The organism is Bartonella sp. AU16XJBT, from assembly GCF_028618665.1.
Lineage (GTDB): Bacteria > Pseudomonadota > Alphaproteobacteria > Rhizobiales > Rhizobiaceae > Bartonella.
Window position 1 is genome coordinate 1 of the sequence record NZ_JAQITF010000013.1, and the last position, 45,457, is coordinate 45,457.

Sequence of the window (45,457 nt, forward strand, 5' to 3'; positions counted from 1 at the left end):
ACATCATTGGTTACTGAATGGCGTTTGATATGTGCAAAATAGATTAGTCTGTTTTATCAATAAAAACAGTACTTTAAGCCCTCTTGAAAGCTTAATATTTTATCAAATTTTAGGGGATATTTTTGAACTTTAGATACAATACGACTAGTGCCGTACTGCCACTAAATACGATTTTTCACGTATTGTCAATAGAAAAATCACGATATTATATATTTTTAATTTTTTTGATCAAAACTTAGTATTTTAAAAGCCAATCTTTAATTTTATACAAATAACAACATTTATGTTGCATTTAAACATTTTAGATGTTATATTATATTTATGAACAGTCAAGAATTAAAAAGATATCTTACGAAACATGGTTGCAGTTTTACCTCAGGGAAAGGTGGCCATTTGCTTGTAAAACGTGGTTCTAAAAAATCCGTTTTACCTATGCATGGTACGCGGAAAGAATTAGGAACGGGATTAGTTCAAAAGATTCTTAAAGATCTTGACCTAAGGTAAGTCTGAATATGGAGATGTAAATGAAATATGCACTTAAATTTATCAAAGATGACAATGATACTCTTCTTGTCGTTTCCAAAGACTTTCAAGAATTTATTACCTATGGTAACGACGAAAAAGAGGCTTTGGAACACGCTAAAAATGCCCTTTTAACAGTTATTATGGGGCGTTTCCAAGATCGAGAAGTTGTCCCTTTTGGAGCTCGTGATGCTGCCTATCCTTTTGTTGAAGTATCTTCATTAGTTATTTTAAAAATTGCAATACACAACGCTATGGTTGAAAAGAATTTACGCAAAGCTGATCTTACGCGTCTTTTAAAACTCAATCCAATACAAATTGACCGATTATTGGATTTAAACCACGCAACAAAATTAGATGCTTTAGAATCCACTCTTATTACTCTTGGCAAAGAAGTTACCATTAGTATCCAAGATGCCGCTTGAAACTTATTGGTTTTGCGTAAAATGTTTATGGAGCGCATTAAGAGCAACATACAGCGAACCTACAAGATGAGATAGTGATTGATCTTCACTAACAAGATATTGTAATGCGGCATGAAGATTATATTGATGGTAAAAACATTGTGCTTCTTTGATAACCTCTTTCATTTCTTCATAACAATGAGTTGCTCTTTCAATCCATCGTTGTTGTGCCTCTTCATTTGATGAAGGAGTAAAATCATCATAAATTGCATTTGGTAAGGCTTTTGCACAGAGGTAATTATTTCTCACTTCAATATATTTTTGTGCAACATCGTATTGATCTTGATTAATCACACCTTTCAGATAAAGCCGTCCGATATAAGTACCGGAAAGTGGATTTTTTGCTTCTTCTATGGTCAAGCCAAAGCGTTTGGCACGCATTTCTATTGCCAATTTATTTATGGGTTCATGTGGTGTTTTGACTCGTGAGATACGACCATTGGGTTCTCTGGTACATCCCTTAATCCGTGGACGTCCACGTTTTGCATGTTTTTTTCTTTTTGTCATATTTTTTCAATCAGAATGGCATACTGTCATTAAGAGATACGCTATAATCGGAGGCACCAGAGGCGATAGCATAATTTTGAGAAGTAATGGGTGAGGGGGTAGATTGCTCTTTTTTTGCATCAAGCAAATGCAATTCACCTTTATATTGTGACAAGACAATCTCTGTTGTGTAACGGTCATGACCGTTTTTATCTTGCCATTTACGGGTTTGTAATTTGCCTTCTATGTAAACCTTTGAACCTTTACTGAGATACTGAAGAGCTATTTTTGCCAAATGTGGATTAAAAACTACCACGGAATGCCATTCAGTTTTCTCTACTTTTTGGTGCGTGTTTTTATCCGTATAGCTTTCAGAAGTAGCCAACCTAAAATTGACTATTTCAGCTCCAGAAGTCATCGTTTTGCTTTCGGGATCTGCCCCTAAATAGCCAATTAAGATCACTTTATTCAACATGTTTTTTGTTACCTTAAGTTTGTGTTTAAATATGTAAAAAAACTAGCATAATTTTATTATTTTTTCAATTATTTCAAAAGGATATTATTAATTATTAACATATAACATTATGTTTTACGGCATACCTATACGATAAGGAGATCAAGGTAATTTATTTTGCTGTTTCTTTTCTATTTTCTTCATGAATTCCTTGAACTCTGTTAGATTTTTTTGTGAAAGGCACTTAAAATTTCTAACAAACGGGTTAGGCATTTCATGGTTAAGTGGATCAGAAGAGTTTATTGTAAAATTCTTGCGATAAATATCAGCTTCTTTTTTTAAGAGAGAAGCCATATCTTGATCTAAATCGTATAATTCTATGACCTTTTCTTCCATACCAACGGGCACAGATTTTTTGCCAATCTCGACAGAAGATAAAAACGCTACAGATATACCTAATTTCTCAGCCATATCTAATAGACGCTCTGCATGATCTATACGAATTTTACGTAAGGTTTTGCCAAATGGTGCAAGCATTTGATTAAAGCTCCTATTCACGCAATCAAGCTGCTTTGAGAAGTGATATTGTGTTCTTTTCTAAGAATTGAGGCATTTTGATTTTAGGCGAAAAAATCATCAGTTCAGTAGCTTGCCTTTTCTCCTGTAGAGAATACTGTATGTTGAATTCTACTAAGGGATATTTTCTGTACAAAGATTTAATTTCTTCTACATTATCATAGGTGATCAACCAGGGCGCATTCACATGTTGGGAAAGGGTATTTTCTAATACCTGATGATCGTTAGCTTGATAAAATGAAGCATATAATCCTCGTCCTTTTTTAAAATAAGGAGGGTCCATATAAAAGAAAATATTTTCATCTTTATCTGTCCCATAACGTAGCAAAAACTCTCGTGCATCTAACCGTGTTAAATGTATCCTATCTTTGTGCGTACTTATGCGAAGAATGCGTTCAATGATGTTTTTTTTGTTAAATCGGCAATTTATTTTATAATTGCCATTTTGTCCTTTGCCTCCAATTGGACCAGAATTTTTAATAATTCCAGATCGATTTGTACGATTTAAAAAGAGTGCAGCAAATCCTAGGCTAAGTACATCTGCTTGTTCAGAAGAAATTTCTTTTTGTTTATACCATTCTTCTAAGCTAACGGCCGTTGTGTTAATTTTTTCTATTAATTCTTCTGTTTTGTGTAAGACACAATGCCAAAAGCTCCAAATGAATGGATCAATATCGTTAATATGAATATCTTTAACGTCATTATTCAAAAGAAGCTTGAGCGCAAGCCCACATCCACCAGCAAAAGGTTCCCTATAGGAACATCCATTTAATCCATTTTTTTCAAAAATTTCTTTGATTTTTCCATAAAGTATGGCTTTACCGCCTGGATATCTCAATGGTGAGCAGATATGAGTCATTGCTACACCCCTTTCAATATGTTTGTGATTTCTTTAGTTGATTTCATTAATAGAGTGTTAAGAAGATACAGCACCGATTAACCTAAAAAGTCTTATAAATTGGAAATTTTGCTATGGCTTTTTAGTACAAGACTGTAGTATGTAGATGGATATATTTATTAAACTGCGTGTACGAAACATAAGAAACAATACACAGCATAAAAAGTAGTACCAAAGCACAATGTCTAAATACCCAAATACGGTATCCAATGAAAAAGAAAACTGGTGTTCCACGTGCTTAGAAGTGACAGGCAAAGAAACAGCCTCTCCATAACTATTTGGAAAAATTAAAACGACAAGCGCTAAAATTATTATCTTTAAGAGTTTGTGCATATATTGTTGTAAATCATGTGTTAGGATCACCCAACCCGTTGTATCATCATGTTTATATTTTGGATTATTTTGCAATTCAAAAGGAATATGAGAATTGCATAAAATTACAAAAATATTTGTTATTATTATCAAACCAAAAGAGGCAAATATCAAAATACTTTGAATAAAATAGGGATTTTTTTTGATATCTAAAAAGCATAAAAATATAAAAACTATAATGCCAAACAAGGCTCTTAGTTGCTTATCTGTAAACATTTTCATTTCCTGCGGTTTTCGATAGTTTTTTGATCTCTCTGTTAATCTCGTCTATAAGAGGCTCGTAATTGAGAACGCTTTTTGGCAAATTTCCTCCATAAACCCATGCTTTCACTTGCGCCTTGGTACTGAAATCCGCATTCTTTGGTATGGTGTAATATTGAGCACCATCAAACTTTTCATACTCCCTTGTGCCATCTTCATATTCGTAGAGATTATAAAAATACTCTGCTGCTCCATCTCCCCATGGAACATAACCAACAGCCGTTGCAATAAATTTTTTGTGCATTACTTGCATAGGCTGTTTACGTTTTTTAAAGAATCGTCGTTTTAATATTTCCATGTTTTAATTCCTATTTTTACCAATAGGTTAATTTACCTCAAATTTGACCGTACAGAGCGTTTTATATTACAGATGTTGTTTTCATCATAAAATCTTTAAATCGCTTTGTACGGTATCTTTTTATCGATTTAAACGCATATCTAATTACAAAACCATCAGCACTTTTCACTATTTTGCTGTTTTTAGGCTGCTTTGGAATTACCACTGTCATACTCTTCACTAGGCTTGCCTATTCTCGCGAATGAAATGCGCTTGCCTCCTAATGCTTTGTTACGCGTATTTTCAACAGCGATAAAAACTTTCTCAGCAGTGCCATAAAGCCCGCTTTCTAAATCACGACAATACTGCGCAAGATCAGCACAAGAGGGAACAAAGGTTGTTGACATGCCTTTGGCTTCTCCACGGATAAGATTTTTAACAGCTTGCAACAAAGACCAGAGTGAGATGCCGTTAAGAGCAGCGATATAAGCCTTTGCACGTGCTTGTGCATTGGAAACTTTTTGCATTGTCAAACCGCCTTCAAGCACATCAAGAGCCTCTGCAATATCTTCAACAGACGCTTTCAAGGAAAGTAAGTTTTGGACTGTCTGATAAGCTTCTAAAGCTTGTTTCTCTAGAGCTGGCGTCAATTTCATGCCACTGATCAAGGTCCAAGGACATTCCAGTGTTACATATTTTGCCATCTGTTGCATGGCGTTTTGTAGAGGCATCACTAAGCTGTCCTGTACCGATAAGGTTACGGATTGCCTCTCCGGTACCACCACAAGTTCTTTGATCTTTTGAAAAGTTTCCATAATTTCCACCATTGTTGTTCGTGTTTTTTGTTTTTTCTAAATCCTCGATAGCCTTGCGCACCCAGTTACGCCACGTTGCTTGCCAATCTCGCTTGCTAGCGTCCTTACCTGCCTTGGCATTCCAAAAATCTCTAAACTTTGCGATTTCGACTTTGACACGCTTTGGAGGCAAGCCCTCTGCAATGGCAAAATCGTAATCGGGTTCGAAATCCGCAGGCAATCGACAACCTCGATTAGCTTTTGACTGCTTGGCTTTTTTGAGAACGTTTTCTTGCTCGTGAATGGGAGATTGGTTTTCTACACCCGTTTCGATTTGCTCTGATTGGCTCTCAACAGCATCAACCTCGATTGGCTCGTGAACCAAATCGTTCGTTTCTAAATTTTCAGAACCAATTTCTTTTTTTGCTAATACGATAGTATTAGTTTTTTTATTATATATGTTATTGTTATTGTTAATGGCATCATTAAGCATTGCATTAGCATTGCTTGTAGTATGCTTAAGCATATCGTTAGCATCATGCTTAGCATCATTAAGCATTGCTTTAGCATCATGCTTAGCATTTTGATCATCGCTAATTGTTTTTTCTTTATGACGTTTTGCCCATTTTGCTTGCGCTGCCTTCTGTGCTCTCTCTGAAAATTTATTTATATTTTCATTTGAGTTATTGAGTTCTTCCTCAACATCTGAACTCCACAAACGACCATCTTCTAAAGAAATGATGTGCCCAGATCTAAATAAATAATCTAACGCCTTTTCAAATCTTTTTACTGTACAACAAGTAAAATGAGATAATACTCGTGAATCATTCAAAAGAGGTTCACGCGTGTGTAACATTCTTATTCGCAACTTCACATAAACATTGACTTCCATAGGTGGTAAATCAGAAAGTTTAAATAGCCACTGATCTGTATTAAGTCTCGTCCAAGCCAATTTAGTTGACATATTTTACCTCCTTTTCTTCATTATTATTAGAGGTAAAATTATCTAGCTCTTCACTGAAGTTATTAAGCTCTTCTTCAACACGCGTATTCCACAACCCGCCATCTATCTCAATAAGTTTATCATTTCTCATGAGATATTCGACAATAGCTGCAAATTTTTTCTGCGAACAATGACAAACGCGTGCAAGCGTTTGAAAATCTGTTTTAAGTGGTTCTTTTTTTTCATACATGCAAATGAGAAGCGTCATATAAGCCCCCCTTTGCTCCAATGTCATTCCATCTGTACCACTTATCCAGTCATACAAATGGAATCTTATCCATGGCATACCATTAGACATGCATACCCCCTTCTTTCTTTAAATATAAAATTGCTAAAGCATCTGCTTCATTATCATCTTCAGGCGCGTGCCCTTTTGCATACATCGCCTTAATCATTTCTACTTTTGAGGCGTTGCCTTTTCCTGTTGTTGCTTTCTTAATTGTGCCAACAGGAATGCCTTCATATGGTATCTGATGATGTTCACACCACGCTGTTAAGGTTGCTAGAAAGCCCCCATAAATATGAGAAGCGTCTGTACCCACATGCCGGCGCACCTCTTCAAAATACACCGCGTCAATTTCATCAACAGATCTCTTTAGTTCAGTAAGCCACTTCTTAAAGCGCAGATAACGCATACCACCGCCTTCAAAACGGCGTGATTGAAAATGCTCTGTATCGCTTGTTATGTGACCATCCGCACCACGTATCGCCCAGCCTGTCTTAGTCCCTAGATCAAGACATAAAATGGTTTGTGCGTTAGTGATCATTATCCCCCCTTAAGGTTGCTGTGTGTTTATGCGTGCGTTATGACAGAGCGCGTTGCGATTGCCTGTCTTGCAAAAATGTTTGTGAAAAAGTAACCTCCCAATGATTCTAAAAAAGTGGGGAGGGGAAAGATGCAAGAATGGATAAAGATATTTCTTACAGGTTTTGTGTCATTTGCTGTGTCGCTTTCAGTAGCGCTTATTTTAAGAAATAAAGACCGTAAAGAAGCAGCCAAAATCCGGAAAGATGATTTAGAAAAAGCTGCAAAAAAACGAGAAGAAGATAGAGAATGGGTAAGCAAGCAATTTGCAGAAAGCCAAGAACAGACGATAGCCCTTAAAGAGCAAGCGATATCGACAAAAGATATTGCCAAATGGTCAGAAGAACATATTAAATTTTTGTTAGATAACAAAAGAGTAGAGGATTTAGGAACGCCACCTTCCATATATACAACTGGCCCACATTTTCCAACAAAAGGCAAGTGGACGCTTCTTTGTTTAAAAATAAAAAACAATGCACAAACTGTCATCCACGTTTTAAATATAAAGCTAAAAGATGGTTCTCGCTTTATTCTTGGATATGGCATTAGATACAAACCAGAAACAAGATTGTGGCAAATGCAAGCACCATATGTTAATCCTGATGCCAGACCAACGTTACACACAATATCATCCGGATACTGTGAGAAAGCAAAGGATTTTCGAACGGGACAAGAAATTGATGTTAATATTTCTATAGCTCCCTTAGAAGATAAGTACACAGGAATCCTTATTTTTGTAGCAGCGCGTGAAGAAGATATAAAAGCCCAAGTTACTTTAATCATTACTCATACATCCCCATTGAAACCAGAAACAACAATGACTGTAACGACACAAACCGACCTCATAGACTTTAAAAAATTGGATTAATTTACTTAGGAAAACGTTTTTATGCTATGATTTATTAATTTGATTTCTTTTTTTGATAACTTCATCCCTTAAGAGATCAAGCCTTAAGAGATCAAGCTTATCTTTGACTAAGATCATAAACAAGATCAGCTCATTTAAGCGATAAAAAGATAACAACTCTTGAGAAAAATAATTATCAAACCAAGTTGTAAAAGCTTGCGTAAACGCAGATGAAAACCATTGATTAAAATCATCGTACGGCAATAATGGAAAATAATTTCTATCATCACGCGCAAAGATACTATATAGCATATAGACAAAATAACCTGTTGATGAGGGATCTATTCTTGTTTCAAAAGATGCATCTTGAGGCGAACGGACACCATAATATATGGTTGCCTCTCCAATATTATTAACAAGATCAATCAACTGGACTTTGCTTATGGAGATTTGTGGGACATCTATCATCTCTGATCTTTCTTCTTTAAGAGTGTGAATGCTGCTGTTGATGTTCGTTATTATCTGTAGGGGCAGCAATAAAAGTAGATTGTGAAGATAATTTAGAATCACATGATTGCGTCCTATAAAAAAACGAGAAAAAGTCTTCTGCCTTAATCGGTGCTCCAATTCTGTTGGCTTCATTCAAAAGAATTGGGATATGTTTTGTTGGAATTCTCCCACCAGTTCCACCTTTTGATACAGGACGGAGCCAGACGTACACGCGTGTTCTATGAACCCCAAGCAACTGAGATACCCTACGAACCCCACCTAACAGATTTATTATTTCCGAAAATTGTTTCATAAGTCATATTGTAGCTTATTTAGGTACAATATCAATAGAAAATGTAACGAAAATCATAAAAGATTTTTTTTCTAACAAAGATATAATGGAAACCATGAATAACATTATGAAAATTTGGCTAAGTGAAGCCTTACAAGAATCTGGATTATCTCAATCATCGCTTGCCAGACAACTAAGTGAGAAGGTGCATCGCCCTATCTACCGCTCTGCAGTTAATAAAATGCTGACAGGTGAACGAGGAATAAGTGCACAAGAAGGTATAGCAATTGAGGAAATCACAAAATACCCACTTCCACGAAAAAAAACTATACCCTTAATGGGTTATGTAGGAGCAGGTTCAGAAATTATCCCCTATGAAGACGGTTGGCTTGAAGAAGTGGAAATGCCCCCATATATTACAAAGGATACATACGCAGTAAAAGTTGAAGGCGACTCAATGGAACCTTTCATTGAGGATAAATCTATTTTATTTTATTCAGAAAACATTTCTCCAAGTTTACTTCTTAATAAAAAAGCAATTGTCTATACGCAAGATGGACGTTGTTTTGTCAAAATAATAAAGCAAGGTAGTAAGCCTGGTTTATTTAATTTAGAGAGTTTAAATAGGTTGTATCCAGAAATAAAAGATATTGCATTAATTTGGGCTGCGCCTATAGACTGGATAAAACCACCGAGATTTTAAAATAGTTAAATCATATGAGCATAATTTTCTTCTTATCGTATATTTCTGTTAAGGAGAGAATTATGCAAATATTTGCAAAATAATCGATTAGAATATTAAAATTCAATGTAATTAGTATTATTAAATCTCTAGCTATTCTAAACATATATCCCTTTTTCAGTAATTACAGTTTTAATTTTCTAAGTGACTTTTTATATTTATGTAAAAATTTTCTAAAATCGGTACATATGTATTGACATATGTTACTAAATACGCTACATTGGTATCCATAAACCACGCACAAACAATTGCCAAGAGGCGTTAGGGAGGAGCAATTATGGAAAATCCAATTCTTATAAATTCTGATGAAATTTTATTAGTTGTCTATAATGATGATGATCAAAACATTGGTCGGTCTGGACCACTTGATGAAAGCCAAGTTCTAAAAATTATTGACGAGGCAGATGATGCAATCCAAATTCTTCGCATCAATCCTTCTGAGAATAATTGTGAAGATATCTCTGAAGAAATTGCAGAAGCATATGTAAAAGAAAATATCGAACATCTCCATGAGGAGAGTAAAGTTCATGACTTTGTACGCGAGAGTGTTGCTTACCATGACCTTTTATCTGATTTAGCAGACGAAAAATATAATGATGAGATGTTTGGTACTTATGAACAACAACACCGTTTGCGTCCTTGTGATGTGCTTTAAAATTCTTAAGGGCGTTTGAAAAAGCGCCCCCTTTTTCCCATCAATCCCACCCAATATGAGGTCCGTAATGGAAAAGCTAATTGCTATCCAGCAAAATACAAACAAACATGAAACAATTCCAACCATGTCTAGCATTGAAATTGCAGAGTTATGCGGTAAAAGACATGCTCATGTAATGCGAGATATTCGTAAACTATTTAGCGAACTTAAAATCGACCTGAGTAATTTTGCTGGATTATACAAAGATTCAACAGGTCGTACTCTTCCTTGTTACCATCTTCCTAAACGTGAATCTCTTATTGTCATTTTAGGTTACAACACTGTGTTACGCGCAAAAATCATAGATTATTGGAAAAAATTAGAAGAGCAAGCAGCTAATCCCCAAATCGATTTTTCGAGCCCTGAAATACGAGCAGCTATCATGATGCATCTTAAAAATAAAATTAAACAGACTGCATAGGAGTTCATCATGAACACTCTCATAGAGATTAAAGAACAAATCATTGATCAGGAAATAGTTCAGACAGTAAATGCACGTGATCTGCATGCATTCTTAGAGGCAAAACGTGACTTTTCAAATTGGATTAAGGACCGTATTACCAGATACAATTTTATAGAAGGACAAGACTTTGTAAAAACACAAGATTTGCGGTCGCCAAATTTGGCGAGCGCAAAATCTAGGGCTGTTATCGCGATTAACTACTATCTCACACTCGATAGAGCCAAAGAACTTTCTATGCTTGAGAACAATCAGAAAGGGAGAGAAGCCCGTTTATACTTTATCGAATGTGAAAAGCGTGTAAAGCAAGTGGTAGCACCACAAATCGACTATTCAAGTCCAAAAGCTATGATTGGCTTTTTGAATTACCTACAAGGTCAAATAGATCAAAAAGACACCATCATTGAAGATTTAACACCAAAAGCCATGGCTCTTGAAAGCTTACAGCGCCATGATGGGCTCTTTGGTCTTACAGAAGCTGCTAAAATACTCGAGATGCAACCAAAACAATTCATTCAATTCTTACAGCAAAAAGGGTGGATTTACAGACGTGCAGCGGGTGGAAATTTGCTACCGTATCAAGACAAAATCCAAAAGCAACTTATGGATTGTCCAACCATCACGCTTCAAACTGCATGTGGAATAGAAAAAGTCATTCCTTGCGCAAAAATCACAGCAAAAGGCATTGGTGTGTTGTCTCAAGAACTTAAACGACAAAGCATGCATTAAGAGGAGGTTATTATGATAAAAAAGAAATACGAACTGACCGATGAAACCACCGATATTGTAAGTTGCCATACATTGTACCGCATTCGTGCTTTAAGAGATTTTGATGATGTTAAGGCTGGCGACCTTGGGGGCTTTATAGAAAATGAAAGCAATCTCTCTCATGATGGCAATTGCTGGGTCTATGATAATGCTTGTGTTACTTGGGGTTCAAAAATTTATGACAATGCAAAAATTTATAATAACGCCCGAGTGTATGGTGGTGGTCGCATTTTTGAAAACGCACAGATTTACGGAAATGCAATTGTTTATCCCAATGCAAGAGTTTATGGCGACGCAAAAATTTACGGAGATTCAGAGATCTGCGGAGAAAGTCGTATCACAACAAACGAAAAAAAATAAATCATGTATAAATATGAAATTAAACCTACCTTGTGTGTGCAGTTAGTTGTGAAAAAATACGCACAATCTAAGTGAACTTTGTATCACTATCTCTGGGTATAAAGACGAGCCTTATGTAGATACCATAATTTCTGAAGACATCATACAGCCTATAAAATCCAAACTCTAACAACCAAACCAACTTTTAACACATGCGTGATTCACGCCACGGGTGAGTTGCGTCTTCAATGGAGGAAAGCAAAATGAATGAACTAAACACGAACTTAACAGAAGTAAACAAAACAAACGATTGTGAAGTCAAATCTACAGCTATGGAGCTTATTTTAGAAAGAGCTTTAGAAAATGATGTTGATCTGGACCGTCTCAAGAGCCTTCTCGAATTACGAGAAAAGGAGATAGAACGACAAGAGCGCCAAAACTTTGTTCGTGATCTTTCCGCTATACAAATGGAATATAAAGATATCGAACAAAACGCCCTTAATACACATACTAAAAGCCTCTATACAACGCTTGATAAATATATTGATGCTATCAAAGAACCTCTTTCAAAATATCACTTTGCCTTGTTCTCTCGTATCAAAGAGCAGAGTTCAAATAGCATAACCGTAGAAATGACTTTAAAGCATATATCGGGCAATGAAATATCAACACAAGGAACATTTCCTTTTGACACTACTGGAAGTAAAAACAACGTACAAGCGGTTGGTTCTACTATAAGCTACGCACGTCGATATCTCTTAGGCATGCTTCTTAATGTTGCAAGAAAAGAAGACGATACAGATGGAATAACGCTTATAGCAGGTGTCACACCGGAACAGATGAATGAAATCAAAGAATTAATGGAACAGACACAAGCAAAGGAAAGCGATATTCTTTCTTTTATAGGCGTAAAAAATCTCACACAGATGTCTTATAAACAAGCCCAAACTGTTTTGTTTGCTTTGAAAAAAAAGCAACGCTCACAAATGAATAAAGCACAACAAGAGCAACAAAAGGCGGTGTGAAATGGAACAAAGAACAGCAGAATGGTTTCAAGCCCGTTTAGGCAAAGTTACCGCTTCAAACGTTTACAACATACTCAGTAAAACAGCAAAGGGAACCCCTACAAGCAAATATGAAGACTATAAAATTAAACTCATTACAGAGCGTTTAACAGAAGAAGTAAGCCAATTTTATACAACGCCTGCTATGCAATGGGGCATTGAACATGAAGAAGATGCCCTAAAAGAATATGCATTCATTTATGATACTGAAGTCTCTCAATGCGGTTTTATCCAGCACCCCACAATCCAAATGGCGGGGGCTAGTCCTGATGGGTTTGTTAGTGATGACGGTTTAGTTGAAGTCAAATGCCCACAATCCCCAAATCATCTACGTTTTTTTATAGATGACCATATAAAGCCTGAATATCGCGCGCAAATGCAATTCCAAATGGCTTGTACGGGACGAAAATGGTGTGATTTTATCAGTTATGACCCACGTTTTACGAGGCAATCAACATACCTGCGCATGAAAATCAAACGCATTCACCGTGATGAAGAACACATTGAACAGATTAATCAAGCGGTCGAAGTCTTTTTAGCAGAAATAGAACAAGAGATGCAAAAGATTTTGACAAAAGCCGCTTGACGTTATGGGGGTGCTCTCTCCTCCCAGCACCCCCACCCACTTAAGTAATAAGTAATATAAAAATAGAAAGGTAATGAGATGATATTTGATGATGGCGATAGATATGTAACAACCCGTGAATGTGCACAGCTTTTTAGTGTATCAACCACAACGATTCGCAATTGGGTGCTTCAAGGGGAGTTTCCGCAACCCTATAAGCTAGGAAGAGCCGTAAGATGGAGAAAAAAGGAGATCTTAGCCTTTACTCCAAAGAAAAATAGGGAACAAATAACAACAAATTAAGTAAAATTGTATAAACCACAAGAGGTGGTCTGAAAGGTGGTCTGAAAAACAGCGAATCAAATAAAAAATTATATATTTCAATATGTTAAGCACGAGAGAGTGGTGCCCAGACGCGGATTCGAACCACGGACACGCGGATTTTCAGTCCGCTGCTCTACCTACTGAGCTATCTGGGCATGCTTCATAAAAAACATAGAGCGTGTGCGGTTATAACATTAAAATTTTCTCTGTCCAGTCATCAAAAGAAAAATAATTGATTTTTTAATAAGTTTATCTCCCTATTCTAGAGAGTTATCAATGAATCCTTATCATAAAATAAACTTGATAGGTATGTTGTGATACGTTAGTGTATCGTTATCAGAATGCTATCTTATCGTGGTGATGATACGAAAAAAAATAAAAGAATCAATTGAGAGGCATGATTTAGAAAGATTTTTTTACAAAGTTTCCGTGATTTTTAAGCCTACGAAATAATAGAAAACATTTTTGACTTTTTTCTAAAAAGACTCTTGATTAGTCTTTATAACAATTTGTTTTTCTTTATAAAGGAAGCAAAACATCTAAAAGGGGAGAAATAATGATAATGTTACAAAAACCAAGCAGTCGTCCCAAGAATACTAATTTTTCTTCAGGTCCTTGTAGCAAACGGCCTGGTTGGACTTTTGATGTTCTTAAAAATGCATTAGTTGGGCGTTCGCATAGATCGAGAGAAGCAGAATTAAAACTTGCTGAAGTTGTTAATTTAACCCGTGAGATTCTTGAGGTTCCTTCTGATCATCGTATAGGAATTATGCCAGGTTCAGATACCGGTGCTGTTGAAGCTTCTCTATGGTCTTTATTAGGTGAGCGTGGCATTGATATGGCGGCCTGGGAAAGTTTTGGATTTGGGTGGAATAAAGATGTTGTTGAGCAATTAAAACTTTCTGATGTGCGCCGTTTTGAAGCCCCATATGGTGAAATACCAGATTTAACCCAACTTAATTTTGATCGTGATGTTGTTTTTACATGGAATGGGACAACTTCTGGTGTGCGTATTCCTAATGCGGATTTCATTCCGGATAAGCGGGCAGGATTGACCATTTGTGATGCAACGTCTGCAGCTTTTGCGCAATATCTTGATTTTTCAAAATTAGATGTCGTTACTTTTTCGTGGCAAAAAGTTTTGGGAGGTGAAGCAGCACATGGTATGGTGATTTTAAGTCCTCGTGCTGTTGAGAGGCTTGAGAATCATGTTCCAGCTTGGCCTATGCCTCAACTTTTCTGTATGACAAAAAATGGAAAATTGAACGAAGATATTTTTAAAGGAAAGATAATCAATACGCCTTCTATGCTTTGTGTTGAGGATTTTCTTGATGGGTTGAAGTGGGCAAAGTCTCTAGGAGGTGCAGCAGCACTAAGAGCACGGGTTGAGAAAAATTTTTCTGTATTTGATACTTTTGTTCGTAAAACACCATGGTTAGAATATTTGGCAAAAGATCCTCAAGTGCGTTCTAATACTTCTATTTGTTTAGATATTGTGGATCCAGTAATTACTGCTTTAGATACTGAAAAGCGAGTATCTTTTATAAAAGCCGTCGTGAATCGTCTTGATGAGGAAGGTGTTGCTTATGATATCGGTTCGTATCGCGATGCTCCTCCTGGGCTTCGAATTTGGGCGGGTATAACAATTGAGGCTTCCGATCTTGAAATTTTAACACAATGGCTTGAATGGGCGTTCCAAGTTGAAAAAGCACAGCTTTAAATAATGACCGGTGATTTTCACGATGCGTTTTTAAACAGAAAAAGGATACGAGAGATTATGATGATCTTTCGTATTCTTGTATCAGATAAACAACTTCTAAATAATTTACATGAACTGTAAAAGCTTAAGAGGGGAAATGAATGCTTTGTCATGGGTTGGCAAAACACAAATTGAAATCTCTAATTTTTTACTTTTTGTAGTAAAAATAAGAGATTTAGAATATTGGGGTATTTGCTTATCTTTATTATCATAAATTTGAAAATTTAATTACTTGAAGATTGAGAAAAATCTGAAATGAGGAGTCGCACTTGCTCTAAGGTTTCGTTATAAAGAAGTATTTGTTTTTGAATGCTGGTTTTTTTGACCAAACACGCGACGGAGAAAATTATGGCCAATGTAGTTGTTGTCGGTACACAATGGGGTGATGAAGGCAAAGGTAAAATTGTAGATTGGTTGTCTGAGCGAGCAGATATCGTGGTGAGATATCAGGGGGGGCATAATGCTGGCCACACATTGGTTATTGATGGAGTTAGTTATAAATTATCACTTTTACCATCTGGTTTAGTGCGTGGGAAGTTATCAATCATTGGTAACGGTGTCGTTGTTGATCCTCATCATTTTGTTGCAGAATTAAAAAAACTATGTGATCAGGGTATAAAAATTACACCAGAAATTTTACGGATTGCTGAAAATGCTCCCTTAATTCTTTCTTTGCATCGTGATCTTGATGCAATTCGAGAAAGCGGTTTATCAGGTTTAAAAATTGGGACAACAAAGCGTGGTATTGGGCCTGCTTATGAAGATAAGGTGGGACGTCGTGCGATCCGTGTGATGGATTTAGCAGAAAAAGATACACTTATGGCTAAGATTGAGCGGCTTTTGAGGCATCATAATGCTTTGCGCCGTGGGATGGGTGTTGCAGAGATTGATTCTCAAGCGCTTTATGATGAATTGATGCAAGTTGCAGATAAAATTCTGCCCTTTATGGATTGTACGTGGCGTCTTTTAGATGAAGGTTATCGGGAGGGAAAGCACATTCTTTTTGAAGGGGCGCAGGGTGCTTTACTCGATAATGATTTTGGAACTTATCCTTATGTAACATCATCGAATACAGTTGCTGGGCAGGCATGTACAGGATCTGGGATGGGGCCTGGAGTCATTCATTATGTTTTGGGTATTGCAAAAGCTTATACCACACGTGTTGGAGAAGGGCCATTTCCGACAGAGCAGATAAATGATATTGGTGAATTTCTTGGGACACGTGGGCATGAATTTGGTGTTGTAACGGGTCGAAAGCGTCGGTGTGGTTGGTTTGATGCAGTTTTAGTTCGTCAGATGGTAGCAATTTGTGGTGTTCAAGGTATAGCATTGACAAAACTTGATGTTCTGGATGGTTTGGATGAAATAAAAATTTGTATTGGTTATGAGCTTGATGGTAGAAAGATTGATTATTTACCTTCCTCCATGGGAGCTCAAGCCCGTGTAAAGCCTATTTATGAAACATTAGAGGGTTGGAAGGAAAAAACAGCTCATGCATTGAGGTGGGAAGATTTACCAGTGCAGGCTGTTAAATATATACGCTATATCGAAGAACTGATTAATACAAAAGTGGCTTTATTATCCACGAGTCCAGAACGTGAAGATACTATTCTTATTACAGATCCCTTTGGAAATTGATTATTGTTTTTAGGCTTCCATATAGATTCTTTGTCCATTTCTATATCTTTGAACAAAGAGCGTTTTTTAAGAGCGCGTGAGGGAAAGGTGTAAAATAACGTTGTTTATTTTTCATATTCATTTTACACTATTACGATAGTTGCACCAATATAAATGACAATTAATTTATGAGGCTAAAAGGTTTTTTGGCTTTAGGGCTGGGGTTTCTTTTCTCAGTTTAAGAGAGATTATAGAGGAAATGGTAGATTTCATTGGAATCTTAAAAAAGGCAATTAATGCGCAAAATAATGTTACACCACAAGTGCGTCAGCGGATTTATAAACGGGCTACCGAAACATTAGAACATCAATTTTTAACAGCGAAAATACCGCAAGCAATAGCAAATGAACAAAGAAAGATTCTTCAAGGTGCTATTACAACTGTTGAAGAAGAATATTTAGCCGTCGAAAAGAAGTTGCTCTCTTCAGTTATGGGGTGGAATCCCACAAATATAAATGAAGATAAAAAATATACAAAAGGAGCTATATTACCAAAGAATAATGAATTTTCAGTGGTAAACATAAACAGCAAGCAGAATCTTGTTAAAACCTTAAAGGATAATAAGGAACTTGATGGGCCTTGTGTATCAGATATGCCAGAGGCAGAGCCTGTTAATATGGAGGCTTATTTGCCTTCTGAGCATGTTAATCGCTGTGCGTTAAAGGTATCTCCTTCACAAGAAGATAATCCGCATATTGTTTCGCATATTTTTTCTCAAGCTTTACGTCGTGCTAATAAATCATTGGTGCAAAGGCGTATTGTGATAAGTGCTATTTCTGTTGTGAGTTTTGTTGTTTTAACTGTTGGTATTTTTTTTATTGGGGGGCGTGTATTTGTATCAAATGATCATCAGTTGTTAGGAGAAACTCTTCAAGCTTCTCAGGGGGTACCAAAGGTACTTTCGGTTAAGAGAAAGTTAACACAACGCTTATTAGAGGATGGGAGTGAAGTTGATGTTGGTTTAAAACAAGCAGCAGATTCTTCTGATGAAGAAGGAATCTCAAAAGTTGTTGCCAGCAATTTGCAATCGCTTGAAAAATCAGGCGAAGCTGTTTTTTATCAAGCACGTACAAATTATGATGCAGAAAAGGTAGCAACGGGAAGCGCACGCTGGACGCTTATAAGGGAATCTCATGTAAAGGGGGCTCCAGAAGAAATGGCTATACAAGGTGATATAACAATTCCCGATGAAGGGTTATCATTACGGTTAATTTTACGTCGTAATACCGATCGGTCATTTCCTGCTGCATATATTATGGACCTTATTTTTATTCTTTCTGATAAATTTTCAGGTAAAGCTATAAGCAATGTTCAAGCATTAACCTTTAAAGCAAGTGAACAATCCATCGGGCAGGCTTTAACAAGAACTATATCTGCAAAGATTAACGATGATTTTTTTCTTGTTGCATTGAGTGGTAATCATCCGTTTCTAGACCGAAATTTACAATTGATGCGAGAATTAAATTGGATGCGTTTGGTATTAACGGATAAAAACGGACGTATAAATGAATTAACCTTTGCAAAAGGACCAACAGGTGAGTCTATTTTTAATGAAGTTATTGGAAAATGGCTTGCACAACAAGATAAGTTAACAGTTCTTGGTCAAAAAAATAGAACATAGCTGCAAATAAGATAAAAGATTATTTCTCACCATCTGTATTTATCCGTTATAGCTAAACGTACTCAATAAAGCTCACACATCAATAACTCATTTGAGAGGTCCATTTACAAGTATAAAGCCAATTGATGCTTTTCTCATTTCCAATTTAAGAATGTGCAAGCAATTGGCTTTATACCTAATTCTAGAGTCTTATACTTGGCTTTGAGATAAAGCAGAATCTCTGATAGAATTCTGCACTTTTTCAAATGCACGCATTTCAATCTGTCTTACTCGTTCTCGACTAATGTTAAATTCACCAGAAAGCTCTTCTAGAGTTAATGGTACATCATTTAAACGACGTGCTTTGAATATACGCTTTTCGCGGTCATTGAGATTGTCCATAGCATTGACAAGCATGGAACGACGATTTTCCAATTCACTTTTTTCAATTAAAATTTGTTCTTGATTGTTAGATTCATCCACCAACCAATCTTGCAACTCGCTGTTTTCTCCTTCTTTTGTACGAAGGGGTGCGTTGAGTGAAGTATCACCACCAAGTCGACGATTCATCGATACAACTTCATCTTCTGTGACATTCAACTGGGTTGCAATTTCTTTTATTTGTTCTCCATTGAGATCGCCACTATCAAGTGCTTGAAGTTTATTTTTCAACTTACGAAGGTTGAAAAACAAGCGCTTTTGATTGGCTGTTGTCCCCATTTTCACCAAACTCCAAGACCGCAATACATATTCTTGGATTGATGCTTTAATCCACCATATTGCATAGGTCGCAAGACGAAAACCACGCTCTGGTTCAAAGCGCTTAACAGCTTGCATGAGTCCAATATTACCTTCTGAAATGACTTCCCCAATGGGGAGACCATAACCACGGTATCCCATCGCAATTTTAGCGACAAGACGCAAATGACTGGTGACCAGCCTATGTGCAGCTTTTAAATCATTATGCTCACGGTAACGCTGAGCGAGCATATACTCTTCTTTTGGCTCAAGCATTGGAAAACGACGCACTTCTTCCAAGTAACGATTTAATCCGCCATCACCTGTTATGACTGATAACAAATTCATATGGGCCATATAGCACCCTCCTTTTGTCTGAATTCCCTAAATAAGGCAAATTCTATGTTTAAGATAGCCAACTATCCTTGCAACTTCACTTTAGCATATTTTTCAATTTTGTTCAAAAAAAGATATTTTATTGTGAAATCTTGAGATGGAAAAAAGTTTCAATTCATTTTTTTAAAATGCTTAATAAGTTTAGCCATATCTTGAGGCAGCGGTGCGGAAAACGACATAATTTTACCGGAAGAAGGATGTTCAAAAGTAAGACTTGCGGCATGGAGTGCTTGTCGATTGAATTGATCGATTGCATTTTTAAGAGTGGGATTAAGGTTGTTTGATTTTGTTTTAAAAGCATTTCCATAAACCGTATCACCGATGAGTGGATGTCCGATATGCGCCATATGAACACGGATTTGATGGGTGCGTCCGGTTTCCAGACGACATTCCAAAAGGCTAGCAAAAGAGTTCGAGTCTGCATGAGTACCATATTTTTCAAGAAGAGAAAAATGTGTAACAGCATGACGCGCGTGAGGGTTTTGGTTCTGGACAACAGCTTGCTTTGTTCTGTTATGGGGCGAACGACCAAGTGATGCATCAATTGTCCAGACATTGCGGTGAGGTGTCCCCCAAATCAAGGCATGATAGCGTCGATCTAATGCGCAGGTCCGTCCATGATCAGAAAATTGAGCACTGAGACTTTTGTGAGCCAGATCATTTTTTGCAACAACCATAACACCGCTTGTATTTTTATCAAGACGATGGACAATGCCAGGGCGTTTAACACCACCTATACCGGATAAACTATTCCCACAGTGGTAAATAAGGGCATTAACCAACGTACCAGTCCAATTGCCATTGCCAGGATGAACAACAAGACCCGCTGGTTTGTTAATAACAATGAGATGATCATCTTCATACAGGATGTCCAATGCAATAGCTTCAGCGCTAGGTTCTGCATCACGAAGGTCAGGCATTGCCAATTCAATTATTTGATTAGGTTTTAATTTTGTTTTTGGTTCCTTGATGAATTGACCATCAATTTTAAGACAGCCTTCACGGATGAGGGTTTGCAAACGTGAACGTGAGAGCACATCATGATATTGTTTTGAGAGCCACTGATCAAGACGTTGTCCCAGAGCACCTTCATCCGTTATTTTCTGTATGACCATACGATTCCTATTAAGTTTTTAATAAGATTTTTTACCAGTATGAAATTGCTTTACTATCGAGAAATTCTTTAATTCCCCACTGTCCCCCTTCACGGGCGCGCCCAGAGAATTTTACACCTCCAAAGTAGCTTCCATCAGGTAATCCATGTCCGTTAACTTCCACCATACCGGATCGTACTTGTGCCGCAATACGACGACATTTGTTACGATCTTGCGATTGAATATAGTTTGTAAGACCATACTCAGTGTCATTTGCTAAAGCGATGGCTTCTTCTTCTGTACTAAAAGAAAGAATCGAGAGAACTGGACCAAAGATTTCTTCTTTGAAAATACGCATATGAGGTTTTACATCAGCAAAGACTGTTGGACGGACATAATAACCGCGTTCCATTCCTATAGGTAAACCAGTTCCGCCTGCAACAAGAGTTGCCCCTTCATCAATTCCCGATTGGATAAGATCTTGAATTTTATCATATTGTTGTTTTGAAACAACAGGCCCAATATGATTACCTTCTTGACAGTTTGGCCCTACTTTTGTCGTTTCTGCAATATCTTTGGCTATTTTTACGGCTTTGTCATAGATGTTCTCTTCCACAAGCATACGAGTCGGTGCATTACAACTTTGTCCACTATTATAAAAGCAATGTCGTACACCACGCTGAATAGCATCTGAGTCGGCATCAGCAAAGATAATATTTGCGCCTTTTCCTCCAAGTTCCAGACAGACTCTTTTTAAAGTAGCGCTGGCATTTTTAGAAATATCTTTTCCTGCTCTGGTTGAACCAGTAAAGCTGATCATTTCTAGATCAGGATGAGCTGAAAGGTAAGAGCCGACAGTTGCACCATCACCATTGATTAAATTAAAAACACCGGACGGAAGTGCTGCTTCATCTAAAAATTCAGCAAAAAGCATAGCAGAAAGAGGCGCAATTTCAGAGGGTTTTAGCACCATGGTACAGCCAGCCAAGAGAGCGGGGATAACTTTAAGAGTCACTTGATTCATGGGCCAATTCCATGGCGTAATTAATCCTACGACGCCGATAGGGTCGTAGTGAAGGATTGCTTGCTCATTTCCCTTTATTAAAGTTTTTTGGAATGAAAACTCTTTATAAGCTTCGATAAAATCGCGAATGTGAGAACTGCCGGTTGCGGTTTGCGCATTAAGCGCCATATCAATTGGTGCTCCCATTTCCATTGAAATAGTTTTCGCCATGTCTTTGGAACGTTTTTCATAGATTTCTAAAATTTTTTCAACAAATCCAAGACGTTCGTTTGGTGATGTTGTTTTCCATTTTTGAAACGCTTCTTTCGCAGCATTAATTGCTTTATCGGCATCTTTTGTACTTCCAAGGCTAATGATAGCACAAGCTTCTTCTGTTGATGGATTAATGACGTCAAAATCGTGAGGCGTACTTGGATCATCCCATTGACCATTGATATAAAATTTCCGTTTATTAAACATAATTCACTCCCTTTTTTCTCTTTATGTTTATGTAATTATGGTTGTCTTAGTCTAAGCCTTTTTAGACGAGGATAACAAGGATAATCTTATGAAAACGCGAGAAATTAGATTATGTTATGATCATCAAACAGGAAGATTTAAATAGAGAAATGCTTCTATAACTGTTTGTATTATTGGGACTAATCGTTTTTATAAAATGGGAGAGAAAGAGAGCTATAAACAATTTTCTTGACGCTTTGTATCATGAAGTTTTCTTCAAAACAAATGGAAGACGAGCGATAGGACACCATAAATTGGGCAATTTACTTCATAAACCTTAAACAAAGAATATTATGCATTCTGGCCTTATTTTTTTCATTAAAAAATAACCATCAGCAAAAGGTTATTAACCTTCATATGGTAGCCTCTATGAATTCTTTTTGAAAAGGTCATTTTTCTCATTGCTATAAATTTGTTGGGTGCCATGCATAATTCGAAAACAAAATCTATTTCTACGTCTTCTTTTTCTGATGATGGTACGGAAGGTGCATCAAGAGAAGATTTGTCTATTAAGATTACTGAGATATTTCCTTATCCGGAAGTGTGGAAAAAGGCATTTACCCTCGGAAAAAATGTCCGTTTTACGCGAACGCCAGAAGTTGAGATTCTACGTCGTCGTATAGAAACAGATCCAATTTTTGCAAAACAATTTAAGATTTTTACAAAACAAGATCGAAAAAAAATTACGGACATTGTACATTGTAATAAGAAAACAACAAACGTTCCATCGACAAAAAAAGTCATTAATCCTCAATCGATAGGGAATAAAACGTCAGTTTGTCATTCAACGGTTTTAAAGCAGTTGTCACAACAAGCTATTAGTCTACCATCAGCCCATATTTCCCTTGAGGAAGATCAACAAGAGCATGAGTTACAAGTGAAAAATGTGCTCCAAAAAATAAAGCCTGCTTTGCACCTTTCCGATAATGCATTTTTTGAGTGTGGATCTTTGATATTTGAACATATGGATACTCAAACTTCAAAAGAGGATAGTACACCGATTGATACGACAAATGAAATTACACTTGATGTCCCTTCTGCTTTTGATGAGTCAATAACGGCTCTTTACCGTGTTCTTGAATACCGCTTTCCGCAACTCTATGATTCAATGACATCAGAATCTCCAGAAGAAAGGATGAGAGGCGTTGAGCAAATTTCTGATTTAATGAATACGAATAATGATACTATGAAGGAGTCTCAAGAGGGCGATTCTAAGCTTTCTGTTGAAGATTCCGCTCATGTGTTAAATGACACTGAGGCGTTAAAGGGTACTGGGGATACTATAGAGACTGAAGAAACCAATAATACTGTCGCCCATAACACTGTCAATTGTATAACAAAGGATGTTACAAAGAATTCAAAAGAGCTGTCTGTGATGCAAGCAAATGCTACAACGAAAACATTGCAATCTCCCCGCGCACCATCAAGCAATTATAATTCTTCTTTTATGAAAAATATTCAATCTATTGACTGTGATGTTTATGAATTCCCTCCGATTAATTTATTACAGAAACCTGTTTTTCATGAAGGGACGATGATTCCTCAGGAAACATTAGAACGTGGTGCTGGACTTTTGGAAAGTGTTTTGGAAGATTTTGGCATTAAGGGTGAAGTTATTCATGTTCATCCGGGCCCAGTGGTAACAATGTATGAATTTGAGCCCGCTGCGGGTGTAAAGTCATCACGCGTTATTAATCTTTCTGATGATATTGCACGTTCTATGTCTGCTATTTCCACACGCGTTGCTGTCATTCCTGGACGGAATGTTATCGGGATTGAGTTGCCCAATGCGGTTCGTGAAACTGTTTATTTACGGGAATTAATCCAAACACGTTCTTTTCGTGAAAGTGAATTTAAACTTGCTCTTGCTTTGGGGAAAGGGATTAATGGTGAACCTGTTATTGCAGAATTAGCAAAAATGCCTCATTTATTGGTTGCAGGAACAACAGGGTCAGGAAAATCTGTTGCAATTAATACAATGATTTTGTCGATTCTTTATCGTATGACGCCTCAGCAGTGTCGTTTGATTATGGTTGATCCTAAAATGTTAGAGCTTTCTGTTTATGATGGCATTCCACATCTTTTAACACCGGTTGTAACAGATCCCAAAAAAGCGGTAACCGCCTTAAAATGGGCGGTTCGAGAAATGGAAGAGCGTTATCGCAAAATGGCTAAGTTAGGTGTGCGTAATATTGATGGTTTTAATGCACGCGTTGCACTTGCGGCTCAAAAAGGCGAAACGATCATGTGTACTGTACAGTCGGGTTTTGATAAAGAAACAGGGGAGATGCTTTATCATGAAGAAGCCATGGATCTCACGCAGCTTCCTTATATCGTCGTGATTGTTGATGAGATGGCTGATCTTATGATGGTGGCAGGAAAAGAAATTGAGAATGCCATTCAGCGCTTAGCGCAAATGGCGCGTGCGGCAGGTATTCATCTTATTATGGCAACGCAGCGTCCTTCTGTTGATGTTATCACGGGGACAATTAAAGCAAACTTTCCTACGCGCATTTCTTTTCAGGTCACATCAAAAATTGATAGTCGTACGATCTTAGGTGAACAAGGTGCTGAAACGCTTTTAGGTCAAGGAGATATGCTTCATATGGCAGGTGGAGGGCGTATTGTACGCGTTCATGGACCTTTTGTCTCTGATGAAGAAGTTGAAGCCGTTGTTGCACATCTTAAAATGCAGGGAAAACCCGATTATTTAGCAACGGTCACGGATAATGAAGACGAAAACAATGAGGATGTTTCTGCTGATTCAACGGCAGAAGTTTCTGAGGAAGAAAATTTTGATGAAGAGAGTGAGAGACTTTATAACCAAGCTGTAAAGATTGTTATGCGTGATAAAAAATGTTCAACATCTTATATACAGCGCCGACTTTCAATCGGCTATAATAAAGCAGCTTCTCTTGTTGAGCGCATGGAAGAAAAAGGCATTGTAGGAGCCGCTAATCATGTTGGAAAACGTGAAATTTTACTCAATGAAGGAAAATAAGCGAGCATATTTAAAAATATGTGATTTTTAAAATGTCTGACAGTCATTATTTAAAGAGCGAATATGTGTTTTATTTTTTTTGAGAGTAATATTAAAAAATTGAGGAGAGAGTAATAAAGAAATCTTTTGACGGTCCATGAGGAAAACAAGATGATACAAAAGGGCGGAGATGTTTTTAACATGTCTCGATAATTTGAGATGTAAAGAAATAAAATAGATCTTTATATGAAAACAGATGATTTTTGTTCTCTTTGTCTTATTGCAAAAAGATTCTTTGCTCAAATATTACAGTGGTATATTTTTTGTTTTTTCTTCTATAGCAGTTTTGATGAAAAAAAATAAATTAATGCAAAACCTGCTGTCAAATTATGCAAAACCCAATGACAAGCTACAGGGGCATTCTGAAAAGTATCATAAGGAGAGTATCCAAAGTTCTGGGGTGCTTTAAAGCGCTACGCTGAATATATTATCATTTGATATTCTCGGTGCAAGAAAGGTGTTTTTACGAGAATCTTTATTTGAAAAAGAAATTTTTAATTTCTAGTTTTTATAATACAATATATTGAATTGTAATGATAATTTATCGTTGTTCATATTGAATAAAAGTCTCAAGTATCGTAAGATTTTTTCATCTAAAATCTATTTATATTAAAACAATCAAAACAGTTTTTTTGTACATCATAAGGAGAAACGGTGGAGGATAAAAAAACATTGAAAAGGAATAAAAATGCCTCTTATGAACGTTTTCAAAAACCAGAACAACTGGCAACATTCGGAGCTGGACGAATATCATCATAGTGCGAGAGAGCTCTTTCAAAAGTATAAAAAGTAAAGTATCATGCCTTGATATCCTTTATGAGGATCTTTATATTACCACATTTACTGATATCGTCATAAAATAAGTTTGGAGACGTTGGGAGATATCTCTTAAAAATGAACATATGAATGCGCAAAAACATGAATATACAAAATAAGAGTGTTCTTTTCTTTTGGGTACTATTTTTGTGAGAGACGTCTTCCCATTAATGTAATAAATCTTTTTACATTAATAGGTGAATAAGCAACAATGTCGGAGAGTTCTTTTTACTCTTGCTTTGTTGGTGAAACAGTCAAAATTTTGCTATAGATAATTGATAATGAGATATCAAGTTATTTTAACGAGAGCAGCTATTTTAAAATAAATTAACATTATTCGTTTGAGAGTCAATGCAACACTTTTTTAGTTTTAGTTATGTCATTAAAAGCAGATGAGTTAAGTAACAATGAATTAAAATGTGAGAAAAAAGCTTTTTGTTTTATACCAGAGCTTTTGCCACGACCTTTTACGTGGGAAATCGATCACAATGGTTTATTTTGTGAAGTCTCAAAAGAGCTAGCTGAAGTTGTTGGACCTCTCTCTTCCTCTATTTTAGGATGTAGTTTTCATGAACTTGCTCATCAATTTAATGATGATCGATATCGGGTTCTCAGTCGTTTTATTGAAGCCGCCATGCCGTGGAGTAAAGAAATTGTTCAATGGCCAGTTGATGGTTGCTCACAATGGCTTGATGTTGAATTATCGGCTTTGCCAATTTTTGATGTTAAAAAGCAGCTTAAGGGGTTTCGTGGCTTTGGCGTTTTAAAAATACAAGAAAAAGTTCAAGAACAAAGAGATGAAAAGCTGGAGACGGAAATGCCGCATCTTACGGAGATAGAACGTTCAGCTTTTCGTGAGATTGCAGAGCAATTACGTGATGAATTGAATTCATCGGTAAAAGAAGAGAATTTTGTTGAAAAAACAGCTATTCAATTACCATATCCACAAACATTGCCGGTAAATGCTATAGAACAAGCTCTTATAAAGGAACCCGCTGTAGTTTTATCACTGTTGGAGACAGCAACAGATGGTGTTTTATGGTTAGATAAACAGGGCTTTATTCAATCGGCAAGTAAGGCAGCTTTAGCATTAATGGGTTATGAAATAAATGAACTACGAGGGCAGCCACTCTCTTCATTATTTACTTTGCAAAGCCGATTTTTGGTTGAAAAATATTTTAAATTAATCCGTATGAATGGGAAAAATCAGGCTTTAAATCGCAGCGAAACGGTTGATTTAATGACGAAAAGTCATAAAAATAGAACCATTCTTATTACGATTGTATTTTTGGCACAGCAAGGCAATTATGCTGTTATGTTGCGTGATAGGACAAAAAAAGTTTCATCAGAAGAAACAAAAGCAGAAGAAAATAAAATCGTTGGCGTTGTTCATGAAATACGAACACCTTTAAATGCTCTTATTGGCTTTGCGGAAATTATGAGTGAGGGCCGTTTTGGTTCGATAGAAAATGAGCGTTATCATGGATATTTACGCGATATTATCTCCTCTGGAAAACATATATTATCGCTGATTAATCAATTACTAGAATGTTCGAAGATAAATTATTCTGGTTCCAATAACCAGATTGATTCCTCCCTTATTTCTGAAAAATTTGATGTGATATCTTGTTTACGTGCGACGATAGCTTTTCTTGAAACTCAAGCCAATCATAACGGCATTATCATGCGCATTGTTGCTCCACCGCATGTTCCATTTATTCCTGTATCACAACAAATGTTTCGCCAAATTATATGGAATCTTCTTTCTAATGCTATTCGTTTTACACCTTTGGGTGGACAGATTATTGTTCATGTGTCTTATAGAAAAGAACGCGTAAAAATTTCAGTGAGTGATAATGGCGTAGGGATGAGCGAGGAAGAGATTGTACATGCCCTGCAACCTTATGGTCAAGTAGAGCGCAAAGATGGACGATCTGGTGACAGTGCTTTTATGGGAACAGGATTAGGGCTCCCAATGTGCAAGGCAATGGTGGAAGAAAGTGGGGGAGAATTTTTATTATTCTCAAAACCCAATCATGGAACAACTGTGGAAATGTTTTTTCCTCGTGTTCCATGATGTAAATCATGCATAAATTTATTTTTTCTTAGCCAAAAGATCTCTAATTTCTGTTAAAAGTTGTTCTTCTGAAGAAGTTTTTTGGGGGCTTTCTCCTTCTTTTCTACGCATTTTATTCATAGCTTTAACGAAGAAAAAAAGAACCCAAGCAATAATGAGAAAATTGATAAGTAAAGTGATAAAGTGCCCATAGCTAATGGTTGCTCCAGCTGCTTTGGCAGCACTCAATGTCGCTTGTTTTTCGCCAGCAAGTTGAATAAACATATTAGAAAAATCAATTCCACCTGTAATAAGTCCAATGATTGGCATAAAAATATCATTGACAATTGAGTTGACTAAGCCACCAAAAGCGCCTCCGATAATCACACCAATAGCAAGATCAATCATATTACCTTTTAGGGCAAATTCTTTGAATTCTTTAAGCATTGCGGTTTCCCCTTTATGTAAGCGATATACGGTAATTTACTTACCGCTTTTGATGAAAAAGGAAAGGGCAGATTTTATTTTTAGGATTATACTACAACATTAATATTATTTTCCAAGAATTTTATGAGGCTTAATAAAGAGCTCTATGGACTCTCTTTGAATGTATATATATTTTGTAGAGAAAAGCTTTTTTGATAAAAACTGTATCTGCTTTTTTCAACGAAAAGTCGGAAATTATTCTTAAGTTATAAATTGCCTTAACATTTTAAAAAGGGGGTTTTTACACAGTATCACAAAGTTAACAATGTTAATAAGAGCTTAGCTATCAAGAAACTTCGCGAATAAAGTATTATAGTATTATATATTGGCATAAAAAGAGAATTAAGAATAAAAAAATTATATTTCATTATTGATGGATTGATGGGAGAAATGGATAGATAAGGTAGGAGTAAAAATTTATAGTGCCAGATAGTTCCTCTTAATTCAACAAGCGATAGAGCCATTAAAGGTGAGAGCTTATTTAAAAGCTATTTGTACCGTGTTGCATAGGTTGAAAGTGGTCATTATTTTGATGAAAGCAACCGCATTTTCATCGGCTGGAAGATTGTATCAGTTTATAGATAGAAGAATTATAGAGTTTGCAAGAGCATGTTGGTTTAGAAGTTTCTGGTATGATAGGTTTATTCTATGATCAATTCTCATCACTAAACTGTATGTTAGATAGAACACCTATAGATGCAAAATTGTATTTGATGCATCTGCAACGGCAAAGGAAACAATAGCAATTTCATCAATACAGTATAAACCATGCTGCTAATTTAATGGTGTAGCAATGGCATGAATGTAGATGATTTTACGAACTGTGTATTCTATAAATTTATGAGGAAAACAGCTTTATAAAGAAAGCTTTGTTTTTGTTGGACACAACATTACACAAAGAAACTTTAATGACATAAAAGAACCTTGGGAATAGAGATAATTTTCTTGCCTTTTTAAAGACATTATGAACTTGCTTGCAAGAGATAAGATCATGTTTGGTGAAGAACCATTGATGCCTTAATTCATACGGGCATTTTATAAGATTTAGGATTTACAGACATATTTAGCTAACTGAACAAGTGTGAAAGAGAGAAATGTTTTTTCCAGAATAATTTTTTTTATTCAGGGTTCATAAATATCCACGCGAATGATGATGACGTGATGAACTATTCTTAATAGAAGGGGGATATTATTTGAATAATATACTCTTTTGGCGATCTTTTGTGTTAAAAGGTATATGTGAGGTGTGATGGATCATTTTTGTGTTGTGGAGAAGGATTGATGAGTTTTTTTCGTTGTATTGGCCGTTCTGCTTTATTTATGTTAGATCCAGAGCATGCGCACCGCTTAGCGATTGTTGGATTGAAAAGTGGATTAAGCGGTTGTCAAAAGATTGTTGATAAGCGATTGAGTGTAACTATTGCAGGGCTTGAGTTTCAAAATTTTATTGGTCTTGCAGCGGGGTTTGATAAAAATGCAGAGGTTGTTGATGAAATTTTTCGTTTAGGATTTGGTTTTACTGAAATTGGAACAGTGACACCAAAGCCTCAGATTGGAAATCCTAAACCACGGCTTTTTCGTTTAAAAGAAGATGAAGCGATTATTAATAGAATGGGTTTTAATAATGACGGGCATCAAGTTGTTTGCGACAGATTGCGCGCGTGTAAAAAAACGGGTGTTGTAGGGGTCAATATTGGAGCCAATAAGGATACGGTTAATAAGATTGACGATTATACTGTTGGCATTGCTCATTTTTATGATGTTGCTGATTATTTTACGGTTAATATTTCTTCTCCTAATACGCCAGGTTTGCGCGATTTACAGGCTCGTGATAGTTTGCATCTTTTGTTGAATGCCATCTCAAAAGCGCGAAAGGAGCAAGAGAAAAAACATGGATTTTCCATTCCCATTTTTTTAAAAATTGCTCCAGATTTATCAGAGAAAGAATTGGATGATATTGCAGAAGAAATAAAACTTTCTGATTTTGATGGACTGATTGTTTCCAATACGACTCTTTCACGTCAAGGTCTTAACAATAGTCATTTCAGCAATGAAGAGGGGGGGCTTTCTGGACGTCCACTTTTTGAGCGTTCTACGATTGTGCTTGCAAAAATGCGTCAAAAGTTAGGGAAGGAGATTGCAATTATTGGCGTTGGCGGTGTAAAGGATGCTGAGACCGCTTTGGAAAAAGTAAAAGCAGGTGCAGATTTAATTCAATTATATAGTGGGATGGTTTATGAAGGTCCAAATCTTGTCATAACTATTTTAAAAGAGATTTTGCAGATGATACAACAAGATGGTGTCGATAACATAAAAGACTATCGTGATCATAATCTTGAGCATTGGGCAAAATTTCCCTTGTAAAAATTTTCTTTGTAAAAAACATTTTTCTTCACAAAAAATTGCGAGATTTTTTTTAAGGGGCTTGCAAACTTTGTTGATCTTGCTTATGTCACATAAGCGAAGAATAAATGTTTACAAAATCGTGAACAGTTATGATACATTTACTTTTTATGCGGTTGTAGCTCAGTTGGTTAGAGCGCTGGTTTGTGGCACCAGAGGTCGTAGGTTCAAATCCCACCAACCGTACCATTTCTTCTTCCCTAACTTTTCTAATTCTTATGTTTGGCGTTTTGTGAGGCGGTTAAAAGCCACGCTTGGCGGTCTTTTTGCGTGTGAGCTGTCACAGAGCAGAGACCTTGCGCGGATGATTTTTCTCAAATTTTGCCAAAAACAGAATGATACGATCAATAATCGCTAAATATAAATGGGTTAATTAAATCTATGATTCTGATTGCAATTACAACAATAAATATCTCTATCAGTATATTTATATATTTTTAGTATATTTTGTAAACCAAGAGAATCTTATTTGCCTTTCATTATTATTGCTCATAATATAAATCATTAAGTTTAAATACATAAAATAAGTAAGCATAAATTTGCTAATATATGCCATATTTTTGACACAATTTCCTTGATTTTATCAACTATATATTATAAATATGAACTTGCATGAGAGTGCATTCATATCTCCAGGGGGTGTTTCGGTGGTTGATTATGGGTAAGCCATTCTGGCGCGGGGACATAAGTAACCTTGGGGGAATTTATTTATACACTAAATTGTAGAAAATAAATGAGATTTTCAAGTAGTTCGTACGATTATTGCAGTGCCGATAATTTTAGTAGCAAATATAACTCTGGTAGTGCGTTTGGTAGCAAGTATGGTAGTAAGGTTGGCCTTGGGGTTGGTGTTGGCGTAGGATGGCTAGCGGAGCGTAATCCTTATGCTGCAATGGCCACAGGAAGCTTTGGGCAAATTGTAGGCCATGAATTCGGAGACATCATAGGCGGTTATGGTGGTTATGGTGTGGCTGCTTTCCAGTGTGGCGCACAGGTGTTGGGTCAATCTATGGCTAATTCAGGTCGTGGGTTGATGCACTTTTATTGATGTAGTTCTTTGGGTTATCCTAAAGCCTAGAACGGTGGTACTGTAAAAGGTGCCACCTTTATATTTGGAATATTACACAGGAGGAGCTATGGGCGAGTTTAGTATAGTGCTCGTTTATTTTTGTCTGTGGTTTGGCATGTTGTATCTATTCTGCAAAAGTATTGCTATTAATGGAAAAAGCATGTTAGGCAGGGAGAACATGGTTGCATTCATAGTGGTGGCATTGGTTATCCTTCCCCTCATATATGCCTTTGAGTATATAGTCGGTGTGCCGATAACATCTCCTCCTGTTACTATAATTATGTTCTTTCTTTCCTTTTGCATTGAATTTATACCCAATATAGTAAACAACATAAAGTGCTTTAGTTCGGCCATTATCGCAAGTTGCCCCATTTTTTTCATCGCAGCTGGTTTTATTGTTATGAGTGATGACCTTCTGTTAGATTTTTTTGATTTGCAGCTTTCGAGCTATATTTATCTGCTTTTCATTATTCCGTTGATGATAGGGGGGGCTCGCTATGTCCTAATTGCTAAAGCTTTGAAGGAAAAATCTATATCAGTGCTAGATTTAAGCATTTGCATTGGCTGTGGGTTTGCCATAGGCGTCTTTTTTGTGTCATCACTGCTTTTATCAGACCTTCGAGAAATCTATCAACAGATAGGTTTTGCAAACAGGGAGACAGTGAAAAAAATGTTTGATTATGCGGCGCTTGGTTTTGCTATTCTAACGGGCCAAGTTTTTTTGACATTTTTGATGGTTCTCTTTGTTACTACAAAGAAATATTATTGGTTGGTCCTTGATGTTCTTGCAGAGCTGTTTTTTAGCCTCTTTGTTTCTTATTCTGTAGCGTTTGTTCATACAGATGATAAGTATAGAATGGTTATAAGGTGGATTTGTTTGATGTATGTTGTTTATGTGTACGCGCGTTACATTAAATCAAAGAATGTAAAGCTTAGCGTGATTAACCCGTTTAAAAAGAAAACTGAGTGAGAAGACAGGAGACTATAGTTCTTTGGGTTATCCTAAAGCCTAGAACGGTGGTACTGTAAAAGGTGCCACCTTTATGTTTGAAATATTGCACAGGAGGAGCTATGGGCGAGTTTGGTTTAGTGCTCGTTTGTTTTTATCTGTGGTTTGGCATGTTGTATCTATTCTGCAAAAGTATTGCTATTAATGGAAAAAGCATGTTAGGCAGGGAGAACACGGTTACATTCATAGTGGTGGCATTGGTTGCTCCTCTTCTCATTTATGCCTTTGAGTATTTTGAGTATATAGTCGGTGTGCCGATAACATCTCCTCCTGTTATTATGATTATGTTCTTTCTTTCTTTTTGCATTGAATTTATACCCAATATAGTAAACAATATAAAATGCTTTAGTTTGGCCATTATCGCAAGTTGCCCCATTTTTTTCATCGCAGCTGGTTTTATTGTTATGAGTGATGACCTTCTGTTAGATTTTTTTGATCTGCAGCTTTCGAGCTATATTTATCTGCTTTTCATTATTCCGTTGATGATAGCGGGGGCTCGCTATGTCCTAATTGCTAAAGCTTTGAAGGAAAAATCTATGTCAGTGCTAGATTTAAGCATTTGCATTGGCTGTGGGTTTGCCATAGGCGTCTTTTTTGTGTCATCACTGCTTTTATCAGACCTTCGAGAAATCTACCAACAGATAGGTTTTGCAAACAGGGAGGCAGTGAAAAAAATGTTTGATTATGCGGTGTTTGGTTTCGCTATTCTAACGGGCCAGGTTTTTTTGACATTTTTGATGGTTCTCTTTGTTACTACAAAGAAATATTATTGGTTGGTCCTTGATGTTCTTGCAGAGCTGTTTTTTAGCCTCTTTGTTTCTTATTATGTAGCGTTTGTTCATACAGATGATAGCTATGGAATGGTTAGAGATTGGATTTGTTTGCTGTATGTTGTTTATGTGTACGCGCGTTACATTAAATCAAAGAATGTGAAGCTTAGCGTGATTAACCCGTTTAAAAGGAAAACTGAGTGAGAAGACAGGAGGCTGTAGTTCTTTGGGTTACCCTAAAGCTTAGAGCAACCCTCCCAAGAGGGGCCGTTTCTGGAGCAATGGTAGGCGGGGTCCGTGGCGCAGCCGCGGGTATTGCTAAAGCTGGTTGGGATTGTTTTCGCTCTAAGTGGTAAAATTGTTGTTTGACCTAGCTTTGTTAACAAGGTAAAGGCCTTGCTAAGGGGTACGCTATCAGCCCCTTAGCAGGGAGTTTCTCTCCCGCAATAATATCTTGGTATACTTTGGAGGGCAAGGCGCCTTAGGGAAATTATATGTCTGACTTAATTTTTGGAATGCAGCGTGGTTTTGGGATAAGTTCCAGCCCTCGTGTCCTTAAAAACAATGGCTTGTTGGACGAGCGCGTCATTTTTGGGGGGCTAGCTGGCCTTTCCTGCGCTATCATCTTCGCTTATCCACATAGTGAAAGTGGGCTTCCAGACTTATCTTTGCTTTTAGTATGTTATCTTGGCATGCTTTTAATTCTGCACGAGCACTACTTATATAAATATTTAGTTCTTGGATTCTGTGGTGCAGTTGCTGCCTTGTGTATTGGGGCAGGTTTTGTATATTTGAGCTCTTTGTTGCCATTGCCTGCTTTGTCTGCTGCTCATAATAGCCAGCAGCAGTTGGTGCATTACATGAGTGGGGTTGCTGCAAACTATCTCTTTTTTATCCTTTTGATATCAGTTTTAACTGCGGAGCTTTTGCGTTTGTGGTTGCTTCGCGTATATAAGCCAGAATTAGCTGCGCGTGAGGTCCTTTATTTCGGGCTGGGCTGGGGTGTTCTAGACTTATGCTATAAGACCCTCCCAGCTCTTTTTCTTTACTTGAATTACCGTGTTGATAGGGAGCCACAAATGGCGGGCTATGTCGCATTTGAATCCTGTCCACAAGCGATCAGCTATCTTATTGCCGCGGGCATGATTGTATTGATGCATGTTGTAAATACGCGCTTTATGTATCTTGGTTTCGAAGATAAGCGAAAGGCCTATTTCTATCTGCCTTTTGTAATTCATTTTGCTGTTGGTCTTTTGTCTATGTTTGGCATTTCTTCAGACTACGCAATATTAATAAATTCTATTTCTGAGGCTTACTATAATGCTTGACAAATTGACATTATCTGTTATCGGCGCCGTTTTTTGTCTGGTGCTGATTATTTTTCCTTTGATGAAGAAAAAAACATTGGTTGAACATTTGGTTTTCTTGCTCGTTGTTTTGTGTCTTGTTTTTCTTTATGTTTATGGCGCTGTGAGTTATTTTCCTTATTGTGTTTTGGCGCTTTCGCTTATATTGGGGTACCGCTGGTTACTCTCTTTGGTTAAAGCGTTTAAAGGCACGAAGGCGATTATTGGGTCAAGCGCTGGTTGTTATGTGCTTTTGATTTTTTTTCTATACGGCTTTATGCGTATGATAGGCAGTTTGATTTTTGATTTTGCTGCTTATAGTACGCCTAATATTGTTTTTGCTGTTGGTCTATTCCCTATAAGCATGGCGATTATGCAGTTTTTTTTGCTCTCTCATTGGGTGGCAGAAGATAATGGCAATGGTGTAGAGGCAGCACTGGGCGTGGGAATAGGAATTTGGGGGGCTGCTATAGGGCTTGCACTGCTTACATCTCTACCAGAAGCTGTGAAGATCCTAAAAGGGGCCTTTAGTCTTGATAGGGACGCCTTACTTTTTTTACTTGAGACGGTAATATATTATGCGTTTATTATAGGTCTGAGTCTTTTATCAACTTTCTTAATGCTTTTGGTTTGCCTTGACAAGAAATGGCGTTTTTTTGTTCTTATCCTGCTTTTACAATGCTTGGCGGCTTGGGCGCGCTTTTCATGGCGGGCCGCTGAGCCAGAACTTCTTGCAATTGGGCATTATACAATCGCTACTATTCTTATGTTTGCTCTTATGCGGCAAATTTATGATTTTGTGCAAGACAGATTATCCATGAAGAAAAATAGCAGTTACGCTGTAGTAAATGAGGGGGCATAATAATGTTGGTTTTATTTATTACCTCGCTTCTCGCAGGCCTTATTTATGGCGCTGTCATTTATAATTTTTTTCGCTCTACATTTAGTTGGATAAATGTGCTGTTGAGCGGCATAGTTTTTGGGGTGATTGTGCTGTTAGTATGGCGTTACTGGGAAACAGAACATAAACTTGATGCCTTACGTTTGCTGCAAGTGCTTGGCGTTGTTTTTCTTCTATGTGTGTTTCATCATTTTCTGAAGTTCAAATTGGTTGTCGCCGGTGCTGTGGGATGGTTTGTTGCTAGCTGCATTGGTGGCGGGCTTCTTGCTTTTTGGGAGCAATCTGTAATAAAAACGCTTTATATGATGAATATTGTTGAAACCAAGAGTCGTGCAGAGCAGGGGCTGGCGCTTGTTTTTTTATTTTTAACATTTACGGTTTTTTTTGTTGTAGCAGAAGAAGCCATGCGTCGTTTGTTAGTTACTAAGTTTTATCGGTGCTCGCCTAGTTTTTTGTGGCGTTTGCCGCTGAATATTGGCATAGGCTGGGGTTTATGCGAATTAGTTTACAAGGCGCTCGGGCCTTTCCTTGTTTATAATGGCTGGCCTATTCGATCTAGCTTATTAGCCAGTGAATATGTAATTTTTTATTCCTGGACGCAAGCGAGTATTTTTTTGTGTGCTTTAATGAGCGTCATACTCATGCATATTTTAAACACATGCTTGGCGTATCGTAGTGTTGTTACGCGCTCTAAATTTTATGCGTGTGCGCCTTTTTTTGTCCACGCTATTGTTAACTGTTTCGGTGCAACAGTGCTGGTTACAGACAAGGTTTGGTTTAATGTTGGGGGCATCTTGTTTATTCTACTTTGTGTGATGTTGTTCGTATATTTTGAAAGCAAAAATCCTTTAATACAAAACATAAAATTGCGCGCTTAAGGTGTTGTAGAGTGATGAATAACTTTGCGTACTCTAAGTATGGCTAGAGAGCCTGATACGCGCTTTCTGTTCTGCAAAAAAAATAGAGAAGGTCAGCACCGAGGTAATGCGTCCAGTACCAAGAGCGACGTCATTTTTGCACTAATTGGGGGGAGGGTGTGCCACTGGCCACGCGCATATGGGAGTTTGCAAATATGCTATCATGTAACTTTCTAGTGTCCTCCTTTCTATTATCCTCCATGAGATTGAAGATGGGAATCTTGAGGCGGCGATGACGCATTATTGCAAGGAGGATGCACCATGTTTAACATAATAGTCTCTTTATTCCGTGGAGTATTTACTCCTGGGTTATCAATGGAAACGTTTTAACTCTGGTCGAATACTCTCTCATCTTGACTGTGATTTTATTGTCTATTATTGCTGTGAATATTAAAATTGTCCGACGGGGGGAGCTCATGATGATTACTAACATTCTGACAGTTATTGTCCTGTTTGTTAATTATTTCGCTGGATGGTCTACACTTTTACTGAACTACCCCATAGTTTTTTGCTATCTGTCACTTGCTCTGGTTTCATTGATGAGCTCGCTGGTAAAGAAATCCTTTACCATTTTTTATGCCAGTGCTGGTGTTTCTGAAGAGAAACGCAAACATATCCTATTTTATCTCATCAATAAATATATTACATGGATTTGGGTAGTCATCTTTTTTGCCAATGGTCTTCTAGTGGCTTTTTTTTCATGCTCCCCCCAGCTTTGGTGTGTCACTATGGGTTTAATTTGTGCTGGTATTCTTTTTTCTAAATATCTTCCTAACATCATGCAATATTTTTATCGCATCAAACATCATGGAGCATAATATGTCATTGTTTAACATTCTGACCGGCCCCCCTTTATGGGTCTGGATTTTACTTATTTTTCTCATCGCGAGGGGAATAATCGCATTGAAAGATAGGGAAATGAAGGTTTATCGCCTTTTTCTCTTGCCGTTAGTCTTTCTTTTTTTGGGCGCAAGCGATGTGATTAACCAGCTGGCCTTCCCGCGTTGGGGAGCAATCGCAATGTTGGGAGGACTGATGATCGGCGTTGGCGTTGGCTGGTTGCTCTGGCGTGCTACTGCGCGTTTAAAAATCAAAGAGGGAACGGATTTCATTATTCGGCCTGGTACGCCGTTGACGCTGATATTTATTCTTATCACTTTTGTCATCAAATTCACATTGATTGTTTTTCTCAATGTTAAACCTGATTTGAAATATACATTTGATTTTAACCTTCTTTTTGGTCTTTTAAGTGGGTTCACTGATGGTGTGTTTTGGGGCGGCACATTAAATTTATATATAGCATTTCGAAAGAATCCAAATTAATCCCTATACCATTAGCTGTGGGTGCTTCCCATTAGAACTATCTCAATAGAAGCTTATTCTTAACAACAACGCTGCATACAAATGCAGCGTTGCCTCATAGTTTCAGATTTTTTTGTCCCAACGCGTGAATGGGTGAGGGAAGTGATATATCTGACTATGCCCCCCTTGGGGGAAGAGCGAGCCTAAAGGTTTAGAATGCTATGAGTTTGAGCTAGTTGGACTTTGAGCAGATGGTTTATCGCTGATAGTAAATCATTTTGTTTTACGATTCAAAAAGAGGAGAGTGATGGTCTCATTGGCGTAGGTGGGCAAGAAAACTCTTAGCTTGGCAATGCGTCAACAATTTGTAGAACATGTTGTGGACCCCATACGCAAAGCGGTTGCTATGATGGCATGATGCTTTTGTCAAGCATTATGATATGGTAGGAACCGGTGTTTAAGGGTGCAACTGCGGTCACACTGTACGACCCAGTAGCATTACGTCTGAGTGTTTAGGAGCGGCAGGCTCCGTACAGGAAATACGCGTACAATATGTGAAGCACGCTTGCGGGAATCAGTGTGCCATTATTGCGTTGTGCACGCAACCCTCTAGCAGTACTTCATTGGTAAGGCTGTTTTTTGAAGCTGGTTGTAATTATCTGTGTGTTTTTAAAGAGAACGTTAGCACCGATGTGTCGCGTGAGTACCATTTTCCTTTGTACAACTATTTTCATTTTTCTTGCTTTTTTCCTTAAAAAACTGCGATTATTGGTTTTTGGGGGGCACACGAACGATAACAGAGTAAAGACTTTTCTCTTGTGTTTTTCCTTTTTTTGTTCAAAAAAGCCAAAGCGTCTTAATGAGCAGAGATCTTGTCTAAAAAGGTATTTTTTAGATTTATTACTTTATTTTCAATGGAATAGAGAATTTCTGCTTTTGAGTGTGCAAGTGCACCTTATGATGAGACATAAGATGCGAACCCGTAAACTTGGGCGCGCAGTAGGCTTATAGTAACAACAAGCTTAGGCATATAGCTGGCAGACACCGTCATTATTGAGTTTTTTTTCTAGATTGTGTTTGGTTATGCCACATGTGAAGCAATTTTAAATTTACCCGTGGTGATACGTCGTCAAATTGGAGATTCAGCTCTTCGATTTGTCAGAAATATGTCAATGCCAAAAGATAGACATTTTGGGATGGACTTGTGCCAATTGATCAGCTTGCTGATAATATTTGTAAGTGCCATAATAGCACACAAAAATAAATAGAAAATCGCCGTCTTTAATTATGCGAAACAGCACGCCAACTTAGAGGGGGAAAATTATTGCTCTTGCAATTCACGAGCTTGTTTTAAAGAGACATTTCTCAAAGAGCACCCAAACTCATTTCACAGCGCCGACCATGAAGGGTATAACGATAAAGCCCCCATGAAATAATGTAGCACCACCATCTTTACGCTTATGAAGTAGCAAGCCAGCACCATCATTATATTTGCCAGCTCGTGGGTGTTGCGACAGCTCTTGGCACTTGAGAGCGTTCATAAGAGCCATTTTTAGTCCTTTCTTGTATAAATTTTACCCACACACCAGCCCCGCTTATGACGTGCAAGCAAGTGATGTTGATTGATTCAAGATAAGTAGATTTGAAATGAAGAAAATCTTACGATATTCGGGGTTCTAATTCAATATGAATAACGATAGATTGTCATTATAAATCAATATGTTACCCTTAAAAAAGTAAGGCAAAAAAAGCAAAATGTCAAAATGTGGCAATGCGAATTGATTGAGCTGACTTGCATAAGCGAAAAGAAATCAAATAAGCACAAGAAACTCTAAAAAATAAAGAGAACAGCTTATCCGACACTTTGCATGAAAGTAAATTGGCAGAGGACACAGAAATAAATAGGATAAAAGGAATTGTGATGTACAAAAGAAATATTCATAGACATATTTTATACTAAGCGTAACGGAGAAGCGTAAAGATGAGTATAAGAGTGGACGACGAATTAACTGGAGTATAAGGGGGTATTGCTAGGGCGGCGTTTTTGGTTAAGAATTAGGTTTCGTATGCTATAAGCTCTCTGCATCCTTCATATTATAGGCGTTGAGATTATCGTCCAATGCAGCGTGAAGGAGCTGTTTTGTCTTTAGCGCTTGTTTAGCTGCTTCTATAGTGCTCCTTAGCTCTATCAGCCATTATGGTGATAATTTCCTCGTCCAAAGAACAGATCAATCGATTGCGTAATAGGGTATGTGTGCCTTTTTTGACCGTGTCTTTTTGAAAAAGCAGCTGTCATCTCGTGGCAGGGTTGGGGGTGTCTATATGATCAGCCTGCCAAAGAAATGGAAGCGTTATCGCGATAGCCACCAATAGTAGTCCAGCGATAAAGGCGGCAGCAAACTGCAATGATATAAAAGAACCAAGGACGCCGACCAAAAAGCTTCCGACCGGCATTCCAGCATAGCCGATCACCCGAAAAGCAGAATTAGCTCGCCCGAGAAGTTGCTTTGGTGTGAGGCGCTGCCTGAAGGCAGTAACACCAATAAACCATAAGCTTGCTCCAACACCAGCGATAAAGGTGACGCCCCATACGACGACAGCACTTTTTGAAAAGGCTGGAATCAGCAGCAAGACAACCGTTCCTAAACCGTCAATGAGAACAGCTAGGCGCACCGGTGCATAGCGTATACGCGGCACAAATAGGGCACCTGCCATTGTACCAAGCGCGTAGGCTGCAAACATCACGCCATATTGGCTGCTATGTAGGCCCAGATACCGACCGTCGGTAACGAAGAAGATGAACGAGGTTAGGAATGCTCCAAATACTACCGATAGAAAGAATGTGAGTAATGTAAGGGAGGTAAGATGCCGATTTGAAAAAATGAAACGAAAGCCGGCAATGATATAACGGAAAGTGATGTTTTCTTTATCAAGTGTTGGCGATGTTGGAACAGCATGGCGAGCGGTAAAAATCAATGTGATAAAAAGCACGATTAACAGGCCGAGAAATAGCAGTGTGCTATGCGCTAAAATGCTGCTTGTTATGACAGGGGCAAGAAAATAGGAGACACCGAAATCTAAAAACAAGACAATTGAGTAGAAGGTCATCAATCGCTCTCCCTCCATGATAAGTGGTGGAATCGTCATTATATAAGCTTCGGCAGAAACGACGATGAATCCAGCAATGGTTGCATAGAAGAAAATTTGTTCGGCTGGAGCAATCTGTATCATAAGCAGTACGAACAGTACAATATGCAGTAGCATGAAGATGAGGAAAGCCGAGGTGGCAAGTTTTATTTTGTCGCAGCGATCAAGTAAAGCGCCTGCAAGGATACCGAAAATTGGCCACGCTAATGAGAAGAGACCTTGCGCCCAACTTACTCCGACTACGCCATATCCAGATTGTCTTGCTAATAGCGGGATGGCAGTGCGCAAAGCACCGCTGAGTAAGGCGAGCAGACTAACGGTTAGGCAAAAATAGCGTATGTTCTTGTTGGCAAAAAGCGTGAACATTCTTTTCTCCTTAAGATGCCACACAGGTTTCCGCTGGTCCATCAAGTACGGCGGTTGTATTCAGCATGTTTGCGACATAGCCGTCCAAGATATTCCTATCTGCCTGAGGTAGAAGAAAATACATAAGGTTGGAATACCATTGCCAACCACGCTGAGTCAGCTGGAGATCGTTATCACTTTCTGCGATGAGACCTGCACCTATGAGCTGTTGTAGGTTATTGTATACGAAAGAGGGGAGTGCGGTCCAGTCAATTCTTTCTTTTTTGGCATAACCGTTATAAGGTAGCCGCATACACAAAGCCTTGGAGGCTTGTTGCTCCGCTGATACCCAATTGTAGTATACTTTGGATTTGCCTTTAAGTTGTATGTCGGTAATGTATTCGCTTCGACTAGGATTGGCTCGTGTGACGAGTGAGCCGAGAATCGACTGTGCTGACGCCCCAAAGCCAACCACATAATCATCATGATAACCATGCAAATATTTGTGATAGCGGAAATAATTAGCTGAACTCGTTTTAGCGAGCGTTAGAGGAGTGTTATTGGCAATTTTGATATAGGAATGCCCATTACACGGCGCATAGCCGCAGCTGCGCATAACGATGTCGCTAAATAAGCGAAGCATCTGTCGATGCTGTAGACTGGATGGCTTTAGCCCTTTTTGTGCGTAAGATTTATGCAGTTGCGACGTGATAGCCAGATTGTTGATTGCATAGAGGTTGATGGTTTCAGGATGAAGCTGGCTTGCTTGCTTCAAATCGTATAATAGTTCTTCGGCTTGCTGGCTGTGCATGCCATATAGTAGGTCGAAACCGACATGTCCAATTATCTCTTGTGACCAGTTCACGGTATTTTTGATTTGTTCACGTGTTGAGGTGAGGTTAAACAATGATCGGAAACGCTCAATGAAACTCTGTACACCGAAGCTTATCCGGTTAACGCCGATCTCACGGGCAGCATAAAGTTTATCACGTGTGACGCTCTTCGGTTCGCTTTCCAGTGTAAACTCGGCTAAGGAAGAGAGCTCAAATTCGGCATGCAATACTTTTCCGATGTGGCGGATATTGTCTGCAGACAAGAGCGACGGTGTGCCACCCCCTATATAGATGCTGCGGATGGGACCTTTAAGCGAGCGAATGAAGTTTCCTTTGTTTCTGATTTCTGTGGTAAGCGCTGACATATAAGATTCGATTTGCTTAATGTACTTGTAGGCCCCTTTCTGAAAGGGACAGAAGGAACAGATGGTTTCACAAAAGGGAATATGCAAATAAAGAGAAACTGTATGCGCTTGTGGAATCTGCTGACTCTGCGTTAGCTTATTAAAGTCTAGGTAAATTGTAAAATTCATTTGAAATAGTGCGAAATAGCGGATACGTGAAGTTGTAAATCGGCTTGAGTTGATCGAACTTCACAAAAGGATGATTTACGAGTTGCATAGCTTACCTTCCCCAATTTCTTAACGCGCAATATATTATCGACGGGCGACTAGTGATCCAATTGCCCGGCTGTATTACCAAAGATTTTCACGGAACATAATAAATCCTCCTTTTGTAGAAGTTATATGTATTATACATATAACTTGTTATATAAACGGGCTAGTTTGTTTAAGAGGCAATGTAAAGATAAAAAAATGTCTATTTATAAAAGAACTTTCTCTTGCAGTCTTATGGCCTGATATTTTAATTGGTATCTTGTTTTACGTGGTCGGGCTATGAATGCCTAGAGCGAGAAAAAGCAGGGTATTTTAATGGACGTGCGGGGCATCATTGTTATGTTGCTGGGACTTGGAATTTGCATCTGATTATGAAATATCATTAGCGCAAAAAGATGGTTTTAAAGGTAGAGATACATTTTTTAATATCCCTGTAAAACTTCGAGAAGAGATAGAATTATCTACTAGAAAACATATAAGTGTCCAATGTGATAATATTATCGAATTACATGACATCATCGCTCTTGCCCGCCATTTTGACATATTACCTAAAATCTCATTGAGATTGTGTACTGGCAAACGGGGATAGATCGCGTTTTAGTATGACTGCGGCGAAGTTACGTGCCGCATTATCTTCGCTAGAATCCAATAGGATTAAGCTTAATGGGGTGCATTTGCATGTGGGCTCTAATTTGAATTCGACTGAGTTAATCGTATCCACCTTAACTAAGACTGGAAAGGATATTTACGCATTGAAGGATCAGATAAGTTTTTATCAGTCTAGGTGGGGGATATCTGATTTCCACAGCGTTCTGCGATGCCGTGACGGTCAATGACGAATACTCTCGTAAAATTTATGAGGCATTGTCACAATTGGGTTGTGATTTACATAAGCTTACGGTAATTATTGAATCTAGGCATATTGTATCTGAAGATTATGGTTATTTATTTTCAAATATTAGCTCTATAAAAGAGCGGAATGGTACGAACTTAATTATAATCTAGGCTCTGGGGACGTGTGCTCAGTCTGCACAGTATCACGAGAATAGAGTGCTACAAATTTTGTCTTTTCGAGATATGAGCGGTGAATTTAGTTTAGCGGATGTCGTTGGTTCAAATTGTTATGAGTATGATATTCTTGTAAGAGATATATCTATCCCATTGGATTTATCCTTAGATGACAAATTTATACTGGCGGCATGTGGGAGCTATGATATCATAAACGCGCCAGGTTGGATTCGAATGCGGCCTCAAATTATTATTTTTTGAAGAAAATGGCTATTCGTATGGAGTTTATCGCTTTGCTTATTCGGTATTGTACTTTGTTGGAGCGCATCTAGTCATAAAGTGCTTTCTGGTTTATGGTGAATCTTTAGTTGCGAGTGGGTAGCTTGGTAGGAGGTTATTCCAAAGTGTGGTCGTTTTAGGAGCGCTGCGATAGTTGCTGTCGAATAAAGGAGGTATTCTGCAGTTGTATAAAACCTAGTGCGGTGCAAAATGTTCGTACTTATTTGTAAAACATATTTAATTTGATTCGTCGATCTTTTATACTAGTCAAAAGTTAGCACCGATGTATCATCTGCAGTACAATTTCTTCTTCCCTAACTTTTCTTATTCTTATGTTTGGCGGATTTTGCATGGTTGAAACTCCGCGCCTCTGCGGCTTTTCGTGGTTGAGCAAAAACACAGCCGAGACTTTGCGCACGTGATTTTTTGCGTCTTTTGCTAAAATAGGACAGAGTGTCTCTTTGAGCCGAGACTTTGTCGCAAAAGGTCTCGGTTCATTTTATGCTTTATTTTCAATCCGTTATGAAGTTCGCGATTTTGGGGTTAGCAAGCGCATCATGCGTGAAGCATCTGTGATATAAACGGGCACGCTTAGTTTAAGCTTTATGCAAATATAAAATAAACTGACACAAGAGAAAGAAATAAATAAACTAAGAAATATTGATTCTGACAAAATATATTATTCATGGACATTTTATTCTAAACGTCACGGGGAAGTGCGTAAATGACTATAATAGCGGGTGAAGATAAAATAGAGGGCATGAGTCAAAGCCCACAAGAGCAAGATATTGCAAAACTAAAGGCAGCCTTTCCGCAATGTTTTGCCGAGGG

45 protein-coding genes, 2 tRNA genes and 1 pseudogene are annotated in these 45,457 nt (G+C 37.7%); 28 read left to right on the forward strand and 20 right to left on the reverse strand.

The window, feature by feature from the left end; all coding sequences use genetic code 11:
* Positions 1-321: 321 nt before the first annotated feature.
* Positions 322-504, forward strand: coding sequence for a type II toxin-antitoxin system HicA family toxin (locus tag PVV66_RS07360; RefSeq protein ID WP_038473319.1), 183 nt, complete (start codon positions 322-324; stop codon positions 502-504).
* A 20-nt stretch (positions 505-524) separates the two neighbouring features.
* Complete coding sequence (locus tag PVV66_RS07365; RefSeq protein WP_273719177.1) at positions 525-947, forward strand: type II toxin-antitoxin system HicB family antitoxin; 423 nt, start codon at positions 525-527, stop codon at positions 945-947.
* Positions 948-950: 3 nt separating this feature from the next.
* Here the strand turns inward: PVV66_RS07365 and PVV66_RS07370 are convergent, their stop codons facing one another.
* The 10 genes from PVV66_RS07370 to PVV66_RS07415 form a co-directional block, all read right to left on the reverse strand.
* Entirely contained in the window at positions 951-1,493 is a 543-nt protein-coding gene (locus PVV66_RS07370; RefSeq protein WP_273719176.1) for a hypothetical protein, read from the reverse strand.
* Positions 1,494-1,503: 10 nt separating this feature from the next.
* Complete coding sequence (gene ssb / locus PVV66_RS07375) at positions 1,504-1,947, reverse strand: single-stranded DNA-binding protein (RefSeq protein ID WP_273719175.1); 444 nt, start codon at positions 1,945-1,947, stop codon at positions 1,504-1,506.
* Between the two features lie 141 nt (positions 1,948-2,088).
* Positions 2,089-2,463: a helix-turn-helix domain-containing protein gene (locus tag PVV66_RS07380; RefSeq protein ID WP_273719174.1), complete on the reverse strand. Its 375-nt coding sequence runs from the start codon at positions 2,461-2,463 to the stop codon at positions 2,089-2,091.
* A 25-nt stretch (positions 2,464-2,488) separates the two neighbouring features.
* Positions 2,489-3,361: a DNA adenine methylase gene (locus tag PVV66_RS07385; RefSeq protein WP_012230849.1), complete on the reverse strand. Its 873-nt coding sequence runs from the start codon at positions 3,359-3,361 to the stop codon at positions 2,489-2,491.
* A 111-nt stretch (positions 3,362-3,472) separates the two neighbouring features.
* Positions 3,473-3,988: a hypothetical protein gene (locus PVV66_RS07390; protein WP_273719173.1), complete on the reverse strand. Its 516-nt coding sequence runs from the start codon at positions 3,986-3,988 to the stop codon at positions 3,473-3,475.
* Positions 3,975-4,331 (reverse strand): baseplate wedge protein 53, encoded by a 357-nt coding sequence (locus tag PVV66_RS07395; RefSeq protein ID WP_273719172.1) that lies wholly within the window; start codon positions 4,329-4,331, stop codon positions 3,975-3,977. The genes PVV66_RS07390 and PVV66_RS07395 overlap by 14 nt, the downstream gene beginning before the upstream one ends.
* Positions 4,332-4,513: 182 nt before the next feature.
* On the reverse strand, positions 4,514-4,897 hold the full coding sequence (locus PVV66_RS07400; protein WP_273719171.1) for a hypothetical protein: 384 nt from the start codon (positions 4,895-4,897) through the stop codon (positions 4,514-4,516).
* A complete protein-coding gene (locus PVV66_RS07405; protein ID WP_273719170.1) occupies positions 4,881-6,068 on the reverse strand; it encodes a DUF1376 domain-containing protein in 1,188 nt (395 codons plus the stop codon). Before PVV66_RS07405 ends, PVV66_RS07400 begins: the two co-directional genes overlap by 17 nt.
* Positions 6,058-6,405: a YdaU family protein gene (locus PVV66_RS07410; RefSeq protein ID WP_273719169.1), complete on the reverse strand. Its 348-nt coding sequence runs from the start codon at positions 6,403-6,405 to the stop codon at positions 6,058-6,060. Before PVV66_RS07410 ends, PVV66_RS07405 begins: the two co-directional genes overlap by 11 nt.
* Positions 6,398-6,874: a crossover junction endodeoxyribonuclease RuvC gene (locus PVV66_RS07415; protein ID WP_273719168.1), complete on the reverse strand. Its 477-nt coding sequence runs from the start codon at positions 6,872-6,874 to the stop codon at positions 6,398-6,400. Before PVV66_RS07415 ends, PVV66_RS07410 begins: the two co-directional genes overlap by 8 nt.
* 129 nt (positions 6,875-7,003) lie before the next feature.
* Between PVV66_RS07415 and PVV66_RS07420 the strand changes: the two genes are divergently transcribed.
* Positions 7,004-7,780: a hypothetical protein gene (locus PVV66_RS07420; protein WP_273719167.1), complete on the forward strand. Its 777-nt coding sequence runs from the start codon at positions 7,004-7,006 to the stop codon at positions 7,778-7,780.
* Positions 7,781-7,804: 24 nt separating this feature from the next.
* On the opposite strand, the gene PVV66_RS07425 is transcribed toward PVV66_RS07420, so the two are convergent.
* Both PVV66_RS07425 and PVV66_RS07430 read right to left on the reverse strand, forming a co-directional pair.
* Positions 7,805-8,227, reverse strand: coding sequence for a hypothetical protein (locus PVV66_RS07425; RefSeq protein ID WP_273719166.1), 423 nt, complete (start codon positions 8,225-8,227; stop codon positions 7,805-7,807).
* A gap of 16 nt (positions 8,228-8,243) precedes the next feature.
* Positions 8,244-8,561, reverse strand: a complete 318-nt coding sequence (locus PVV66_RS07430) for a hypothetical protein (protein ID WP_273719165.1) — start codon at positions 8,559-8,561, stop codon at positions 8,244-8,246.
* Between the two features lie 85 nt (positions 8,562-8,646).
* Here PVV66_RS07430 and PVV66_RS07435 point away from each other — a divergent pair, with 85 nt between their 5' ends.
* The 8 genes from PVV66_RS07435 (at position 8,647) to PVV66_RS07470 (ending at position 13,475) form a co-directional block, all read left to right on the forward strand.
* Positions 8,647-9,243, forward strand: coding sequence for a S24 family peptidase (locus PVV66_RS07435; protein WP_273719164.1), 597 nt, complete (start codon positions 8,647-8,649; stop codon positions 9,241-9,243).
* Between the two features lie 316 nt (positions 9,244-9,559).
* The gene (locus PVV66_RS07440) at positions 9,560-9,937 is read left to right on the forward strand and encodes a hypothetical protein (protein ID WP_273719163.1); all 378 of its coding nucleotides are present in this window, start codon (positions 9,560-9,562) and stop codon (positions 9,935-9,937) included.
* 67 nt (positions 9,938-10,004) lie between these two features.
* A complete protein-coding gene (locus PVV66_RS07445; RefSeq protein ID WP_012230865.1) occupies positions 10,005-10,397 on the forward strand; it encodes a Rha family transcriptional regulator in 393 nt (130 codons plus the stop codon).
* A 9-nt stretch (positions 10,398-10,406) separates the two neighbouring features.
* Entirely contained in the window at positions 10,407-11,165 is a 759-nt protein-coding gene (locus PVV66_RS07450) for an antA/AntB antirepressor family protein (protein ID WP_273719162.1), read from the forward strand.
* A gap of 12 nt (positions 11,166-11,177) precedes the next feature.
* A complete protein-coding gene (locus PVV66_RS07455; RefSeq protein ID WP_273719161.1) occupies positions 11,178-11,564 on the forward strand; it encodes a hypothetical protein in 387 nt (128 codons plus the stop codon).
* 242 nt (positions 11,565-11,806) lie between these two features.
* Positions 11,807-12,568: an ERF family protein gene (locus PVV66_RS07460; RefSeq protein WP_273719160.1), complete on the forward strand. Its 762-nt coding sequence runs from the start codon at positions 11,807-11,809 to the stop codon at positions 12,566-12,568.
* 1 nt (position 12,569) lies between these two features.
* The gene (locus tag PVV66_RS07465; protein WP_273719159.1) at positions 12,570-13,193 is read left to right on the forward strand and encodes a lambda exonuclease family protein; all 624 of its coding nucleotides are present in this window, start codon (positions 12,570-12,572) and stop codon (positions 13,191-13,193) included.
* A 78-nt stretch (positions 13,194-13,271) separates the two neighbouring features.
* Positions 13,272-13,475: an AlpA family transcriptional regulator gene (locus tag PVV66_RS07470; RefSeq protein ID WP_007347214.1), complete on the forward strand. Its 204-nt coding sequence runs from the start codon at positions 13,272-13,274 to the stop codon at positions 13,473-13,475.
* 100 nt (positions 13,476-13,575) lie between these two features.
* On the opposite strand, the gene PVV66_RS07475 is transcribed toward PVV66_RS07470, so the two are convergent.
* Positions 13,576-13,651: transfer RNA gene (locus tag PVV66_RS07475), tRNA-Phe, on the reverse strand.
* A gap of 401 nt (positions 13,652-14,052) precedes the next feature.
* Here PVV66_RS07475 and PVV66_RS07480 point away from each other — a divergent pair.
* The 3 genes from PVV66_RS07480 (at position 14,053) to PVV66_RS07490 (ending at position 18,553) form a co-directional block, all read left to right on the forward strand.
* A complete protein-coding gene (locus PVV66_RS07480; RefSeq protein ID WP_273719158.1) occupies positions 14,053-15,216 on the forward strand; it encodes a phosphoserine transaminase in 1,164 nt (387 codons plus the stop codon).
* 387 nt (positions 15,217-15,603) lie between these two features.
* Positions 15,604-16,893 carry an adenylosuccinate synthase gene (locus PVV66_RS07485; protein WP_273719157.1) on the forward strand — a complete coding sequence of 430 codons (1,290 nt, stop codon included), beginning with the start codon at positions 15,604-15,606 and terminating at the stop codon, positions 16,891-16,893.
* A gap of 238 nt (positions 16,894-17,131) precedes the next feature.
* Positions 17,132-18,553, forward strand: a complete 1,422-nt coding sequence (locus PVV66_RS07490) for a hypothetical protein (RefSeq protein ID WP_273719156.1) — start codon at positions 17,132-17,134, stop codon at positions 18,551-18,553.
* 189 nt (positions 18,554-18,742) lie between these two features.
* Here the strand turns inward: PVV66_RS07490 and rpoH are convergent, their stop codons facing one another.
* From rpoH to PVV66_RS07505, 3 genes are all read right to left on the reverse strand, one after another.
* Entirely contained in the window at positions 18,743-19,627 is an 885-nt protein-coding gene (rpoH, locus tag PVV66_RS07495) for an RNA polymerase sigma factor RpoH (protein ID WP_273719155.1), read from the reverse strand.
* 149 nt (positions 19,628-19,776) lie between these two features.
* Entirely contained in the window at positions 19,777-20,781 is a 1,005-nt protein-coding gene (locus tag PVV66_RS07500; RefSeq protein WP_273719154.1) for an RluA family pseudouridine synthase, read from the reverse strand.
* A 31-nt stretch (positions 20,782-20,812) separates the two neighbouring features.
* Complete coding sequence (locus tag PVV66_RS07505) at positions 20,813-22,243, reverse strand: aldehyde dehydrogenase family protein (RefSeq protein WP_273719153.1); 1,431 nt, start codon at positions 22,241-22,243, stop codon at positions 20,813-20,815.
* A gap of 463 nt (positions 22,244-22,706) precedes the next feature.
* Between PVV66_RS07505 and PVV66_RS07510 the strand changes: the two genes are divergently transcribed.
* On the forward strand, positions 22,707-25,283 hold the full coding sequence (locus PVV66_RS07510; RefSeq protein ID WP_273719152.1) for a DNA translocase FtsK: 2,577 nt from the start codon (positions 22,707-22,709) through the stop codon (positions 25,281-25,283).
* Between the two features lie 1,231 nt (positions 25,284-26,514).
* Positions 26,515-28,215 carry a PAS domain-containing sensor histidine kinase gene (locus tag PVV66_RS07515; RefSeq protein WP_273719151.1) on the forward strand — a complete coding sequence of 567 codons (1,701 nt, stop codon included), beginning with the start codon at positions 26,515-26,517 and terminating at the stop codon, positions 28,213-28,215.
* Positions 28,216-28,233: 18 nt separating this feature from the next.
* On the opposite strand, the gene mscL is transcribed toward PVV66_RS07515, so the two are convergent.
* The gene (gene mscL, locus PVV66_RS07520; protein WP_273719150.1) at positions 28,234-28,641 is read right to left on the reverse strand and encodes a large conductance mechanosensitive channel protein MscL; all 408 of its coding nucleotides are present in this window, start codon (positions 28,639-28,641) and stop codon (positions 28,234-28,236) included.
* Positions 28,642-29,961: 1,320 nt separating this feature from the next.
* Between mscL and PVV66_RS07525 the strand changes: the two genes are divergently transcribed.
* From PVV66_RS07525 to PVV66_RS07575, 11 genes are all read left to right on the forward strand, one after another.
* Complete coding sequence (locus tag PVV66_RS07525) at positions 29,962-31,044, forward strand: quinone-dependent dihydroorotate dehydrogenase (protein WP_273719149.1); 1,083 nt, start codon at positions 29,962-29,964, stop codon at positions 31,042-31,044.
* A gap of 151 nt (positions 31,045-31,195) precedes the next feature.
* Positions 31,196-31,272 (forward strand) — tRNA-His (locus PVV66_RS07530).
* A gap of 544 nt (positions 31,273-31,816) precedes the next feature.
* A complete protein-coding gene (locus PVV66_RS07535) occupies positions 31,817-32,131 on the forward strand; it encodes a hypothetical protein (protein WP_273719148.1) in 315 nt (104 codons plus the stop codon).
* A gap of 199 nt (positions 32,132-32,330) precedes the next feature.
* Positions 32,331-33,122: a hypothetical protein gene (locus tag PVV66_RS07540; RefSeq protein ID WP_273760967.1), complete on the forward strand. Its 792-nt coding sequence runs from the start codon at positions 32,331-32,333 to the stop codon at positions 33,120-33,122.
* A 194-nt stretch (positions 33,123-33,316) separates the two neighbouring features.
* A complete protein-coding gene (locus PVV66_RS07545) occupies positions 33,317-34,135 on the forward strand; it encodes a hypothetical protein (protein ID WP_273719146.1) in 819 nt (272 codons plus the stop codon).
* Positions 34,132-34,287, forward strand: coding sequence for a hypothetical protein (locus tag PVV66_RS07550; protein ID WP_273719145.1), 156 nt, complete (start codon positions 34,132-34,134; stop codon positions 34,285-34,287). The genes PVV66_RS07545 and PVV66_RS07550 overlap by 4 nt, the downstream gene beginning before the upstream one ends.
* 138 nt (positions 34,288-34,425) lie before the next feature.
* The gene (locus PVV66_RS07555; protein ID WP_273719144.1) at positions 34,426-35,259 is read left to right on the forward strand and encodes a hypothetical protein; all 834 of its coding nucleotides are present in this window, start codon (positions 34,426-34,428) and stop codon (positions 35,257-35,259) included.
* A complete protein-coding gene (locus tag PVV66_RS07560; protein WP_012231114.1) occupies positions 35,252-36,139 on the forward strand; it encodes a hypothetical protein in 888 nt (295 codons plus the stop codon). The genes PVV66_RS07555 and PVV66_RS07560 overlap by 8 nt, the downstream gene beginning before the upstream one ends.
* A 2-nt stretch (positions 36,140-36,141) precedes the next feature.
* Positions 36,142-37,056, forward strand: a complete 915-nt coding sequence (locus PVV66_RS07565) for a hypothetical protein (RefSeq protein ID WP_273719143.1) — start codon at positions 36,142-36,144, stop codon at positions 37,054-37,056.
* Between the two features lie 455 nt (positions 37,057-37,511).
* Complete coding sequence (locus PVV66_RS07570; protein WP_273719142.1) at positions 37,512-37,913, forward strand: hypothetical protein; 402 nt, start codon at positions 37,512-37,514, stop codon at positions 37,911-37,913.
* A 1-nt stretch (position 37,914) separates the two neighbouring features.
* Positions 37,915-38,418: a DUF6622 family protein gene (locus tag PVV66_RS07575; RefSeq protein WP_273719141.1), complete on the forward strand. Its 504-nt coding sequence runs from the start codon at positions 37,915-37,917 to the stop codon at positions 38,416-38,418.
* A 1,303-nt stretch (positions 38,419-39,721) separates the two neighbouring features.
* On the opposite strand, the pseudogene PVV66_RS07580 reads toward PVV66_RS07575, so the two are convergent.
* From PVV66_RS07580 to PVV66_RS07590, 3 genes and pseudogenes are all read right to left on the reverse strand, one after another.
* Positions 39,722-39,947, reverse strand: a pseudogene (locus PVV66_RS07580) (Arm DNA-binding domain-containing protein); the annotation flags it as partial.
* Positions 39,948-40,689: 742 nt separating this feature from the next.
* Positions 40,690-41,910 carry an MFS transporter gene (locus PVV66_RS07585; RefSeq protein ID WP_273719139.1) on the reverse strand — a complete coding sequence of 407 codons (1,221 nt, stop codon included), beginning with the start codon at positions 41,908-41,910 and terminating at the stop codon, positions 40,690-40,692.
* Positions 41,911-41,920: 10 nt separating this feature from the next.
* On the reverse strand, positions 41,921-43,255 hold the full coding sequence (locus PVV66_RS07590; protein ID WP_273719138.1) for a coproporphyrinogen-III oxidase family protein: 1,335 nt from the start codon (positions 43,253-43,255) through the stop codon (positions 41,921-41,923).
* Positions 43,256-43,691: 436 nt separating this feature from the next.
* Between PVV66_RS07590 and PVV66_RS09750 the strand changes: the two genes are divergently transcribed.
* Positions 43,692-43,928 (forward strand): hypothetical protein, encoded by a 237-nt coding sequence (locus tag PVV66_RS09750; protein ID WP_404977236.1) that lies wholly within the window; start codon positions 43,692-43,694, stop codon positions 43,926-43,928.
* Positions 43,929-45,457: the final 1,529 nt, after the last annotated feature.

Coding starts and splice junctions, on each gene's coding strand:
- PVV66_RS07360 (WP_038473319.1), top strand. CDS start 322: ATGAACAGTCAAGAATTAAAAAGATATCTTACGAAACATGGTTGCAGT.
- PVV66_RS07365 (WP_273719177.1), top strand. CDS start 525: ATGAAATATGCACTTAAATTTATCAAAGATGACAATGATACTCTTCTT.
- PVV66_RS07370 (WP_273719176.1), bottom strand. CDS start 1,493: ATGACAAAAAGAAAAAAACATGCAAAACGTGGACGTCCACGGATTAAG.
- ssb (WP_273719175.1), bottom strand. CDS start 1,947: ATGTTGAATAAAGTGATCTTAATTGGCTATTTAGGGGCAGATCCCGAA.
- PVV66_RS07380 (WP_273719174.1), bottom strand. CDS start 2,463: ATGCTTGCACCATTTGGCAAAACCTTACGTAAAATTCGTATAGATCAT.
- PVV66_RS07385 (WP_012230849.1), bottom strand. CDS start 3,361: ATGACTCATATCTGCTCACCATTGAGATATCCAGGCGGTAAAGCCATA.
- PVV66_RS07390 (WP_273719173.1), bottom strand. CDS start 3,988: ATGTTTACAGATAAGCAACTAAGAGCCTTGTTTGGCATTATAGTTTTT.
- PVV66_RS07395 (WP_273719172.1), bottom strand. CDS start 4,331: ATGGAAATATTAAAACGACGATTCTTTAAAAAACGTAAACAGCCTATG.
- PVV66_RS07405 (WP_273719170.1), bottom strand. CDS start 6,068: ATGTCAACTAAATTGGCTTGGACGAGACTTAATACAGATCAGTGGCTA.
- PVV66_RS07410 (WP_273719169.1), bottom strand. CDS start 6,405: ATGTCTAATGGTATGCCATGGATAAGATTCCATTTGTATGACTGGATA.
- PVV66_RS07415 (WP_273719168.1), bottom strand. CDS start 6,874: ATGATCACTAACGCACAAACCATTTTATGTCTTGATCTAGGGACTAAG.
- PVV66_RS07420 (WP_273719167.1), top strand. CDS start 7,004: ATGCAAGAATGGATAAAGATATTTCTTACAGGTTTTGTGTCATTTGCT.
- PVV66_RS07425 (WP_273719166.1), bottom strand. CDS start 8,227: ATGATAGATGTCCCACAAATCTCCATAAGCAAAGTCCAGTTGATTGAT.
- PVV66_RS07430 (WP_273719165.1), bottom strand. CDS start 8,561: ATGAAACAATTTTCGGAAATAATAAATCTGTTAGGTGGGGTTCGTAGG.
- PVV66_RS07435 (WP_273719164.1), top strand. CDS start 8,647: ATGGAAACCATGAATAACATTATGAAAATTTGGCTAAGTGAAGCCTTA.
- PVV66_RS07440 (WP_273719163.1), top strand. CDS start 9,560: ATGGAAAATCCAATTCTTATAAATTCTGATGAAATTTTATTAGTTGTC.
- PVV66_RS07445 (WP_012230865.1), top strand. CDS start 10,005: ATGGAAAAGCTAATTGCTATCCAGCAAAATACAAACAAACATGAAACA.
- PVV66_RS07450 (WP_273719162.1), top strand. CDS start 10,407: ATGAACACTCTCATAGAGATTAAAGAACAAATCATTGATCAGGAAATA.
- PVV66_RS07455 (WP_273719161.1), top strand. CDS start 11,178: ATGATAAAAAAGAAATACGAACTGACCGATGAAACCACCGATATTGTA.
- PVV66_RS07460 (WP_273719160.1), top strand. CDS start 11,807: ATGAATGAACTAAACACGAACTTAACAGAAGTAAACAAAACAAACGAT.
- PVV66_RS07465 (WP_273719159.1), top strand. CDS start 12,570: ATGGAACAAAGAACAGCAGAATGGTTTCAAGCCCGTTTAGGCAAAGTT.
- PVV66_RS07470 (WP_007347214.1), top strand. CDS start 13,272: ATGATATTTGATGATGGCGATAGATATGTAACAACCCGTGAATGTGCA.
- PVV66_RS07480 (WP_273719158.1), top strand. CDS start 14,053: ATGATAATGTTACAAAAACCAAGCAGTCGTCCCAAGAATACTAATTTT.
- PVV66_RS07485 (WP_273719157.1), top strand. CDS start 15,604: ATGGCCAATGTAGTTGTTGTCGGTACACAATGGGGTGATGAAGGCAAA.
- PVV66_RS07490 (WP_273719156.1), top strand. CDS start 17,132: ATGGTAGATTTCATTGGAATCTTAAAAAAGGCAATTAATGCGCAAAAT.
- rpoH (WP_273719155.1), bottom strand. CDS start 19,627: ATGGCCCATATGAATTTGTTATCAGTCATAACAGGTGATGGCGGATTA.
- PVV66_RS07500 (WP_273719154.1), bottom strand. CDS start 20,781: ATGGTCATACAGAAAATAACGGATGAAGGTGCTCTGGGACAACGTCTT.
- PVV66_RS07505 (WP_273719153.1), bottom strand. CDS start 22,243: ATGTTTAATAAACGGAAATTTTATATCAATGGTCAATGGGATGATCCA.
- PVV66_RS07510 (WP_273719152.1), top strand. CDS start 22,707: ATGCATAATTCGAAAACAAAATCTATTTCTACGTCTTCTTTTTCTGAT.
- PVV66_RS07515 (WP_273719151.1), top strand. CDS start 26,515: ATGTCATTAAAAGCAGATGAGTTAAGTAACAATGAATTAAAATGTGAG.
- mscL (WP_273719150.1), bottom strand. CDS start 28,641: ATGCTTAAAGAATTCAAAGAATTTGCCCTAAAAGGTAATATGATTGAT.
- PVV66_RS07525 (WP_273719149.1), top strand. CDS start 29,962: ATGAGTTTTTTTCGTTGTATTGGCCGTTCTGCTTTATTTATGTTAGAT.
- PVV66_RS07535 (WP_273719148.1), top strand. CDS start 31,817: ATGAGATTTTCAAGTAGTTCGTACGATTATTGCAGTGCCGATAATTTT.
- PVV66_RS07540 (WP_273760967.1), top strand. CDS start 32,331: ATGGTTGCATTCATAGTGGTGGCATTGGTTATCCTTCCCCTCATATAT.
- PVV66_RS07545 (WP_273719146.1), top strand. CDS start 33,317: ATGTTAGGCAGGGAGAACACGGTTACATTCATAGTGGTGGCATTGGTT.
- PVV66_RS07555 (WP_273719144.1), top strand. CDS start 34,426: ATGTCTGACTTAATTTTTGGAATGCAGCGTGGTTTTGGGATAAGTTCC.
- PVV66_RS07560 (WP_012231114.1), top strand. CDS start 35,252: ATGCTTGACAAATTGACATTATCTGTTATCGGCGCCGTTTTTTGTCTG.
- PVV66_RS07565 (WP_273719143.1), top strand. CDS start 36,142: ATGTTGGTTTTATTTATTACCTCGCTTCTCGCAGGCCTTATTTATGGC.
- PVV66_RS07570 (WP_273719142.1), top strand. CDS start 37,512: ATGATGATTACTAACATTCTGACAGTTATTGTCCTGTTTGTTAATTAT.
- PVV66_RS07575 (WP_273719141.1), top strand. CDS start 37,915: ATGTCATTGTTTAACATTCTGACCGGCCCCCCTTTATGGGTCTGGATT.
- PVV66_RS07585 (WP_273719139.1), bottom strand. CDS start 41,910: ATGTTCACGCTTTTTGCCAACAAGAACATACGCTATTTTTGCCTAACC.
- PVV66_RS07590 (WP_273719138.1), bottom strand. CDS start 43,255: ATGAATTTTACAATTTACCTAGACTTTAATAAGCTAACGCAGAGTCAG.